The sequence below is a fragment of the Nonomuraea soli genome (assembly GCF_013761175.1).
Taxonomy (GTDB): domain Bacteria; phylum Actinomycetota; class Actinomycetes; order Streptosporangiales; family Streptosporangiaceae; genus Nonomuraea; species Nonomuraea soli.
This window is the reverse complement of record NZ_JACDUR010000010.1, coordinates 108,749-163,447: the sequence shown is the minus strand read 5'-3', so window position 1 is coordinate 163,447 and position 54,699 is coordinate 108,749. Positions and strand designations below refer to the sequence as shown.

The following is a 54,699-nucleotide window of genomic DNA, read 5'->3' as shown; positions in this document are numbered from 1 at the left end:
CCTCGGCGTCGTCCGCCGACCCGCACGACAGGTACGCCAGCCGCAGCAGGCTGGTGCCGCGGGCGGCGACGAACTCGGAGAACGGCGTCATGACCCTTATGTACGCTCGGCCACCGGAAAGGGTTGCCTAGTCTCGCACGGGCGATTTCGCCGAGAGCGCGATCGTGAGGAGCTCGGCCGCCAGCGACTCGCTGACCCTGATCCACGCGCCGGTGCCGAGGCGTTCGAGCCAGACGATGAGGCGTCCGCCGCCGGGATGGCGTCCGACCACGGCGGGCTTGCCGCGCACGATGACGGGCCTGGCGTCGAGCACGGCGTTGCGTGCCCGGAAGGCGTCCCAGCCGAAGGTGCCGCGCTCGACCTGGACCTCGACCGATCTGTCGCCGCTGCCGAAGAGGACCCGGCCGCCGTGCACGCCCGAGGCGGGTTCGACGGGGCCGCCGTCGATGCGTTCCAGGCCGCCGGGCAGGTAGGTGAGCCAGAGGTCGTCGGAGACGACGGCGATGGTGGGCGACGGGCTGGGCGCGGGAACCGTGGGGGCCGTGGGGGCGATGGTCAGCGGGACGAGCCGGGGCTGGACGAGCGCGGGCGCCGCCGTACGGCCGAAGCCGGAGGAGAACAGCTGGGCGATGACCAGGACCGACGCGGCGAGGGCCAGCAGGGCGACCGTGGCGCGCCACCACCGGCCGCTCGCCGCTTCCTGGATCATGGGCGATTACTGCCCTGTTCTGGCGGTCTCGATACCTTCCGCGATCTTCTTCAGCTCGGCGACGGTGGCGTCCTTGCCGAGTTCCTTGGCGCGGAGCGGGCTCATCATGAGCTCGACCGCCTTCTCGTCCGTGATCTTGAAGATCAGCGTGGGGGTGCTGCCCTCGTTGAAGGTGTCGACGCCGACCTCGCTCGTTTCGCCGCCCTCGCCGACGTTGCCGACCGCTCCGGGGCGGCCGTTGATGTCGAGCTTGCGAGGCAGCTTGCCCAGACCGCGCTCGGCGTGCTGGAGCGCCTCGCCCTCGCGCACGACGATCTGGATGGAGTACTGGCCGGCGGGCGCGTCGGGCGCGTCGTACGTCGTGGTGTAGCTGCCGGCACCGAAGCCGTCCTTGCCCGACCACCTCCCCCACGCCAGCCCGTCGGGCAGGTAGGTCAGGCGCACGCCACCGATCGTGCGGCCGTCGCCGAGGTCGCCGAGATCCTGCGGGAGCGCGGCGGTGAAGGCCAGCTCGACCTTGGTGCCGGGGGCGACCATGGTCCCGGCGGGCGGGCGCTGCTCGAACACCCTGTCCTGGCCCTCCCGGGGTTCGTCGGCCACCAGACCCGCCGTCCTGATCGCGGCGGCGGCCTCCTCCCACGTCATGTTCATCAGGTCGGGCACCGCGACCTCGGTCGCCACTCTCACGCTCGCGACGTCCTCGGCCTGCGTGCCCGGCGGCGTGGTCAGCGCCTGGTAGGCGGGCACGGCCCCCGCGACCGCGGCCACGGCGAGCAGGGCGCCTGCCGTACGGAACCTGATCGTGCTCGCCCGGCGGCCGCGGCGCACCGCGCGCCCCAGCCCCGGTGAGGCCCGCACGCCGGACACGTGCCGCTCCATGGCCTCCTTGAGCTGCTCTTCAACGCTCATGCCAACGCTCCCATGTGCTCGCGCATGCGGGCGAGCCCGCGTGCGGCCTGGCTCTTGACGGTGCCGACCGAGCAGCCGAGCAGGGCCGCGGTGTCGGACTCCGATCGGTCCTCCCAGTAGCGCAGCACCAGGACGGCCCGCATCCTGGGCGGCAGCCTGCGCAGTTCCTCGATGAGCGCGTCGCGCAGGTCGAGATCGAGCTCCGCCGCCGCGGTGTCGGGCGGCCTGGAGAAGGTGATCTCCTGGATCAGCCGCCTGCGCCGCGACCGCGAGATCGCCGCGTTGACCACCGTTCGCCGCGCGTACGCCTCCGGGTTGTCCTGCCAGATGCGCGGCCAGTGCTTGTAGACCTTCTCCAGCGCGTGCTGGACGAGGTCCTCCGCGTCGTGCGGCGTCGCTCCGCAGACCAGGACGGCCGTGCGCAGCAGGGAGGTACTTCGGGCGGCGAGGAACTGGTCGAACGCCGCTTCCTGTTCTTCGGTCATCAGCTCCCCTTTCGCCCCTCCCAACGCGCCCGCAGCGCTTAAGGTTGACAGGCAATATGGAACGACCGCTGCACACGCTGCCCAAGGCACACCTGCACCTGCACTTCACCGGGTCCATGAGACACCGGACCCTCATCGAGCTGGCGCGCGAGCAGGGGCTGCACCTGCCCGACGCGCTCGAGGAGGACTGGCCGCCCAAGCTGCGGGCGACCGACGAGCGCGGCTGGTTCCGCTTCCAGCGCCTCTACGACATCGCCAGGTCGGTGCTGCGCAGACCCGACGACGTCTACCGGCTGATGCGCGAGGCGGCGGAGGACGAAGCCGCGGAGGGTTCGCGCTGGCTGGAGATCCAGGTCGACCCGTCGGGGTACGCCAGCCGGTTCGGCGGGCTGACCGCCACCCTGGAGCTCGTCCTCGACGCAGCGGAGCAGGCCGCCGCCCTGGCCGGCATCGGGATCGCGGTGATCGTGGCCGCCAACCGCACCCGCCATCCCCTCGACGCCAGGACCCTGGCCAGGCTGGCCGCGCAGTACGCCGACCGGGGCGTGGTCGGGTTCGGGCTGTCCAACGACGAGCGGCGGGGCCAGGCGCGCGACTTCGACGCCGCCTTCCGCATCGCCAAGCGGGCCGGGCTGCTGGCCGTGCCTCACGGTGGCGAGCTGCTGGGACCTCGCTCGGTCGAGCAGTGCGTCGACGACCTCGACGCCGACCGCGTGGGCCACGGCGTGCGCTCGGCCGAGTCGCCTCGGCTGATGGAACGGCTGGCCGACCGGCAGATCTGCTGCGAGGTGTGCCCCACCTCGAACGTCGGGCTCGGCGTGGTCGAGCAGGCCGCCGACGTGCCACTGCGCAGGTTGTTCGACGCCGGGGTGCCGCTCGCGCTCGGCGCCGACGACCCGCTGCTGTTCGGTGCGCGGCTGCTGCCGCAGTACGAGCTGGCCAGGCATGTGTACGGCTTCCGCGACGCGGAGGTCGCCGAGCTGGCGCGCCAGTCGATCCGTTCGTCGGCCGCTCCCGAGTCGATGAAGAAGGAGCTGCTCAGGGAGATCGACGAGTGGCTCTCAGCGTAGCGACGTGGCGATCCTGTGGGCGTCCTGCAGGGTCTTGACGCCCTCCAGCCGGTAGCCGGTGACGTCGTCACCCCAGACGAGGGTGGAGTCGGCGACGCGCAGCGGCGTGGTCTCGCCGTTGCCCTTGGTGACGTAGGTGAGGTTGTGCGCCTCGGCGATCCACCAGCCGTGGGCGCCGTTCACCAGCACCTCCTCGGGCCATTCAGGACCGCCGAGCTGCTTGACGAACATCGGGCTGACACCGCCCGCGAACTGGTCGAGCCTGACGTGGTCCCAGAACATGCTGACCACGCGGCCGTCGCCGACGAGGATCTCGGAGGGCTCGCCGAGTGCGGCGGGGACCTTCGGCGTGAAGCCGACCTGCCGCGCCGCCTCTTCCAGGTCGGCCGAGCGGGCCCCGGGGATCTCCCTGGTCACGGTGGGAGAGGGACTGGGGTCGTTCACGCGGATCTCCACGCCCGTCGAGCGCAGCACCCAGACCACGGCAGCCGCGGTCAGCGCGAGCGCCAGGACCACCACCGCTGCCACCAGCTGCCAGCGGCGCACCTTCGACAGGGGCTTCACCGGCCGCTCGGGCTGAACGGCAGGTGACGCCGGCGCGTCGTGCGCCGGGTCGGGCGCCTGCAGGCGTGCCCGTACGGCCGAGGCCACCTCGGCGGGCGGCGGCCCCGTCACCTCGAGGGAGTCGCCGAGCGCCAGGAGCTCGCGTTCGAGGTCGCCGAAGTCGTCAGAGTCCACTGCCGCCCACCTCCTCCCGCAGCCTGGCCAGGCCCCTGTGGGTCCGGGACTTGACGCTGCCCAGCGGGCAGTCGAGCACCTGGGCCGTCTCGGCTTCCGACAGCTGCAGGAAGTACCGGCAGACGACCGCCTCGCGTTCCCGATCAGGGAGCTTACGCACCGCTTCGAGCAGCCTGGCCCGGCGGTCGGAGGCGACGGCAGTGCCTTCGGGGTCGTCGGGAGCCGTCACGGGGGCCTGCGCGCCGAGCCGTACGGTCAGCTCCGATCTGCGGCCCCTGGAGCGCGTCAGGTTGTGGGTCTCGTTCGCGACGATCCGCAGCAGCCACGGGCGGAAGGGTGCGTCGGCGCGGAAGCTCGCCAGGTGGCGGTAGGCCTTGACGAACGCCTCCTGGACCACGTCCTCCGCCTCGTCGCCCGCGCCCAGCATGGCGGCGGTGCGCTGGGCGAGCGCGCTGTAGCGGGCGACGAGGGCCTCATAGGCGCTCAGATCGCCGGCCAGGGAGCGGGCAACCGCCTCTGCGTCGTCCATGCGGAGTCTGATTTCATCGCACTCGGACGCGTCTGCGCTAGCGGGATGGTGAGCCGCCCCTCCTCCGCCCACCATCCCGCTACGCACAGTCTTGCGTCGAACACTCGACGTGACATCCGTAGATCGCGACGGACCCTACGTATTTATCGCGAGCTCGTAGGCGGACAGCACGTCGAGCGCGGCTCCGTGGGTGAAGGCCGCGTCGAAGGCGGAGGGGCCGACGAGCTCGCGCGTCTCTGCCTCGCAGCGCATGTGGCCCTCGGCCCAGTACGGCAGGCTGAGCGCCTGCAGCCCCGCCGTACGCCAGAGGTTGTCGACGGCGCCCAGCAGCTCGGCCGCACGAGAGCCCTCCCCCCTCGCGGCCACCAGCCATGCCTGCAGCTCGATGCCGAGCACCGCGCCCGGCACGTCGCCGAAGTCCTTCTTGATCCGCAGCGACTCACGGTTCTCGCGCGCGGCGCCGTCCACGTCGCCCCGCTCGTGCAGCAGCAGAGCCAGGCCGTAGTGGGCGATGGAGCGGCTCCAGCGCTCCCCCGAGTCCGCGCACCGGCGCACGCATGCGCGCAGCACCTGCTCGGCACGCGCGTCGCCGAGCCTGGCCAGGCAGATGCCCAGTTGCGCGGTGGTGAGCGTGTGGCCGGGGCCGGCGGCGTCGAGCTGGTCGCGCCTGGTCAGGGCGAGGTCGAAGGAGCGCGCGGCGCGCTCGTCGTCGCCGTTGACGAAGTGCGCGACCCCGATCATGTGGTCGGCGTACGCGTGGTCGACACCGTCCAGTCTGGCCAGAGCGGCGGCCGCGTCGAAATGCTCGATGTCCACCCAGGCGGCCACCCACAGGGCCTTGGTCCGTTCCGGTGAGGGCCACGGGTTGGCCGCCAGCGCCCTGCCCAGGTAGTAGCTGCCCTCGCGGTGCAGGCCGCAGGCGCTCCACAACGCCCACAGCCCGCCGGCCAGCTCCAGCGCGAGCGGCGGGTCGGCGCGCAGGCTGTGGTCGAGCGCCAGGCGCAGATCGGGCAGCTCGGAGCAGAGCCGCCCGACCCAGGTCAGCTGCTCGGGGCCCCGCCAGCCCGCCTCCGCCCCGCGGGTCAGCTCCAGCAGCACCCGCGCGTGGCGGTCGCGCGCCGGGCCCTGTTCGCCCAGCTCGCGCAGCCATTCGGCGCCGTACTCCCGCACGCTGTCGAGCAGCCGGTACCTGCGCTCCTCGCGGACCACGATCGACTTGTCGACCAGGCGGCACAGAAGCGGGAAGATCCGGCCCGCGCCCAGCCGTTCGTCATGGCAGACCTCCTCCGCCAGCCCGCGCTCGAAGGAACCGGCGAACACCGACAACCTCGCCCATAACAGCCGTTCCTCGGGCGTGCACAGCTCGTGGCTCCAGCCGATCGTCGTCCACAATGCGTGGTGGCGATGCGGCAGCGGCGGCGGCCTCCTGCGCGCCAGCACCCTGAACCGGTCGTCGAGCCGGCGCGCCAGATCGGTCAGCGACAGATGCCGCAGGCGGGCCGCGGCCAGCTCGATCGCCAGAGGCAGCCCGTCGAGCCGCTCGCAGATCTCCGCGATCAGCGCCAGCCGCTCGTCGGTGACCTCGAACTCCGGCAGTACGGCACGCGCGCGCTCCACGAACAGCAGCGGCGCGTCCAGGCCCATCGGCGGCACCGGGTGCACGTGCTCGCCCATGACGTCGAGCGGCTCCCTGCTGGTGGCCAGGACGCGCAGGCCGGGACACCTGGACAGGAGCGTCGTCACCAGCTCGGCGCACGCGTCGAGCAGGTGCTCGCAGGTGTCGAGCACCAGCAGCACGCGCCGCTCGCCGATACGGCCGGCCAGGACCTCGTTCTGCGGGCGCGTCGGCGTGCCCCTGGCTCCCAGCAGCTCGGTGATCGTCAGCCCCAGCAGCTCGGGGTCCCGCAGCTGTGACAGCTCGACCAGCCACGTGCCGTCGGGAAACAACCGGCCCGCCTGCCTAGCCGCCCGCAGGGCCAGACGGGTCTTGCCGACCCCGCCGGGCCCGGTGAGCGTCACCAGGCGCCTGGCGTCGAGCAGCGCGACCACGTCGTCGCTCATTCCGGCCCGCCCCACGAAGGCGGAGACCTCAGCGGGCAGATTCATCCTGCTGCTCCGTCACCCAGGTCGCGATCTGCGCGCGCGTGGAGAAGCCGAGCTTGGCCAGGATGTGCTCCACATGCGTGTCGACCGTACGTTTGGAGATCGTCAGCCTGCCCGCCGCCTCCCTGTTCGACAGGCCCAGCGACACCAGCTCGGCCACCTCCCACTCGCGCGGGGTGAGCGGCAGCTCCTGGCGGGTCTCGGCCGCGCCCATCGCCACCGCGACCGCCGCGTCGAGATCCAGGCGAGTACCCCTGGTGTGGGCGCCCGCGTAGGCGTGCCTGCCCAGCGCCTTGCGCGACAGCTCGGCGCAGGCGACGTGGGCGGCGTTGAAGTAGCTGGAATCGAGCAGCCGCGGCCCGACCGACTCCCAGATGCGCGCCGCCGCGCCCTGCAGGACCGCCGCCCGCTCCACGTCGCCGGACTCGGCGCGCAGCAACGCGACGAACTCGATCACCAGCACCGTGCAGAACAGGTCGTGGAAGTGGTGGCTGACCTGCAGCGAGCGCAACGACAACGTCAGCGCGAGATCACCGTCACCCGTCAACCAGGCGGTGTAGGCCTCCACGTAGTCGACGTACGAGCGCACCCACAACTCGCCCACGCTCTCGCAGCTCTCGCGTACCTGGTCGCACAGCTCGTGACACGCCTCCACCTGCTGCTGGAAGGCCATCACCAGAGCCAGCTCGACACAGGCCATCAGCACGTTGCACTCGAGCGTGCGGTTGGCCGCGTAATGCTCGACCGCCTCGTTGAACAGCTCCACCGCCCGGTCGTGGTCGTCGCTCACCAGGGCCAGGCAGCCCAGGCGGTGCACGGCGTACGCCTTCGTCGCCGGATCCTCCAGCGCGCGGCACTCCTCCAGCATCTCCCTGGCTCGCGAGAACTCCCCGATCAGCACCGCGACATAACCGGCCACCCACAACGCCCGCGCCCTGGGCCCCGTGGACCCGCCCCTGGCCAGGGCCCGCCCCAGCCACGTCCAGCCCTCGCCCAGCTGGCCGCAGCCGACCCAGTAGAACCACAACGTCGAGGCCAGCTCCAGCGCCTCGTCGACCTCGCACCGCTCGAACGCGCCCCGCAGGTTGTCGAGCTGCGCCCGCGTCCGCACGAAGATGCGCTGCTGATCGGGACCGAACCACGCCGCCGCGCTCGTCCTGGCCTGGGCGAGATAGAAGTCCTTGTGGCGGCGCTCCAGCCGCTCGCTCTGCGAGTCGAGCCTGGCCAGCCACTCGGCGCCGTAGTCCTTGATGGAGTCGAGCATCCGGAAGCGCAGGCCGCCCGCCGTCTCCTCGGCACTCAGGATCGACTTGTCGACCAGGCCGCCCACCACGTCCGCGATCTCGACCGCGGGCAGGCAGGAGTCGGAACAGACCGCCTCCGCCGCCTCCAGCGCGAACGAGCCGCAGAACACCGACAACCTCGCCCACAGCAGGCGCTCGTGCGGCGTGCACAGCTCGTGGCTCCAGCCGATCACCGTGCGCAGGGTGGTGTTCCTGTTGCCCAGGTCCAGGGGCAGCAGCTGGATGACCACCTCCTCCAGGCACATCACGCGCAGCCGTACCGCCGCCAGCTCGATCGCCAGCGGCAGCAGGTCGAGCCGCAGGCACAACTGCCTGACCAGCTCCGTCTGGCCCCTTCCGAGCGACGCGTCGCCCGCCCGGTCGGCGAACAGGCTCACCGCGTCGCCCGCCGACATCGGCGGCACCACCACCACGTGCTCGCCGTCGGCCTCCAGCACCTGCCGGCTCGTCACCAGCACCGACAGTCCCGCCGCCGCCTTCAGCAACGGGCCCAGCAGCGCCTCGCACTCCTCGACCAAGTGCTCCACCCCGTCGAGCACCAGCAGGACGCGCTTGTCGGCCAGATGGGCGTGCAACACCTCGCAGGCGGGCCTGGCCGTCTGGTCGACCAGCCGCAGACACGTCACCAGCGCCCGGTCCAGCATCTCCGGCGCGCGCACATCCGACAGATCGACGAAGAACGCGCCGTCCTCGAAAGCCCGCCGTACGGCATGCGCTGCCTTCAACGCCAGCCGCGTCTTACCCACACCGCCAGGACCCGTCAGGGTCACCAGCCGCGCCCTGCCGAGCAGCCGTTTCACCTCTTTGAGCTCCGCGCGTCGCCCGACGAACGTGGTCAACTCCGCGGGGAGGTCGCCCTGCTGCATCAAAAGCCTCGCGTGTGGGGAATTCGAGTGAGCGCATAGTAACGCGCTCATTGCGCTGCGGAACGGCCGTTCACGACATCCGACATTCAGGTGATTGCCCGAACCTGACGGGCACTAGACTCAGGCCATCCCGAAGTCTCCTGCTAAGGACCGCATGCATGTCTGGCTACGACCGTGTAGTACAACCGGCCGCCGGTGACGAGGCCCTGGAGAACCACCTCGGTGGCGACGAGGGCAAGAACTACCGGCAGTACGAGTTCGACATGGTCGCACCGCACGTGGGCCGTTCCCTGCTGGAGATCGGCTCCGGCCTCGGCCACTTCGCCGAGCTCTTCCGCCCGCGCCTCGACCGGCTCGTCGTCAGCGACTTCGACCCCTACTGCGTCGAGCAGCTGCGCAAGCGCTTCGCCGACAACGCCGACGTGTCCGTCCTGCAGTTCGGGCTCCCGACCGACATCCCGCTCGAGGACAAGGTCGACACCGTCGTGATGATGAACGTGCTGGAGCACATCGAGGACGACGCCGAGGCCCTGCGCTCCCTCGCCCGCGTCACCCTGCCCGGCGGTCGCATCGTCATCTGGGTGCCCGGCTACATGCAGCTCTACGGCGACTTCGACCGCAAGGTCGGCCACGTCCAGCGCTACACCCCCGCCACCCTGCGCGCCACCGTCGCCAAGGCGGGGCTCGACATCGACGTGCTCAAGCCGATCAACTTCCTCGGCGGCATCGCCTGGTGGCTGGCCGTACGCCGCGGCGGGGTCGGCTATCCCGACCCTCGCCTGGTCAAGATCTACGACCGCACGGTGGTGCCCGTCACCCGGTTCATCGAGCGCTTCATCAGGCCGCCCTTCGGCCAGACCGTCTTCTGCGTCGCCCGCGTCCCGCACAAGTAACCGATGAGTTTCCGGCGGCGCCGGAGTCCGTACCAACCATGCGGAAGCTGATAGCGACAGTCTTCAACTACTCCCTCGACGGGCTGCTCGCCGACGAGGACACCGAGTTCTGGAAGTTCTGCTTCGACCTGCCCGAAAACCGCGAGCCCGACGACGCGGGGCAGCTCGAATTCCTCCGGAACGCCCACGCCCACGTCATGGGACGCACCGCCTACGAGGGCATCGCCCCGGCGATGACGACGGCCACCGACCACCCGTTCTCCGAGATCATGACCTCCGGGCGCAAGGTCGTCTTCTCACGCACCCTCAAGACCGCCGGCTGGGCCAACACCACGATCGCCTCCGGTGACACGACCGAGGAGATCGACAAGCTCAGGACGGGCGGCGAAGGACACATCGTCGTCTGGGGCGGCGTCACGCTCTGGCGATCGCTGATGCGGCTCGACCTGATCGACGAGCTGCACGTGAGCATGTTCCCGTACGTGGCGGGCGAGGGCACGCGACTGTTCGACGGGGTTCCGCGGTCGTACGCGCTCGAGCTCATGTCCAGCGAGGGCTCCAGGAGCGGGATCGTGGAGCTGAGGTATCGTCGGCCCCGATGACGCGGTGGATGTTGCTCGACGAGTACACCGGCGATGACGAGTTCGTGGTGGGGGTCTGCCATGAGATCGAAGGGCTCTTCGCCGACCCCGAACCGGTGCCCCCGCCCGAGACGTTCACGCTCCTCGGCTGCGCGCCCGCGGGGCCACTGCGCGAGGCGATGGACGGGATCGGCACGGAGCGGGCCTGGCTGGCGGACATCGGGCTGACGCCTGTCCACCGGGGCCCGCGGCCCGCCAAGTGCCTCTTCTGGGACGACGACGGATGCTATTGCGTGGAGGAACTCGTCGACGTCACCGTGGTCGGGCGGCGCCCGTCCGCGCTCCAGGAGGGCCTGGTCGATCTCGACCTCAGCGGACACGTCCGGCTGCTTCCCGAGCACGGGCTTCCCGAGGTGAAGCCGGACGCGACGAGGTTTCGCCTGGACTCCTTCAGCAACGAGTGGATGGGTGACTGCTTGGACGTCGCCGGAGTGTTCCGGCGACGTCCGGCGGCGCCCGCCCGGCCCATGACCCTGATCGGGTTCCTGCCCGAGGCGTCGCAGGGGATCGTCGAGGGGAGCAAGGTCACGGCCACCATCCTGAGCATCCAGCGCGGCCTCTTACCGTCAGGCGGAACAGCCCGACAAGCCCGCCGGAACGACCTATCACCTCGACGGCCGGTTCATCACCGACATCGACGCCTTTTTCTGCGCACTGGGAGAGGCGGTCAACGGCCCCGGCGGCTACTTCGGCTCGGACCTCGACGGCCTCTACTACTGCCTCATGGGCAGGTGGGGCGCCGCCAACCCGTTTCACCTGGTCTGGCACGACTCGCACGTAGCACGCCGCCATCTGGTCGGCTACGACCGCCCCGAGCACCGGTTGCGCGACTGGGGGCCGGCCGTCACTGTCGACGACCTCCTGCGTCTCTTCGCCGAGGCCGGCATCACGGTCACCTGCCCGGACGGTCGACCCGGTAGATGAAATGCAGCAACGCGTCGATCGGGTTGTCCGGCTCCAGGTCCCCTTCCCCCACCCGCCGCATCCCCGCCTTCTCCAGTGCCCTCCACGACGCGATGTTCGCCGCCGACACGGGCACCACCACGCACGTGGCGTCCGGCAGTTCGTTCCAGGTGCGTTCCAGGATGGCGCCGATCATCGACGTGCCCAGTCCGTGGCCGACGCGGGCGGGGTCGCCGATCAGGTAGTCGATCTGCACGGCACCCTCCGGCACGTCGACGATCTCCTTCAGCGGCTCCAGCTCCTCCGGGTAGTCGGCGAGCCGGGATCGTTGCACGAGCCCGAGCGGGTCATGGTCGAGGAAGACGAGCAGGTCCTCTCCTGGCTCCTCGCCTCGCACCGAGGGGCCGAAGTCGCGCAGGACCGCCTCCATGGAGGTCTCGTGGTTCCACCACCGCGCCACGTGGGGCTGTTCCAGCCAGCTCTTGAGCAGGGGTAGGTCGTCGTGGGCGAGCCTGCGCCAGGTGATCATCGGGTGGCTCCTCTGGAGAGGTGGCGGCGGTAGTAGCGGGACTGGCGGTCGCGGTGGCCGCAGGACGGGTGGCACCAGCGCCGGCGCGGTTGTGCCTTGACGAAGAACATCGAGCAGCCGGGCCCCTGGCAGCGGCGCAGGTCGCCGGAGCCGGGTCCGGTGAGGAGTTCGATGCAGCAGGCGGCGATGCGGCCGAGCACGGCCGCGGGCCCTGCTGCGGTGTCCTGGAGTTGTGCGGCCGGGCCGCCGGGCGGCCAGGTCAGACTCAGGTAGGTGGGGGCGGCGGCCGCGTAGGCGTTGAGCCGCTGCACGAGGTCTGGTTCCGGGGTGCGGTCCTGGGTGGCGGCGCTCAGCAGGGCGTGGACGGTGTCGCGCAGTGTCCGGACCTCGTCGGCGTGGCGGCCCATCTCGGGATGCCGCGCGGCGCCCATGACCTGGGTGAACCACTCATCGATCCATGCCGCGCTCTGCAGGTAGTCGGTCTGCTCGCCGATGCCGTACAGGGTGTTGGCGAACTCGACGGGCAGCGGCTCGCTGCCGAGGATCGGGAACTCCACGTCCATCACGAGACTGACGGTATCACTAGTAGGTAAACGTCAGCATCTGGTCACCAACCTGCCCCGAGCCCTAGGGTTCGCGACATGTTCGGAATCGTGCGCCCTTGTCGCCACCGCCTGTGCGGTGGTCTCCACCAGGCGTGGATGGCGCATCTGTGCGGCCTGTGCCTGACCCTGCGCGACGAGCACGGGCACCTGGCGCGGCTGGTCACCAACTACGACGGCCTGCTGGTCTCGGTGCTGACGGAGGCGCAGAGCCCGCCGTCGGCTCCCCATCGCAAGGCTCTGGCCTGCGCGTTGAGGGGGTTCAGGGGCGCCGAGGTGGTGTCGGCCCGCTCGGAGGGCGCGCGGCTGGCGGCGGCGGTGTCGCTGGTGCTGGCCGCCACGAAGATCCGCGATCACATCGACGACGGCGACTTCCGCAACCGGCTGGTGTCGGGCGTCTCCGGCAGGATCGCGCGGAGCTGGGCGGAGCGCGGGGCGCACACCGCGGCGGGCGTGCGGTTCGACAGCACGGTGCTCACGGACGCCGTCGGCCGGCAGGCGCTGCTGGAAGCGCGGCCGAGCACGCTGCTGGAGCTGACCGAGCCCGCCGAGACCGCGGTGGCCGCCGCCTTCGGGCACACGGCTGTCCTGACCGACAAGCCCGGCAACGAGCTCCCGCTGACCGAGATCGGGCGGCGCTTCGGCCGTGTCGTGCACCTGCTCGACGCCGCGGAAGACCTGGTGGAGGACCGGAGACGAGGGGCCTTCAACCCTCTCGACGCCACCGGCACCTCACTGGTCCGTACCAGGCAGCTGTGCGAGGAGGCCCACCACGGCATCACCCTCGCCTTCGCCGACCTGGACCTCGTCGACGGCGCCCTGGCCAGGGCGCTGCTGGTCGACGAGGTCGGCCGGGCGATCCAGCGCACCTTCTCCGTGGGCGTGAGCCGCGGCCACAGGGCGGACAGGAGGCAGCGCAAGGGCAGGTGCCGCGACCACTGCGACTGCAGTTGCGACTGCGACTGCACGGTCTGCTGCAAGTGCGGGCGTGGCGGGGGCGACGGCTGCTCCTGCGATGGCTGCTGCTGCGACTGCTGAGCCAGGAAGACGGGTGAGTCCGCCTCTCCCGGGCAGGTGCCTCTGCGTTCGTCTTCACGGAGGCAGAACCGCGGCGTAACGTCGGCGGGAGGCGGGAGGCAGCCATGAGCGACTATGCCAAGGCGAGAGAGCTCGGTGAGCAGGCCCGGGAGAAGGAGTGGCGACGGCCGAGTTTCGCCAAGCAGCTGTTCCTGGGCGATTTCCAGCTGGACCTGGTCCACCCGGTCCCCGCGCTGCCCGAGGAGGCGGCCAAACGGGGTGAGGAGTTCGTCAGGGCGGTCCGCAGGTTCCTCGACACCAAGGTGGATCCGGCGGAGATCGAGCGCACGGCCGTCATCCCCGATTCCGTCGTCAAGGGCCTGGCCGAGCTGGGCGCCTTCGGCATCACGATCAGCGAGGAGTACGGCGGTCTCGGCCTGCCGTACCTGTACTACTGCCGGGCCCTGATGCTGGTCGGCTCCTACAGCCCGGCCATCGCGACGCTGCTGTCGGCGCACCAGTCGATCGGCGTGCCGCAGCCGCTGAAGTTGTTCGGCACGGAGGAGCAGAAGCGCGAGTTCCTGCCGAGGTGCGCGCGCGGCGAGATCTCGGCCTTCCTGCTGACCGAGCCCGACGTCGGCTCGGATCCGGCGCGGCTGTCGACGACGGCGACGAGGGACGGCGACGACTACGTCCTCGACGGGGTGAAGTTGTGGACGACCAACGGTGTCGTGGCCGACCTGCTGGTGGTCATGGCCAGGACCGGCAGGAAGATCAGCGCTTTCATCGTCGAGGCCTCCAGTGAGGGCATCACCGTCAAGCGGCGCAACCAGTTCATGGGCCTGCGCGGCATCGAGAACGGCGTCACCGAGTTCTCGCAGGTCAGGGTGCCGGCGCGAAACCTGGTCGGCAAGGAGGGCGACGGTCTGCGCATCGCTCTGACGACGCTCAACACCGGCCGGCTGAGCCTGCCCGCGACCTGCGCGGGCGGCGCCAAGTGGGCCGTCAAGATCGCCCGCGAGTGGAGTACGGCACGCGTCCAGTGGGGCAGGAGGGTGGGCGAGCACGAGGCGGTCGCCAAGAAGATCGCCTTCATCGCGGCCACGGCCTACGCCCTGGAAGCGGTCATGGAGCTGACCGCGAGGATGGCCGACGACCAGAGCACCGACATCCGCATCGAGGCGGCGCTGGCCAAGCTGTACGCCAGCGAGATGGCCTGGCAGTCGGTCGACGAGCTGGTCCAGATCAGGGGCGGCCGCGGCTACGAGACCGCGGAGTCGCTGGCCGCGCGCGGCGAGCGAGGGGTTCCCGCCGAGCAGATCCTGCGCGACCTGCGCATCAACCGCATCTTCGAAGGCAGCTCCGAGATCATGAAGCTGCTGATCACCAGGGAGGCGGTCGACGCCCACCTGACCGCCGCCGGCGAGCTGATCAAGCCGGACGCCACCAGGCAGGAGCGCGCCGCAGCACTGAAGCGGGCGAGCGCCTTCTACGCGAAGTGGCTGCCGGGCCTGGTCGCGGGGGCGGGCAACCTGCCCACCGGCTACGGCGATTTCGGCCCGCTCGCCCAGCACCTGCGTTTCGTCGAGCGCACCAGCCGCAAGCTCGCGCGTTCGACCTTCTACGGCATGAGCCGCTGGCAGGGTGGCCTGGAGCACAAGCAGGGCTTCCTGGGCCGCGTCATCGACATCGGCGCGGAGTTGTTCGCGATGACCGCGGTCTGCGTCAAGGCGGAGGAGGACTCCCGCGATCTCGGGCGCAAGCCGTACGAGCTGGCCGACACCTTCTGCCGCCAGGCCAGGGGGCGGGTCGACGCGCTGTTCTCGCAGCTGTGGGACAACAGCGACAGCCAGGACGTCAGGCTGGCGAAATACGTGCTGGAGGGCAGGTACACGTTCCTGGAGGAGGGCATTCTCGATCCTTCCGTGGACGGCCCGTGGATCGGTTCACCGTCGGGCGGTGAAAACGTCAGACGCCCCATTTCGTGACTTGCCGGTCTAGACCGGCTTTGCTCTTCCGTTTTCAAACCGATATGCACCGGTATAGACCGGACCTCAAATACCGGCCTACGCTGACGCAAACGCGTGGAGCTGTCGCTCTGTCGCACCCCCAATCCTGGGCGGGGTCCCCAACTGGTATGGACCACCCGCCCGACGAGAAGGCGGTTCAGACGGTGAACAAGAAGTTTGTGGGCGGGGCCGTACTGGCCGTCGCCACCATGCTCACCCTCGCCAGCTGCGGCTCCGGTTCCAGCACCGGGACTCAGGGCGGCGGCGAGACCAAGGCCGCCGAAGGCGGTCAGGTGACGTTGAAGATGGTCGCCGCCGACTACGGCGACGGCCCCGGAGCGGCCAACTCCGGCGAGGGCTTCTGGAAGAGCGTCGTCGACGAGTTCCAGAAGGCCAATCCGAACATCAAGGTCGAGGTCCAGGTCATCAACTGGAACGACATCGACAAGCAGGTCGCGACGATGGTCCAGAACGGCCAGCCGCCGGACATCCTGCAGACCGGCGACTACTCCGGCTTCGTCAAGGACGGCCTGCTGCACAAGGTCGAGGAGATCGTCTCCCCGAACGTCCAGCAGGACCTGCTGACCAAGTTCGCCGACTTCGGCAAGGTCGACGGCACCTCCTACGGCCTGCCGTTCGTCTCCTCGGCCCGCGCCCTGTTCTACAACAAGGAGCTGTTCGAGAAGGCCGGCATCACCGAGGCGCCCAAGACCTGGGACGAGCTCAAGGCCGCGGCCGAGAAGCTCAAGGCCTCCGGTGTCTCGCAGCCCTTCGGCCTTCCGCTGGGCCAGGAGGAGGCACAGGGCGAGTCGTTCCTGTGGATGCTCGGCAACGGCGGCGGCTACAAGGACGCCTCCGGCAAGTGGGCGATCAACTCCGCCCAGAACGTCGAGACCTTCCAGTACATCAAGGGCCTGGTCGACGCCGGCCTGACCACCCCGAACCCCGGCACCAAGGACCGCAAGACGGTCTGGGAGGACTTCGCCGCGGGCAAGGTGGGCATGGCCAACGGCGGCCCCATGTCGATCCCGATCTTCGACAAGGGCGCCGTGAAGGACAAGTACGGCGTCGTGGCGATCCCTGGCAAGACCGGCCCGCTCGACACGACCCTGGGCGTCATGGACTGGATCATGGCGTTCAACAAGAACAACCACGGCGAAGAGATCAAGAAGTTCTTCGACTTCTTCTACACCGGCCCCGCCGCCGAGAAGATCGTGGACCTCTACAAGCTGCTGCCCGTCACCAACGGCGGCATCCAGAAGCTGTCGGGCGACGAGAAGCTCAAGCCCTTCCTCGATGCGCTGCCCAACGCCAGCTTCTACCCGTTCCAGGACCCGAAGTGGTCCGACGTGAACACCCAGATCAAGCAGACCATCGGCGGCGCCGTGAGCGGCGACCCGGCGGCGGTCCTCGGTGAGCTCCAGAAGGTCGCTGAGGCCGGCTGATCTTGATCGTCGTACGGCGGAGCTTGGCACGACAAGCTCCGCCGTACCCCTATGGAGGGTGACATGAAGAAGTGGGAGCCCCTCGCCTGGGTGGGGCCGGCGGTCCTGCTGATCGCCGCGGTGGTGATCTGGCCGGTCGTGGAGATGATCCGGTCGTCGTTCCTGGAGATCAGCCGGTTCGGCGTCGTGCGTGGTTCGGCGGGCACCGCCAACTACGTCAAGCTGTTCGGCGAGCGGGTCTTCGGTGACGTCATGGTTCGCAGCGTGATCTGGGTGGTGGCGGTCGTCGCCCTCACCGTGCTGATCTCGCTGGCCCTGGCGCAGTTGTTCAACCAGAAGTTCCCCGGCCGCAAGGTGGCCAGGTGGGCGCTGATCGCGCCGTGGGCGGCCTCCGTGCTGATGACGGCGATCGTCTTCCGCTGGATGCTGGACCCCGAGGTCGGCATCATCAACGTGATCCGCTGGGATCTGGGCACGTTCGTCCAGAACACGTTCGGCATCGAGCCGAGCTCGCTGGGCCTGCTCAGCGCGATGGGCGGGGAGGCGGCCGACCAGCTCGGCCACGCCTCGACATCGTTCCCGTGGCTGATCTTCGTGGCGGTCTTCGTCTCCGTCCCGTTCACGACCTACGCGCTCCTCGCCGGGCTGGCGACGATCCCCGCCGACGTCTACGAGGCGGCCAGGATGGACGGCGCGGGCAAGTTCCGCACGTACTGGTCGATCACCCTGCCGCTGCTGCGCCCGGCACTCACGGTCGCGGCGCTGATCAACGTGATGAACGTCTTCAACAGCTTCCCGATCATCTGGGCGATGACCAAGGGCGGCCCGGAGTACGACACCACCACCACGACGATCTTCATGTACATCCTCAAGGGCGCCAACATCGGCGAGTCCGCCGCGATGTCGGTGGTCAACTTCGGCATGGTGATCGTGCTCACCCTCATCTTCCTCAGGGTCTCGCGCTGGAAGCAGGAGGTGGCCTGATGGCGACCCAGACCGCCCCCGCCCCGGTTCGTCACCGGCACGTCTCCACCCACCGGCGCAGAAGCCGCGGCATGCCCAGGCTGAAGACGACGGTCATCGCGGCAGCGGCCTACCTGATCGGGTTCTTCTTCCTCTTCCCGTACCTGGTGATGATCCTCATCTCGCTGCGGCCGCAGACCGAGCTGCGCAGCGCGGTGTGGTTCCCCGAGCGGTTCGACTTCTCGGCCATCACCGGCTTCTGGAGCACCGGCCTGGCGCACAACCTGACCGTCTCGCTCCAGGTCGCCGCCGGGTCGACGATCCTGGTGCTGCTGGTGGCGCTGCCCGCGGCCTACTACACCGCCAGGCACAACTTCAGGGGACGCAACCTCTTCCTGGTCCTGGTGCTGGTCACCCAGATGTTCCAGCCGACCGCCATGGTCGTCGGCATCTACCGCGAGTTCTTCACCTTCGGCATGGTCGACTCGGTGATCTCGCTGATCCTCGTCAACGGCGGCTTCAACCTCGCCTTCGCGGTGTGGATCCTCAACGCCTACTTCTCCTCCATCCCGCGCGAGCTGGAGGAGGCGGCCTTCATCGACGGCAACGGCCGGTTCGGCGCGCTCTTCCGGGTGACGCTGCCGCTGGCCATGCCGGGGGTCATCACCGCGCTGATCTTCACCTTCATCGCGGCGTGGAACGAGTTCGTCGTGGCCCTCACCCTGGCCACCTCGCCGGAGAACCAGCCGCTGCCGGTGGCCCTGCAGTCCTACATGGGGCAGTACTCCGTGAACTGGCAGGAGCTGTTCGCCGGCTCGGTGATCGCCACCATCCCGGTGATCATCCTGTTCGCGCTCATCGAGCGGAAGGTGGTGGGCGGCCTCACCGCCGGCTCCATCAAATAAATGCGTTGCGGCTCGGTCCGGCGAGCTCCTAACGTGTACGGCATGCGCATTTACCTGTGATTCGTCAGCAGCCCAGTCCGTTCCGAACTCACCAGGTAGAGGAGATCTCGCATGCGCGTCCGCGCCATTGGCAAGAAGAAGCAGCTTCCCGGTCAGATCCACCCCTCGCTGCCGAGGATGCCGCAGCGGCCCATCGCGCCGCCGCGCCGCATCCCGCCGAAGGGTCGATGACCACACCTGGGAACCCCGCCTCGTCCGACGAGGCGGGGTTCCGCTTTTCCCGCTAGAGCCTTTCGATGATCGTGACGTTGGCCTGGCCGCCGCCCTCGCACATGGTCTGCAGGCCGTACCTGCCGCCCGTGCGCTCGAGCTCGTGCAGCAGCTTGGTCATCAGGATCGCGCCGGTGCCGCCCAGCGGGTGGCCCAGGGCGATCGCGCCGCCGTTGGGGTTGACCTTGGCCGGGTCGGCGCCGAGCTCCTTGATCCACGCCAGCGGGACCGGGGCGAACGCCTCGTTGATCTCGGTGACGTCGATGTCGTCGATCGACAGTCCGGCCTTCTTGAGCGCCAGCTGGGTCGCCGGGATCGGCGCGGTCAGCATGTAGACCGGGTCGTCGCCGATCAGGGCGAGCTGGGTGATGCGGGCGCGCGGGGTCAGGTTGTGCGCCTTGACCGCCGCCTCGGAGGCGATCAGGACCGCGCCCGAGCCGTCGGAGATCTGGCTGGAGGTGGCGGCGGTGATGACGCCGTCCTCCTTCAGCGTCTTGAGCGAGGCCAGCTTCTCCAGGGTGGAGTCGGGCCGCGGGCCCTCGTCGTCCTCGACGCCGTTGATCGGGGCGATCTGGTCCTTGAAGTAGCCGTTGGCGATCGCCTTGGCGGCGCGCTGGTGGCTCTCGTAGGCGAACTTCTCCAGGTCCTCGCGGGACAGGTCCCACTTCTTGCACATCAGCTCCGCGCCGCGGAACTGCGAGATCTCCTGCTTGCCGTACCGGTCGACCCATCCCTGTCCGAACGGGAAGGGCATGCCCTTCTCCAGAGCGGCGGTGATGGACGAGCCCATCGGGACGATGCTCATGGACTCCACGCCGGCGGCGACCACCAGGTCCTGGGTGCCCGACATGACACCCTGCGCGGCGAAGTGGATGGACTGCTGCGAAGAGCCGCACTGCCGGTCGATGGTCACGCCGGCGGTGGTCTCCGGCAGCCCGGCCGACAGCCACGCGTTGCGCGCGATGTCCATGCTCTGCGGGCCGAACTGCATGACACAGCCCATGATCACGTCTTCGACGGCGGCGGGGTCGACACCCGTGCGCTCGATGAGTGCCTTCAGCGTGTGGGCGGCCAGGTCGGTGGGGTGGACCGTGGACAGCCCGCCCTTCTTCTTGCCGACCGGGGTACGGACCGCCCCGACGATGTACGCCTCTGCCACGATGCCTCCAGAGCTTTATTCGGTCAGTGGAAGCTTATAACAGAACCTCGTTCTGCTACAGGGGCACGGCCCAGCGCTGTGCGCCGGAGCCGTTGCAGTCGTAGATCTGCAGATCGGTGCCACGCGCGACGGCGCCGCCCGGGCTGTCAAGACAGCGGCCCGACTGCGGGTTGCGCAGCGAGCCGTTCGCCTGCGGTTGCCAGAGCTGGCCCCCGACACCGTTGCAGTCCCACAGCTGCACCTTCGTGGCGTTGGCGGTGCCGTTGCCGACGACGTCGAGACACTTGCCGAACGCCCTGACCGTTCCGTTGGCGTGCATGGTCCACTGCTGGCCCGGCACGCCGTTGCAGTCCCAGAGCTGGACGGCGTTCCCGCTGGCCGGCGTGTTGGTGTCCACGTCGACGCACATCCCGGCGTTCGCCGGGCCCGCGATGCGTCCGGTCGGGAAACCCGGCAGGTTCCAGACCTGCGTCCACAGCCCGTTGCAGTCGTAGATCTGCAGGTCGGTGCCGTCGGCGGTGTTGCCCGCCGGGTCGTCGAGGCAGCGGCCCGACTGCGGGTTCAGCAACGCGCCGTTCGCCTGCGGCCGCCACTGCTGCCCGCCGGCGCCGTTGCAGTCCCACAGCTGCACCTTGGTGAAGTTCGCGGTGCCGTTGCCGACGATGTCGAGACACTTGCCGAACGCCCTGACCGTTCCGTTCGCGTGCATCGACCAGACCTGGCCGCTCACGCCGCCGCACGCCCACAGCTGGACGGCCTTGCCGATGACGGCCGTGTTGGTGTCGACGTCGAGGCACTTGCCGGTGGTGCCCGGCCCGGTGATCGGACCGGCCGGACCGCCGAGCTCGCCCCGGCCGAACATGACCTTGCACTGGTTGCCGGTCACCTGCGTCGCCGCCAGGTAGAGGTACTGCGTTCCGTTGGCCAGTGGCACGATCGGCGAGCTGTAACCGGGGCAGGACGGCACGCCGGGCGCGTAGCCGCCGGTCGGGTTGACGTCGACCGGCGCCTCGACCTGCGTCCAGGCCCCGGCGCCCAGGTTGGTGTTGGCCAGCAGCACGCTGCCGGACTCCGCCATCACGGCCTTGGAGCCCGTCGACCCCGTCACCACGCGCTGGCCCGACATCAGCAACGTTCCGTTCGGCCCGCCGCCCGGCAACCAGGCCAGGTACGGCGTGTGCAGCAGTTGCCGGCCGTCGCCCGTCTGGACCAGGGTGCCCTTGTTGCTCGCCGGCGCCCAGTTGAGCCCGTCGGGGCTGGTCTTGACGTACACCTCGCAGGCGTGGTCGGCGTCGGTCGCGTCGCGGCACAGCTCGTAGGCCATCATGAACTGGCCGTTCGGCAGCGGGGTGAGGATCGACATGCCGGGCCTGGCCAGGTTGTCGGCCGGGAAGGCGAGGTCCTGCGTGAGCGAGGCGCTCCAGGTGGCGCCGCCGTTGGTCGAGGTGTAGTGCCCGATGACCTGGTTGTTGGTCGGCGTGCCCGAGGGCCGCTCGTCGGAGATGAAGCAGGCCAGGGTGTTGTTGGGCGCCAGCAGGAACCACGGCTCCCAGACGCCGTGTCCGATGGAGTTGGGCTGGCCGCTGGTCTGCGTGCAGTTCGACAGGTACTGCCAGCTCAGGCCGTGGTCGGTGCTCTTGAACACCTCGACCTTCTGCGTGGTGAAGTCACCCACGTTCCACGCGGTGCCCGCGGCCAGCAGGTCGCCCTGGTTGAGCCCGTTGGCCGTGCGCGGCACCTCGTAGAGCACCGGCGCCCCGATGTCCCAGCCCGGCGTGTTGGAGGTGATGGTGGAGATCGGCGAGACGGTCCACGTCTGCCCGCTGTCGACGCTGCGGTGGATCGGGAAGGAGTCGGGGCCGCCGTGGTTGATCCTGGCGAACGTCGCGAGCATCGTGGCGCCCGCCGAGCCGTCGTGGTCGAGGCGGATCGCCCGCGGATAGCTGGCGTCGCCCTGCGGGTGGGTGCCGAGGTTCGGCGCGTACAGCACGCTGCCCGGCGGGGCCGCGGCGGCCGGTGAGGCCAGCGCGGCCATGATCAGCACGAGCACCGATAGGACACGTAACATGCGGGGTTCTCTCCTCAGGCTGTCGGGTCGTCGCCGATGTGCGGTTCCGTACGGGTGTCGACGTCGACGGCGGAGCGCGCCGCCACCTCGCCGTTCACCACGAGGGCGAGGTGCAGCCGGCCGCTGGTCCAGCCCTCGGGCAGGGCCGCCGCCACGGGCACGGGCGGGCTCAGCAGGTACGGCTTGGCCTCGATCCGGCCGGCTGGAGCGCCAGGAGCGATGGGGGCTCTGCCGTACACGGGGGTCCAGGAGATGTGGAGGTGCCCGGCCACCGGTTCCGTGCCGTGGTGGGAGACGCGGACGGTGAACTCCGGCGTGGCGGTGAGCAGGTCGCGGCCGGGAGCGACCGGCACGATGTCGAGCACCAGCGTGGTCGGGCCGTTGACGTCGGCGGGATCGGCCCCGGCCAGGTCCTTGCGCTGCCGGTCGAAGGTGAGCAGCCCGGCCATCTCGTGCTCGATGTCGTACAGCTCGGTGTAGACGTAACCGGCCAGCCGGTCGTGGCGGCGCAGCTCCTGGGTCTGCCAGCGCAGCTGCCAGGCGCGCTCCACGCTGGTGAAGCCGGTGCCGTACTCACTGTTGAGGTTGGGCAGGCCGCGCAGCGGCTGCCCCGGCACGGCCAGCGCCTTGCGCACGACATAGTCGGGGCCGAGCTTGACGGGGAAGTCGTCCTGCTCGCCGCTCATCAGGCGGGCGACGGTCCTGCCCCAGTTCGCGGCGCTCTCGTCGTAGACGTGCCAGTCGAGCAGGTCGGTGCGTACGTGGGTCCAGCCGGAGTTGTCCACGACGGGACGCGTCGGGTCGAGCTCCTTGGCCAGGTCGTAGGCTCGCTCCACGGCGGCCCGCTTGGCCGGGTCGCCGGGGACGTCCCAGTCCAGGCCCCACTCCTCGTTGTAGAGGCCCCAGATGACGATCGACGGCGCGTTGCCGTCACGCTCGATCATCGGGGCGATCTGCGCGTGGAAGGCCTCGGTCGACTCGGGCGAGAAGCGTCCCGTCGAGGGCGGCTCCGCCCACACCAGCATGCCCATGGTGTCGGCGTGGTGCACGAAGCGGGGATCCTCCAGCTTCAGGTGCTTGCGGACCAGGTTGTAACCGAGGTCGCGCGCCAGCTCCAGGTCGCGCCGCAGCGCGGCGTCGTCGGGAGCGGTGATGCCCGTGCCCGGCCAGTAGCCCTGGTCGAGCACGCCGCGCACGAACAGGCGCCGGCCGTTGAGGTAGAGGTCCTCGCCGTCGACCTCGATCGAGCGCAGGCCGGTGTAGCCGGTCACGCGGTCCTGGCCGAGGGTGGCCTCGACGTGGTAGAGGTGCGGGTCCTGCGGCGACCACAGGCGAGGATGCTCGATCGGCAGGTCGAGCTCGGCCGCTCCCCCGGAATCCAGCTCGGCCTCGTGCGTCGTGCCCAGCAGGCGCAGGCGAACCGTCCCCGGCCCGCTCGCCTCGACGCGCACCGCGATGCCGTCGAGTCCCGCCAGCGGGCGCAGCCGCAATCGGGTGATGTGGACCTCCGGCCTGGCCTCCAGCCACACGCTCTGCCAGATGCCCGACGACGGGGTGAAACAGACGCCGTCGTAGTCGGTGCGCGGCAGGCTGCGCTGCTTGCCGTGCGGGAGGTCACGCTTGTCGAGCGGCGCGTCGACCCGCACCACGATCTCCTGATCGCCCTCGCCGAGCGCGTCGGTGACATCGACCTCGAACGGCACGTAGCCGCCCTCGTGGTGGGTCACCTCGGTTCCGTTGACCCATACCGTCGCCGCGTGGTGCACCGCGCCGAAGTGCAGCACGATCCGCTGTCCCGCCCACGCCTCCGGCACGGCCACGCGCCGCCGGTACCAGCCGGTGCTCAGCCAGTGCGCGCCGATGCCGGAGGCCGGGGTCTCCCAGGCGAAGGGGACGGTGATCCGCTGGTCCCACTCGGGCCCGAACTCCCAGGTGCCGTCGAGGCTGAGCCAGGAGTGCGAGCGGTCGAAGTGCGGGCGGGGGTACTGAGAACGCATGTCAGCCTTTCACGCTTCCGGCGAGGATGCCGTTGATGAAGTGGCGCTGCAGCAGAATGAAGATGATCAGCAGGGGCAGCAGCGCGATGCTCCCCGCCGCCAGCAACTCGCCCCAGACGGTGGCGAAGTCGGCGCCGATCCTGTTGGCGGTGATGTCCTGGGCGAGCGTCGCCAGCACCACCTGCAGCGTCTGGTGCGCCTCGTCGTTGACCGCCACCACCGGCCAGACGAAGTCGTTGTAGATGTTCATGGTGGTCAGCACCGCCAGCGCGGCCAGTCCCGGCCGGATCACCGGCACGACCACGCGGGCGAAGATGGCGAACTCGCTCGCCCCGTCGACCCTTCCGGCGTCGAGCAGCTCGTCGGGGATGGCGGCGATGGTCTGCCGCATCCAGAAGATGCTGAACGCGTCGACGCTGCCCGGCAGGATCAGCGCCTGGTAGGTGTTGACCCAGTTCAGCGCGCTCATCTCCAGCAGCAGCGGGATGATCAGCACGAGCGTCGGCAGCATGAGCGTCAGCAGGACCAGGCCGAACAGCAGGTCCTTGCCGGGAAAGCGGTACTTGGCGAAGGCGTATCCGGCCAGCGGGCAGAAGAACATCGTCATCGCGCCCTTGACCAGCAGGACCAGGGCGGTGTTGGCGAAGCCGGTGCCGATCGGTACGTCGGCGAACATCGCCCGGTAGTTGTCGAGCGTTGGCCCTGACAACGACAGCGGGTCGCTGATGATGTCGGCGGCGGGCTTGAAGGAGGAGCTCAGCGCCCACCAGATCGGATAGAGGAACACCGCGGCGAGCAGGATCAGCACGACGTACTGCCAGAAGCGGGGGCGGCTACTCATCCTTGGCTCGCAGCAGCCGGACGGAGACCACGGAGAGCACGAACACCAGCAGCACGAGCAGGAACGAGTTCGCCGCGCCCGTGCCCAGGTCCGAGGCCAGGATGTGGTCGTAGAGGTAGAGGCCGGCCGTGGTGGTCGAGCCGTACGGCCCGCCCTCGGTGACGACGAACGGCTCGGCGAACATCTGGAAGACCGCCAGGGTCTGGATGACGACGAGGAAGGCGATGCTCCGCCGTACGAGGGGCATGGTGATCGACCAGAACTGGCGCGAGCGTGAGGCGCCGTCGAGCGCCGCGGCCTCGTAGACCTGGGCGGGTACGGCCTGCAGGCCCGCGAGCAGGATGATGATCGCGAACCCGGTGGTCTTCCACAGGAACAGCAGCGCCAGCGTCGGCTTGGACCACGTGGTCGAGGTCAGCCAGCCGATGTCGGCGTTGAGCACGTAGTTGACCAGGCCGTAGTCCTGATCGAAGATCACGATCCAGACCTGGGCCATCGCCACCAGCGGGGTGACGAACGGGGCGATGAACGCGACGCGGAAGAAGCTCTTCAGCTTCAGCCGCGCGTTGGCCAGCAGCACCGCCGCCGCCAGGCCCGCCACGATCTGGACCGGGACCACCAGCAGCCACATGACGGCGCTGTTGGCCAGTGACTCCCAGAACTCCGGATTCGTCAGCAGGAACAGATAGTTGTCCAGGCCCACCCACCGGGCCTGCCCCGCGCCGTGCCAGCGGGTGAAGCTCAGCTGGAAGGCGTAGGCGAGCGGGTAGGCGCCGAAGGCCGCGAAGACGATCAGGAACGGGGCGATGAAGAGATACGGTGCTTTTCGCATCAGGACCGGTCGATGAGGTTGCGCTGGATCTTCTTGCTCGACTCGGCGATGACGTCGTCGGGCGACAGCTTGCCCTCGATGAGCAGCTGCAGGTTGTTGCCGAGGTAGTCGACCGACTTGGCCCACCAGGCGGGGATCGGCGCCGCGGGCGGGATGTTCCTGGCGGCCTCCGTGGCGACCTTCCACAGGCCCATGTCGTCCTTGAACAGCGGCTTCTCGGGGTCGAGCGCGGGCAGATAGCTCGGGATCGAGGTGCTCAGGCCGCCGGGGTAGACGCTGTTGGGGCCGTACACCGCGGCGATGCCCGGCTCCTTGAAGCACAGGAACTCGTAGAGCAGCCAGGCCAGCTGCGGGTTCTTGGCCTTGGCCGGGATGATGAAGCTGGAGCCGCCCATGACGCCGCTGCGCGCTCCGCCCGGGGTCCAGGCGGGCAGCGGCATCGGGCGCCACTTGCCCTTGGTCTGCTTGAGCAGTTGCTGGGGGGCGAACGACCACCAGATCGCCCACGGGATGAACGCCTGCTGGCCGTTCTCGATGCTCGCGAGGTCGGCGGGTTCGAGGTAGGGCGTGTGCGTGACGAGCTTGTCCTTGGCAGCCTTCTGGATCCAGGTGAAGATGCGGCGGTACTCCTCCGAGTCCAGGCGGAGCCTGCCCTGGGCGTCGGTCATGCTCGTGCCCTGCTGGTTGGCGAGCATCTCCAGCCAGAGCTGGCCGAGGAAGGGATTCTTGTCGAGGTGGATCGGGCGGGCCTTCGGGTCGCGCTCCTTCAGCTTCTGCGAGGCGACGAGCAGATCGTCGTAGGTGGTGAGACTCGCCGGATCGATGGACGCCTCAGCGAGCAGGTCCTCGCGGTACCAGAGCAGGCCGGGGTCCAGGTCCCAGGGCACGCCGTAGATCCGGCCCTCGACGGTGTTGACCGAGAGCTTGTAGGGCGCGGTCTGCTCCCGGTAGGGGGCGATCAGGTCGGTGAGGTCGTAGAGGTGTTCTGCCTGGCTGCCGATGTTCGCGTCGTCCCAGAAGCTGCCGTCGGGGACGTCGGTGCCGGTGATGAGGGTGTTGGCGAGCTTGGCGCCGATGTCGACGGACAGGTGGTTGACCTTGACGTCCGGGTAGGCGGCTCGGAACTTGCCGATCGCGGCGTCGAAGACCTTGAACAGGTCGCCGGAGCGGTTCCAGATCGTGATCTCGCCCTTGGGGCTGCTGCTCGTGACGGAGGGGGCGGCCAAGCGGCTCGGCGTGGGCGCCGCCGTACCGCCCGGAGCGCAGGCGGCCAGCGAGAGGGCTCCCAGGAGGAGGCTCCGCCGGGAGATGGAGGATGTGGACATCGGGGCTCCTGGCCTTGTGCGGGCTCTGCAACGTTGCAGACATCATGCATAATGCTCTGCAACGATGCAAGAGATCAGTTAGGATCCGTTTCATGGCCACCCTGCGCGACGTCGCCCAGCGCGCGAACGTCTCCATCCGCACCGTGTCCAACGTGGTCAACGGCTACGCACCGGTCTCCGACCAGCTCAGGGTGCGCGTCGAGGCCGCCATCGAGGAGCTCGACTACCGGCCCAACCTGATCGCCCGCAACCTCAAACAGGGGCGCACCGGGATGATCGCCCTCGTGGTGCCCGAGCTCGACGTGCCCTACTTCGCCGAACTCGCCCGCGCGGTCATCACCGCCGCCCGCCAGCACGGCTACGTCGTCATGGTCGACCAGACCGACGGCGACCCCGCCCGCGAACGCGAGCTGCTCGGCCGCGACTCCCGCGCCACCATGTTCGACGGCCTGCTGCTCTCGCCCCTGGCCATCTCCGCCGACGAGCTGCGCCGGCGCGGCAACCGGGTGCCGATCGTGCTGCTCGGCGAGCACATCTTCGACGGCAGCGTGCCCCACGTGGCCATCGACAACATCGCCGCCGCCCGGCTGGCCACCGAGCACCTGCTGGGCCTCGGCCGGCGCCGCGTCGCCGCCATCGGCGACCAGCCGTACACCTCGGGCGAGACCGCGCAGCTGCGCACCCAGGGCTACCGCCAGGCCCTCGAACGCCACGGCATCGAGGCCGACCCCGCCCTCGTGGTGCCCACCGTACGGTTCCACCGGCGGCTCGGCGCGCAGGCCATGGAGCAGCTGCTCGCCCTGCCCTCACCGCCCGACGCGGTGTTCTGCTACAACGACCTGCTCGCGCTCGGGGCGATGCGCGCGCTGACCCGCGCCGGACTGCGGATCCCCCACGACGTGGCGGTCGTGGGGCTCGACGACATCGAGGAGGGCGCCTACTCCACGCCGTCGCTCACCACGGTGGCGCCCGACAAGGCGGAGATCGCCCGGGTCGCGGTGGGCATGCTCGTCGACGCCATCAACGGCGGCGCCACCCCACCGGCCGAGATCCGCACGTCACACCGCCTGGTGATCCGCGAGAGCACCGCGGGTTTCTAGGCCTTCCAGCGGGGGTCGCGGCCCAGGTAACGAAGCAGGGCCGCCACGTCGTCGTCGCCCTCGATCTCGGGCAGCGCCTCGGCGTAGGCGCCCCAGGCACGCACCGGGTCGACGATCACCCGGGCCGTGGGCATCAACGCCCGCGCCAGCTCCGGGGTGAGCGGCGAGTCCTGGCCGGTGGCCATCGCGATGTCCCACGCGTGCACGGCGGCGTCGAGCGCGCAGGCGCCCACGGCGAGGTCGGCCGGGAACAAGTGCGGAGGAATCGGCGTCGGCACCGCCTCGGCGTCGCGGGCGACCGTGCCGAAAGCGGCGGCGGAGGCCCGCATCGCCCGCTCGGCGAGCTCGGCGGGGTCCCCCGCCAGCGTCCCCGAGGGCGCGAACGGGTCCTCGTCGGGGCCGGGGCCGCCCGTGATCGCGGCGGCGAAGCCGATCTGGTCGCCGGCAGCGTGCTGCAGCACCTGGGCGGCCGTCCAGCGCTCGCACGGGGTCGCCCTGTTCCAGTCGTCCTGCCCGGACACGCCCGCGACAGCCGTACGCAGCGCGGTGTGGGCGCCGTCGAGGATTTCCCAGCTCATGATGGTTCCTTCCGTCATGCCTCTACTATAGCAGAACGGAACGATCCATTCCACTAGTCGACGCGGAACCGCCAGCGATCCACCACGATCCCCTGGAAGGCCTCCGCGATCCGCAACGCATCGCCCTCCTCCTTCGTCTCGATCCGCACCGGTTCATCGGAGTACGGCTCCAGCGTGCGGCCCATCGGCGACGGATCCCCGACCGGGATCAGCGCCGCCTCCTCCCCGAACGCGACAACCCCGTACTCCTTCTCCTCCGACTCGCCCAGCAGCTCCTCCAACTGCTCAAGCGGCGGCCGCGACTGCAGCAGCACCAGCCACTTGCCCGGCTCGTCCTGCGGATCCGTCACCTCGCCACGGCACACCACCAGCCCGTCGAGCCGGCTGGCGATCCCCTCGGCCAGATAGCGGTCGAAATAGTCGAACGGCAGCGGACCCTCGGCCTTCACCTGGATCGCCCACACCGTCTCGAACTCGCCGCCCACCAGCTCCGGCTCCACCTCGACCGGCGCGTGAATGCGGCAGTCGGCGGCCAGGATGTCCTCACCGTCCTTGCGGGCATCCGGGTCGGCCAGCTTCACGATCTCCAGGAGATCCTCCGGCTTGCGCGGCAAAGCCGCCGTCGGGCCGGTCCTCAACCTGCGCTTTGCCAACCAGCCCATGCCGCTCTCCTCACGACCTGAACGAACTGGTCATCGTCGCGTAGACGATGATGTTGTCGGTGTAGTGACCCGTGTTCCTGTTGTACGTGCCGCCACAGGTGATCAGATGTAGCTGAGCGTTCGTCTGGTCACCGTAAACCCGCTGCGTCGGGAAGACCTTCTTGCCGACCTGCTCGACGCCGCCCACGGTGAACACCGCCGTGGTGCCGTCACGACGCTTCACCTCGATCACGTCGCCGTACTTGATCTCACCCACCCGGCTGAACACGGCGCTGCCCGTCCGCGTGTCCTTGTGCCCGAGCATCACCGCCGGACCGTTCTCCCCCGCCGTCGGCCCATGCCTGTACCAGCCGACCAGGTTCTTGTTGGAGATCGGCGGGGTCTCGATGAACCCCTCCCTGTCCATCCCCACGTCCTCGACCGGCGCGTCGATACCCAGCCGCTTGATCACCAGCCTCGTCGGCGTGCTCGGCTGCATCGGCGCCGCCGGCGTGATCGACGGCAACGGCGGCGGCTGATCCGGCGGAGCCGACCACAGGATCTGCTTCGGCTCCTGCTTCTTCGCCTCCGGCTGCGCGGCCAGGCTCAACGACTCACGGCCGTCGGCCAGGCCGTACTCCTCCGGGTTCATCACCATGACGATCAGCCCGACCAGGACCGTCACCACACCCAGGACCGCCGCCAGGATCAGCGTGGATCTGAGAACCCGTCCTCCTCCGTCCACCGTCACCCTCTGAGGGTACGGCGGCGGCGCATCATGAGGCCGCCCACTCCCGCGGCGGCGATCATCACCGAACCGGTGAGCACGAACATACGGCCATCAGGGCCCAGCTCACCGCCACCACCGGTCTCGGCACCGGCCTTGGGCGTCTTGGTGACACCGCCACCACCGCCTACGGGGGTCTTGGTGACGACCACGGTGCGGGTGGTGGTGGGGTTGGGGGTGTTGCTGGCCGTCGCCGAGGCCGAAGGGCTGGCACTGCCCGAGGAAATCGTCGAGGTGTAGCTCTTCAGCTCGGTCGCGTTGGTCACCGTGCAGGTGATCGCACCGGTGGTCGCGGTGGCCGAGGTGCCGATGACGATCTTGCCGGGCTTGATCGTCGCAGTACCGGTGGTGGTCGGCTTGAACTTGATGGGCACGCTCTGCAACGTCACCTTGCGTGTCGAAGCATCGACCGCGACCGCCGTGGTGCTCTCACCAGTGGCCGTGGTGGGGCTGATGCCGGCGATGTCGAGGAAGACGAACATCTTCGCCGTGGTGGGGAGCGTGGTGGGGGCGATCAGCTCGGACGTGCCATCGTAGGTCTGAGCCCAGGTGATGGCGAGGTCCTCGTTGGTCTTGCCCGTCGCGGGGACGGTCAGGGTGACCTTGATGTCGACGGGCTGAGCCGTACTGCCGCCGTCGAGGCCGGGGAGACAGTCGTATTCGACGATGTCAGTGTTGGTGCCGCCGCCCGATCCGCTGGGGACGGTGAGTTTGAGGATGCCGGGCTTGATGACGACCTCGGTCCCGGTCGCCGTGATGGAGTTGGTGATCGTGGCCGTCGGCACTGCCGTCGAACCGACCGTGAGAGCACCTCCCGCCTTGTTGCCCGAGATCGTGAGGGGCGTGCCGCCCGTCACGGTCATCGCTGCGTCGACCTGCATGGTCCCAGCCGTCGTGGGAGCCGTTTTCAAGGTGAGCGCCGGGATCTCGGCCGATACCGTGAATTGTCCGCCGGTCGGAACGGTGGTCGGCGTCACGCTGAATTTGACGCTCACTGTCGTGGTCGAGAGCAGCTCGGTCCCGCAGGTATAGGCGACGGTCTTCGGAGACTCTGCCGTCCCTCCGATGGGGACCCTGATCTCCGGCGCAGGAGTGGGCAGATTACAGGTCGTCGTCGTATCCGCGTGAGCGGCCTGAGCCGTTCCCACCACAGCGAAGAACGAGGTCGCCAGCACCACACTCGCACCCAAGGCGGAACTCTTCTTGACGAGGCGATCAAGCCACGCCTTGGACGTCAGCACTGTCTCTCTCCGTTCATCACGGGCCAGGTTCAACAGGCGACCCAGGATTCCAGTCGTGGGTCACAGTTAGGTAGAGATCCTACGAACTGTCCCTGAAAATCGCCTAGAAACTCCCAAAAAAGACCGACCTTAACCCTTCTTCGCCGTCAGCGTCGCGTACACGATGACGTTGTCCGTGTAGCTGTGGTCCGTCTTGTTGTACACACCGCCACACGTGATGAGCCGCAGCTGGGAGTCCGAAGTGTTGTCGTACACCCGCTTGGTCGGGAACGACGACTTGCCCACCTGCTCGATCCCGCTGACCGTGTATCGGACGACCTTGCCGTCCGATCGGTACACGTAGATCTGGTCACCCTTGGCCAGCTCGTGGAGCCGGTTGAAGACGGCGGCGCCCTTGCGGGTGTTGACGTGGCCGTTGATGATCGCGGGGCCGACCTCGCCGGGCACCGGGGAGAAGCGGTACCAGGCGGTCAGGTTGGGCTTGGTCAGTGACGGGGTGCCGAGCTGGCCCTTGTCGTCGACGCTGACGGAGCCGATCGGGGCGTTGACCTTGATCTTGGGGATGCGGATGCGGGTCGGCCTGGCCTTGCCCTTGCTGGAGGCGAAAGGCTTGACGACCTTGGCGGCCGGGTCGGCGGCGGGAGGCGGCGGCGCCTCGTAGCGGGCCGGGGTCAGCGGCACGGGCATGCCGTCGGGTCCGAGCCCGCCACCCCCCACGGCGGCGGGCAGTTCGTAGGCGGCGGCGTTCTGCATGGCGACCGGCTGGGCCGCCGGGCGGGAGCCGTCGTCGATGGACGGCGCGAGAGTCAGGAGCCCGGCCATGATGGCGCCGACGCCGGTGAGCGAGCCCGCCACCAGCAGTGCCGGGAGTGCCTTCTTGTTCATGCCGAGACCTCCTTCGCCTGCGCAGCCCTGCGCCGGCGCAACATCAGTCCGCCTGCCGTACTGGAGAACAGGAGCATGGCCCCGCCTCCCAGCAAGAGGTACGGCTCTAGCGGGGTTTCTGGAGCTTCACCGGAGGCCACGCCACCCGTGGGGACCTTGCGGACCTGGGCCTTGACGTACTTGGTGGCGGTCGGCCCGGCGGTCGGGGTGGGGGTGCCCGTCGAGGTCGACTCGCGTCCGCCGTGGTTGACGATGACGTGCTCGGGCGCCTGGATGTTCGGGTTGCGCCCGCCGGTGGTGGGCGGCGTCGTCGTGGCCGTCGAGGTGGGGGTCGAGGTCGCCGTGCTGGTCGGCGTGCTCGTGGGCGTCCCCGTGCCGGTGGGGGTGCTGGTCGGGCTCGGGGATGCGCCGGTCACCGTGATGTCGATCGAGTTGACCGTCCCGATCGGGGTGCAGGTCGCCTCGTCGTGCTGCGGCGGGTTGAGGACCTTGCCGGTCTTGACGCGGAAGGCGTCCAGGAAGGCCGTGCCGTCCTGGGTGTTGATGACCTCGATGGTGTGCTCGCCGTATTCCAGCTCGGGCGAGGTCCAGAGGTCCTGCTTGGCGGTCGTGCCGGTCATCGGCTCGCCCGACTCGTCCTTGCCCGGCTCGACCAGGGGATCGGTCACAGGCTGGCCGTCGAGCAGAACCTTGATCGGGCTGAGGCCGGGTGCGCGGCGGCCGACGTAGGTGACCTGGGTGCCGACGAAGGTGAGCTTGGCTGAGGCATCCTTGGTGGCGGTCTCCTGGACGTCGTTGAGGTGATCCTCGATGCCCCGCTGCGGACCCTTGTGCCACCAGGTGCCGGTGTACTTGACCGGGGGCGCCTCGTTGTTGTTGACCATCACCTCGCCCTCGGCGGGGGTGAAGCGGACAGCCAGCCCGGTGGGAGTGATGCGGATGGTCCCGGTCTTCTCGATGGACCCCGCGTCGGACAGGCCGGCGGGCGCCTTGAGGAAGTCGCCGGGCTTGAGTGCGTCCTGGGCCGTGGTGCTCGCCGGTCGCAGCTCGCCGTTCCAGGCGCCGGTCAGGTTGACCGTGCCCTGGAGATTCAGCTGCGAGCCCGCGGCGAAGTAGCCGGGCGAGCCGAAACGCCGCTGCCCGAGATAGGTCAACGCCCAGTCGATGCGCAGTTTGGGCCCCGGTTCGACCTTGGGGGTGACGGCGGCTTCGACGTCGACGCCGAGGGCGCCGGCCACGCCGCCGACACAGTGGTACTTCACGATCAACGAGGTGTCAGCCACAGCCGGCCCGGAGACGGCGATCACGGCGACCGCCGAAGACAGCCCGACGGCCGAGGCGAGCAACGCCAAACGCATCCGACTCACGGGTCACTCCATTCACACACTAAACCAAAGGTAGATCTTAGAGGTGAAACGTTGACCAAGCGGAGCCAGCACGTGCACTTGTGATGAACCCGTGTCGCAAGGGGTATACCAGCAGGTAGTAGAACGTTATTCTGCCCCCAAAAACACCCGCAGGAGCGCACATGCAGCGAGACCTCTTCGAAGAAGAGCACCTGCTCTTCCAGGAGACCCTCCGAGAGTTCATGGCCCGGGAGGTCGCCCCTCACCACGACCAGTGGGAGAAGGACGGCATCGTCCCCCGCGAGGTCTGGAAGAAGGCCGGAGAGATCGGCATGTTCGGCTTCGGCGTCGGCGAGGAGTACGGCGGGTCGGGGATCACCGACTTCCGCTACAACTCGGTGATCACCGAGGAGATCATCAGGGCCGGCGCCTCCGGCCTGGGCTGGGGCCTGCACAACGACGTCGTCGCCCCCTACCTGACGGAGCTGACGAACGAGGAGCAGAAGCAGCGCTGGCTGCCGGGCTTCGTGAGCGGTGAGCTGATCAGCGCCATCGCGATGACGGAGCCGGGCGCGGGCAGCGACCTGCAGGGGGTGCGCACGACGGCGATTCGCGAAGGCGACCACTACGTGCTCAACGGGCAGAAGACGTTCATCACCAACGGCATCAACTCGGATCTGGTCGTGGTGGTGGCCAAGACCGATCCGTCGGCGGGTGCGCGGGGGACGACGTTGCTGGTCGTCGAGCGGGGCATGGAGGGCTTCGAGCGCGGCAGGAACCTGGAGAAGGTGGGCCTGAAGGCGCAGGACACCGCGGAGCTGTTCTTCGACAACGTGCGCGTGCCGGTGGAGAACCGGCTGGGCGAGAACGAGGGCGAGGGCTTCTTCCAGCTGATGAACAACCTGCCGCAGGAGCGGTTGTCCATCGCGGTGGTGGCGGTGGCGGCGGCGGAGGCCGTGCTGGAGATGACGCTGGAGTACTGCAGGAACAGGCAGGCGTTCGGGCGGAACATCGGGAAGTTCCAGAACACGAGGTTCGTGCTCGCCGAGCTCGCCACCGAGGTCGAGATCGCGCGCCACTACGTCGACAAGTGCATCCTGGCCCTCAACGCCAGGCAGCTGTCCGTGGTCGACGCCGCCAAGGCCAAGTGGTGGACGACCGAGCTGCAGGTCAAGGTGATCGACCGCTGCCTGCAACTACACGGCGGCTACGGCTACATGATGGAGTACCCGGTCGCCAAGGCCTGGCTCGACAGCAGGGTCCAGACCATCTACGGCGGGACCACCGAGATCATGAAGGAAATCATCGGCCGGTCACTCGACATCTAACCCATACTGGGAAATATGGCTGGTGACCTGATCCTCCTGGTCTTCCTGGCGTTGTTGTTCGCCGTCGGACTCAACTGGGTCCGCAAGAAGTTACGTCTCGGCCCCGCCGGCTACGCGGGCGCGATGATCGTGTTCATCATCGCCATGCTGCTCATCTGGGGCCAGACGCTTCGAGGATGACCGACGCCACCAGCGCCGGATCGTCGCTCATCGGCACGTGCCCGCAGCCGCGCAGCAGCTTGACGCGCTGCCCCGACCACCTGGCCGCGCGCACGGCCTGGCGGCGCAGCAGCAGCCTGTCGTGCTCGCCCCACGCGATGGTGATGGGCGACTTGGGCGGCGCGGGCGGCATGAGCCCGCTGAACGACTCCAGCGTCTCGTCGAAGCCCTCGCATCCGGCCAGCGCCATCGTCGCGTCGACCAGCGCCGAAGGAGCCAGGCGGGACGGGCGGGCGACGATCAGCCCGGCCGACAGTGCCCGGCCGACCGGATTCTCGGCGATCGGCCCGGGATCCATCGCCCGCGCCGAGGCCCGCATCATGCGCAGGACTCCCTGGCACCACAGCAGCTCGCCGCGCGACCAGAAACCCGCGGGAGAGATCGCGGTCGCCGTACGGACCACCCCGCGCGAGGCCAGCTCGAGCGCGATGTAGCCGCCCAGCGAGTTGCCCGCCACGTGCGGCTCGCGGATGCCGAGCAGCGCGCAGAAGGACTCGACCGCGTCGGCCAGGGACTCGGCGGTGTACGGCACGCCGGCGGGCAGCCCTGGCGAGGCGCCGAAGCCGGGCAGGTCGACGGCGATCACGTCATGGGAGGCCGCCAGGCGGTCCATGACCGGCGCCCACCCCTTCAGGTGGTGCCCGATGCCGTGCACGAGGATCAGAGGCTCGCCGGAACCCCGGCGCTCAAAGGCCAGCTCCATGCCGACCACCTAATCACTCAAGGCGGATACGCCCAAGTACCCGCCAGGGACAGGAAACCTAACGGCCGCGCGTGGGGATCTCGAACCAGACGGCCTTGCCCTCCTTGGTCGGGCGTGAGCCCCACCGCTTGGCGAGCTGGTCGACCAGGTAGAGGCCACGGCCGCCCTCGTCGTTCTCTCCGGCGCTGCGGATGCGCGGCAGGCGCAGGTCCTGGTCGAAGACCTCGATCCAGACCGACTCCTCGCCCCGCCTGATGCGCAGGGTGAACTCCTTGTCGCCAAGCACTTCGTCCTCGAAGCCCGGAACGTCCCAGGACTCCTCGAACGGCAGCGGCGGGCCCTCCATGACGAGCTCGCGGCTGCGCGGGATGCTGGAGCTGGCGGCGTGAAGCACGACGTTGGTGACCACCTCGGAGACCAGAAGGCAGGCGAGCTCGGCCCGCTCCTCGGGCACCTGCCAGCCGGTGAAGGCCTCGGCGGCCATGCGGCGCGCCTCACCCACCATGATCGGCTGGGCGGGGAAGGTGCGCTCCTCGACGTCGAGGTTGTCGTAGCTGGAGCGGATCACCAGGATCGCCATGTCGTCGTCGATCTCGCCGGGCACCGCCTGCGTGGCGGCCTCGGCGATCTGCTCGACCGGAGCATCGGTGATCTTGGAGAGCTCCTCGCACAGGACGCCCAGCGTCTCCTCGTCGCTCGGCATGTGGCCGCCGGACTCGCGGCCGGGACGCCGGTCGACCAGGCCGTCGGTGTAGAGCAGCAGGGTCGCGCCGCGCGGGAGGGTGAGGGTCTCCTCCTTGTAGACGAGGTCGGCGTGGACGCCCTTGGCACGCACGCCAAGGGGCTGGCCGACCTCCTGGATGTCGAGCTCGGCGCAGGTGCCGTCGCGCAGCAGCAGGGGCGGCGCGTGGCCGGCGTTGGCGTAGGACAGCTGGCGCGACCAGGCGTCGTAGACCAGGTACTGGCAGGTCACGATCGGCGGCACGCTGATCTCGTGGCCGTTCTCGTCGAATTCGGGGGTGGAGATCACCCGCGTCCACTCGTCGAGCTTGGCCAGGATGTCGGCGGGCGGCTTGTCGTCCTGGGCGAAGGCGCGCAGGGCGGCGCGCAGCTGGCCCATGATGGCCGCCGCCTTGGCGCCGCGTCCTTCGACGTCGCCGATGACGATGCCGACCCGGCCGGCCGACAGCGGGATCACGTCGTACCAGTCGCCGCCGACCTGGGTCTGGATGCCCTGGCCGTGGGAGGCGAGCGGGGCGGCCGGGTAGTAGCGCACCGCGATGTCGAGCCCGTCGAGGGTGGGCAGCGCGCGGGGCAGGAGGTTCTTCTGGAAGGACTCGGCGGTGTGCCGCTCCTCCTCGAACAGCAGCGCGTTGTCGATCGCCAGGGCCACGCGGGTGGCGATGGCGCCCACGAAGTCGCGGTCGAAGGCGTCGTAGTGGGGGCTGCGCCGGTCGGTCAGGTTGGACAGGCCCAGGTACATCAGGCCGAGGGTCTCGCCGCGCACCGACAGCGGGGCGACGATGGCCGAGGTCATGCCGACCTCGCTGCAGGCCTTGGCGCTGCCCTCGCCGGGGCTGGGGAAGGAGCTGGAGGCGAAGTCTTCGACCAGGATGGTCTCCTGGCGGCGGATCGCGGTGTCGGCGTAGTGGCCGACCGGGTAGTGGATCTCGGCGCCGACCGGCTTCCACGTGCCGGGCGGAGGAGTCCAGCCCTGGACGTGCTGGGAGACCCGGCGCATCAGCCGGTCGCCCTCCATCAGCTCGATGAAGCAGTGGTCGGCGAACTGCGGCACCAGCATCTCGGCCACCCGCTTGAGCGTCTCCTCGACGTTCAGCGAGCCTGCCAGCTTCTCCCCGATACGTTCCAGAAGCCCGAAACGATCCTTCTCGCGCTCGTTGCTGCGCAGCGCCTCGCGGGCGGTGATGACGATGCCGGTGACCGAGCCCGAGGAGTGTCGCAGGGGCACCGCCTGGGCCCGGACGTAGATCATCGTGCCGTCGCCGCGCTTGACGTCGAACGTGCCCTCCCAGACCCCGCCCTTGAGCACGTGCTTGGCCAGTTCGATGGCGAGAGGATGGTCCTTCTCCATGATGCCCAGCGAGAGCACGGACGACGGACCCGACGGCGGCCGGCCGACCCTGCCGAACAGCCGTTCGGCGAAGGGGTTCCAATACAGCAGGTTGCTGAAGCGGTCGGTGACGACCACCGCCATCTCGGCATGATCGAGAACAGAAGCCGCGGAGAGATGGTCGACCGCGTCCTGGGACAGATCACCCCAACGTTTCATCCGGAGACCACTCCTCGGGGAGGAATGTGCGAAAAGCGAACCACTGGCGCTCCTGCAACAGTCGTGTCCGGGGAGTGGAGGGCCTCCCATAGGGGATTCAACCAGCCCGGACGCCCACGGTCACCGGGTCGTGACAAAGACGTGCACGGCAACCTCGCGCGGCAGCTCCGCGAGAATGTTGTCCGAATCGTCGTCACCTGTCACCCGCACACCGTCGTCGCTCGCCGCGAGCGTGACCTCGCGTCCGGGTTGTATCCCAACTTGCTTGAGTTTAAGCATCACAGCGGGATCGCTTTGCACTTGTTCGCTAATTCGACGGACCACGACGGGTATATCTCTGGGTCCCGCGAGGTCGGTCATCGGCAGAAGACCGGCGTCGGAGTCGATGACGTCCTGCGCCCCGAGCTCGCCCAGGCCCGGGATCGGGTTGCCGTGGGGGCAGGTCGTGGGGTTGTCGAGCAGCTTGACCAGCCGGGTCTCGACGGACTCGGACATGACGTGTTCCCAGCGGCAGGCCTCGATGTGGACCTCTTCCCACGGCAGGCCGATGACCTGTGTGAGCAGGCACTCGGCCAGGCGGTGCTTGCGCATGACCCGAACGGCCAGGGTGCGGCCCAGATCGGTCATGGAAAGGTGCCGGTCACCCTCGACGCGGACCAGTCCGTCACGCTCCATGCGCGCGACTGTCTGGCTCACGGTGGGGCCGCTCTGCTGGAGCCGTTCGGCAATGCGGGCACGGAGGGGAACGATCCCCTCCTCCTCGAGCTCGTAGATCGTCCGGAGGTACATCTCCGTCGTGTCGATCAGGCCGTGTGCGGTCAAGGCTCCTCCTCCCTGAATGCTACGTCCGACGTCGGGCAGTGGTGTCACCCACGGAAAACCCTATTGGGAGAACGACCGACGATGGCAACGGAACCCAACACCGGAGCGGCACGGTTCCTTCCCGATGACCGCGACCTCGGCTCGCTGCGTACGGCGGCCGCCGACTGCAGGGGCTGCGACCTCTACCGCGAGGCGATCCAGACGGTCTTCGGCGAGGGACCGTCCAAGGCCAGGTTCATGCTGGTCGGCGAGCAGCCGGGCGACCAGGAGGATCGCCGGGGCGAGCCGTTCGTGGGCCCGGCGGGCCGCGTGCTCGACCGGGCGCTGGAGGAGGCGGGCATCGACCGCGACCAGGTCTACGTGACGAACGCGGTGAAGCACTTCTCCTTCACCTTGAAGGGCAAGAGGCGCATCCATCAGAAGCCCACCAATGCCGAGATCGACGCCTGCCGCCCGTGGGTGGAGGCGGAGCTGGCGGTGATCAGGCCCGAGGTGGTCGTGGTCATGGGTGCCACCGCCGCCCGCTCGTTGCTGGGCAAGGACTTCCGGGTGACCAAGCAGCGCGGGCAGGCCGTACCCCTCGGCGAGGCGGTCGCGGTGGCCACCATCCACCCGTCGGCGGTGCTCAGGGCGCCCGACCGCGACGAGGCCTACGCGGGACTGCTGGAAGATCTCAGAGTTGCGGCCGGTATTTCCGGAACGAAGGCACGGTCAGCCCGATCGCGATGACCGCCGCCACGCAGGCCAGCCCGCCGCCCACCCAGGCGCCGGTCAGCCCGAACGCGGCCGCGGAGGCGCCCGCGCGCAGGTCGCCCAGGCGCGGCCCGCCGGCCACGACGACCATGAAGACGCCCTGCATGCGCCCCCGCATCTCGTCGGGCGCGTACGTCTGCAGGATGGTCTGCCGCCAGACCGACGAGATCATGTCCGCGTAACCGCCGATCGCCATGAACAGCACCACCAGCCACAGCTGGTCGACCACCCCGGCGGCGGCGACGGCCAGGCCCCAGATCGCGATGACGACGATCAGCCCGAGCCCCTGGCGCCTGACGTTGCGCGCCCATCCCGACAGCAGCCCGCCGCCCACCACGCCGAAGGCCATCGCCGAGTTGAGCAGGCCCAGCGCCACCTCCGAGCCGCCGAACCTGGTGTCGACCAGCTCGGGGAAGAGGGCACGCGGGTAGGCCAGGATCATCGCGCACAGGTCGACCACGAACGACATCAGCAGGATCTTGCTGGTGAAGATGTAGCGCAGCCCCTCGGCGACCGCCCGCGCGCCGGGACGGGAGACCTCGCCCAGCGGCGGCAGCGACGGCAGCCGGTAGGCGGCGTAGAGCGTGGCGGTGAACAGCACCGCGTCGAAGGCGTAGACGGCCGCGTATCCGCCGGCCGCCCACATCAGCACGCCGGCGACCATGGGCCCGACGAGCGAGGCGGTGCCCATGACCATGCCGTTGAGCGCGTTGGCCGAGGTGACGAGCTCCTTGGGCAGCACGCGCGGGATGATCGCGCCGCGGGTGGGCGAGCTGACCGCGAAGCCCGCCGCGCCCACCGCCACGTTGACCAGCAGCAGCCACACGCTGCCGATGCCGAGCAGGGCCTGGATCAGGATGCCCAGCGTGCTCACCCAGGCGACGGAGGAGCCGATGATCAGCAGCTTGCGCCGGTCCATCGCGTCGGCGATCGCGCCGCCCCACAAACCGAAGACCACCAGTGGCAGCAGGTGGGCCAGGCCCAGCATGCCCACCCAGAGGGACTCGCGGGTGAGCTCCCAGATCTGCTGGCCGACGGCGACCACCGAGGCCTGCAGCCCGATGCCCGCCGTTACCTGCCCGGTCCACAGTCGGCGATAGGCGGGTACGGCCAGCGGGCGGACGTCGAGCAGAAGGGGCATTACCGCAGATTAGGGGGCAAGCCTCTCCAGAACCCAACCAGGGCGGGTCAAGCGGTAACGCAGGCGGTCGTGCATGCGGTCGAGCTGTCCCTGCCAGAACTCCACCTCGGTCGGCACCACGCGGTAGCCGCCCCAGAAGTCGGGAGCCGGCGGGTCCTCCGGCCATCGGGCGGCCAGCTCGTCGTAGCGTTCGTCGAGCTGCTCGCGCGAGTGCACGACGGCCGACTGACGCGAGGCCCAGGCGCCGATGCGCGAGCCGTACGGCCTGGAGGCGAAGTAGTCGGCGGAGTCGGCGTGCGACACACGCACCACGCTGCCCTCGACGCGCACCTGCCGGCGGATCGGATGCCAGGGGAACAGCAGCGACGCGCGCGGGTTCTCGGTCAGGTCGCGGCCCTTGCGCGACTCGTAGTTGGTGTAGAAGACGAAGCCGCGCTCGTCGTAGCCCTTGAGCAGGACCGTGCGGGCGCTCGGCCGCCCGCCCGCCGAGGCGGTGGCGACCACCATGGCGTTGGGCTCGGGCAGCCCCGCGGCCAGCGCCTCCTGGAACCAGAAAGCGAACTGGGAGATGGGATCGGCGGCCATGTCGGATTCGAGCAGGGGCCGGCCCTCGTAGGAGGTGCGTAGGCCGGGCAGCGAGGTGGCGTCCACGACAACGTATTCTGTCGCGCTCCTCCCCTGCTCTCTACCAGCAAGGATGGCTTTTTGGCGTGCCCGGCGTCAGACCACCTCCCGGAAGGGGGTTAAATTAACGGGCCGGTATCTCGACATCAAGGTATTGCCCAGAGTGTGAAAGGGAGGCGGCCGACAATGTCCGACTTCAAACCCGGCCTCGAAGGCGTCGTAGCCTTCGAGACCGAGATCGCGGAACCGGACAAAGAAGGGGGCGCCCTGCGGTATCGGGGCGTCGATATTGAAGAGCTGGTCGGCCGTGTCACCTTCGGCAAGGTGTGGGGTCTGCTCGTCGACAACAGCTTCGAGCCGGGGCTTCCGCCGGCCGAGCCGTTCCCCATTCCTGTCCACTCCGGTGACATCCGCGTAGACGTCCAGAGCGCGCTGGCGATGCTCGCGCCCGCGTACGGCTTCAAGCCGCTGCTCGACATCGACGACTCCGAGGCCCGCGACCAGCTCGCCCGCGCCTCGGTCATGGCGCTGTCGTTCGTCGCGCAGTCCGCGCGCGGCCTGGGCCTGCCGATGGTTCCCGAGAGCCGCGTCGACCAGGCCGAGACCATCGTCGAGCGCTTCATGACGCGCTGGCGGGGCGAGCCCGACCCGGCTCACGTCAAGGCGATCGACGCCTACTGGACCTCCGCCGCCGAGCACGGCATGAACGCCTCGACCTTCACCGCCCGCGTCATCGCCTCCACCGGCGCCGACGTGGCGGCCGCGCTGTCCGGCGCGGTCGGTGCGATGTCCGGTCCGCTGCACGGTGGCGCCCCCGCCCGCGTGCTGCACATGATCGAGGGCGTCGAGCAGCTCGGCGACGCCAAGAAGTACGTTCAGGGCGAGCTCGACAAGGGCCAGCGCCTGATGGGCTTCGGCCACCGCGTCTACCGTGCCGAGGACCCGCGTGCGCGCGTGCTCCGCCGTACCGCCAAGGAGCTGAACGCGCCTCGCTACGAGGTCGCCGCCGCCCTTGAGCAGGCCGCGCTGGAGGAGCTGCACGCCCGCAAGCCCGACCGGGTGCTGGCCACCAACGTGGAGTACTGGGCCGCCGTGGTCCTCGACTTCGCCGAGGTTCCCGCCCACATGTTCACCTCGATGTTCACCTGCGCCCGCACCGCGGGCTGGGCCGCTCACATCCTGGAGCAGAAGCGCACGGGCAGGCTCGTCCGCCCCAGCGCGAACTACGTCGGCCCCGCCTCGCGTCCGCTCAGCGACGTCTCCGGCGGCTGACGCCGAGGTCGCCGAGCCGATCTCACCGTGACGACCCGGGCTGCCCGTTTGCGGGCCCGCCCGGGTCTTTCGCGTTTCCTGGGTCGGTCCGAATCTCACAATCCGGACCCGTGACGAGTCGGTTCTGGCGGATCGGTAGGCTCATGCAGGTGGCTGACATCGTGATTCCCGCTGACATCAAGCCCGCCGACGGCCGGTTCGGCTGCGGGCCCTCGAAGGTTCGACCCGAGCAGCTGGCGGCGCTCGCCTCCTCCGGTGCGACGTACATGGGCACCTCCCACCGCCAGAAGCCGGTCAAGAGTCTGGTCGGCCGCGTGCGCTCCGGTCTCGCCGACCTGTTCTCGCTCCCCGAGGGCTACGAGGTGGTGCTCGGCAACGGCGGCACCACGGCCTTCTGGGACATCGCCGCCTTCGGCCTGGTGCGCCAGAAGTCGCAGCACCTTCACTTCGGCGAGTTCTCCTCGAAGTTCGGCTCGGTCGTCAAGAAGGCGCCGTGGCTGGGCGAGCCCACGATCATCTCCTCGGAGGTCGGCACCCACCCGGCCGCCGTCGCGGAGGAGGGCGTCGACGTCTACGCGCTCACCCACAACGAGACCTCCACCGGTGTGGCCATGCCCATCAGGCGTGTCGGCTCCGACGACTCGCTCGTGCTGGTCGACGCCACTTCCGGCGCCGGAGGCCTCCCGGTCGACATCAGCGAGACCGACGTCTACTACTTCGCGCCGCAGAAGAGCTTCGCCTCCGACGGCGGCCTGTGGATCGCCATCATGTCGCCGCGCGCCCTGGCCCGCGTCGAGGAGATCGCCGGCTCCGGCCGCTACGTGCCCGAGTTCTTCAGCCTGCCGGTGGCGGTCGACAACTCCTCCAAGGACCAGACCTACAACACCCCGGCGGTCGCCACGCTCTTCCTGCTGGCCGACCAGCTCGACTGGATGAACGGCAACGGCGGGCTGAAGTTCACCACCGACCGCACGGCCGACTCCGCCTCGCGCCTGTACGGCTGGGCCGACAAGGTGTCGTACGCCACCCCGTTCGCGGCTCCCGAGTTCCGCTCGCAGGTCGTCGGCACGATCGACTTCGACGACTCGATCGACGCCGCCGCCGTGGCCAAGGTGCTGCGCGCCAACGACATCGTCGACACCGAGCCCTACCGCAAGCTCGGCCGCAACCAGCTGCGCGTGGCGATGTTCCCCTCGATCGACCCGGCCGACGTCGAGGCGCTCACCGCGTGCATCGACTACGTGGTCGAGCGCGTCTGACCCGTCCGCCTCGACAGCTCCTCGAGCAGGGCGACGGCGTCGTCCATCTCGACACTCTGCGCGAACCTGGCCAGCACCGGCACCCTGTCGGTGCTGGCCGAGAGCGCGTCAAGCATCAGCTCGGCCAGGTAACGGTCACGGGTGTGGGCGGGTGAATACCTGAAAGCGTTGCGGTACGGCTTGCGCACCAGCAGGCCCTTCTTGAGCAGCCGCTCCGTCACGGTCTGCACGGTGGTGTAGGCCAGGTCGCGGTCGAGATTCGTCAGGATCTCGCGGACCAGGAGCGGCTTTTCGGCGTCCCAGAGCACATCCATGACCGCGCGCTCTAAGGACCCCAGGTTCGCCACGACCACCTCTTGACCGGTTTAGTTGGCAACATTGTTGCCCAAAACTGCTACGGGAGTAAATCGCGTGACCATCACCGCGGGGCCTCGGCCCAAGGGGCTCGGCTACCTCATGTTCGCCAGCAGGTGGCTCCAGCTGCCGCTGTACCTGGGGCTGATCGTGGCGCAGGGGGTGTACGTCTGGCAGTTCATGGTGGAGTTGTGGCACCTCATCGGCATCACTTTCCTGGGCCATGACGCACCGCCGAACCTGGCCGCGAGCCCCGAGGTCGTGGTGATGCTCATGGTGCTGGCGCTCATCGACGTGGTGATGATCTCCAATCTGCTGATCATGGTCATCGTCGGCGGCTACGAGACGTTCGTCTCCCGCATCAACCTCGACGGTCATCCCGACGAGCCGGAGTGGCTCTCCCACGTCAACGCCAACGTGCTGAAGGTGAAGCTGGCCACCGCCATCATCGGCATCTCGTCGGTGCATCTGCTGCAGACCTTCATCAGGGTCCAGTCCATCGACAACGACAAGATCATGTGGCAGACGATCATCCACCTGGCCTTCGTCGTCTCCGCCCTCGGCCTGGCCTGGATCGACAAGCTGCTGTCCACCTCGCCCGCGGAACGCACCCACTAACCGGACGCGAAACGTCCGGAACCCGTCCTACCGTGGCCCCATGACCAACAGCGACTACTGGTGGGAACCGCCCGCCGCGGGAACCGAGGCCGAGCATCTGGCCGGATCGCTCGACCGCCTGCGCACGACCTTCCGCTGGAAGGCCGACGATCTCGACGCGGCGGGCCTGAACACCCGGATCGGGGCCTCCTCGCTGACCCTGGGCGGCCTGCTCAAGCATCTGGCACGCTGCGAGGAGGAGATCTTCGGCGCCAAGCTCAGCGGCGCCCCGTTCGGGCAGCCGTGGGCGAACGCGCCCTGGGACGAGGACCCCGACTGGGACTTCACCTCGGCCGCCGCCGACGCGCCCGAGGAGCTCTACCGGCTCTACGACGACGCCGTCGAGCGGGCGAGGAAGACGCTCGACGCCGCGCTGGCGTCGGGCGGGCTCGACCAGTTCTCCCACCTGACCTTCCCCGACGGGAGCAGGGTCAGCCTGCGGCGGCTGGTCTGCGATCTGATCGAGGAGTACGGCAGGCACACCGGCCACGCCGACCTGCTGCGCGAGGCCGTCGACGGCAGGGTCGGCGAGGACCCTCCGGCGGGCTGGCACCCGGTCAGTCGGGGCGCGTGACGCACCCCAGCCGCTCCCCCAGCCGTGACAGCCCGTCGAGGAAGCCGGCCCGCGTGGAGGCGTCGAAGCCGACGAACATCCGGTTGGCCAGCGGCACGCCCCAGCGGGCGCGGCGGGCCACGTTGTAGACGCGGTGCACGAGCCTGGTGCCGTCGGGGTGGGCTTCGAGGCTCCACTCGCCTCGATACCACCACCCGCCCTGGAAGGCGATCGTGTGCCCGGCGATCTCGACCGTGGAGGTGTGCCCGGGGGCGTCCTCGACGGTGAAGCGTCCCGCGCGGCGCCCGTCGGGCAGGAGCTGGTCGGCCAGGGCCTCCCAGACTCTGCCGACGGGCGCCTCCAGGACCCCTGAGGCCTCGGTGAGCAGTTTCCTGCCGGTCATCTCACTCCTCTTCCTGGAGCGCCTGCTCCATCAGGGCCCGGTTGACCGTGCCCGTCCAGGCCAGCTCGCCTGATTCCAGGCGCGCGGCGACCTTCCTGATCCAGGCCAGCTCGGCTTCGCCGACGGCCCGCTCGTAGTCGAGTTCGAGTGCCAGCACCTCGGGCAGCCCGCCGTCCTTCATCGCTTCGAGCTGGCCGTTGAGCGCCGTCAGCGTGCCGTCGACGGCCGCCGCCCTGGTGCGCAGCGCCTGGAGCGCCTGGGGCACCGGCAGCACGCCCAGCAGCGAGACGGCCGCGGTGAACACGCGGTGTTCCGCGCCGGGAGTCTCGACGAGCCGGCGCAGCCGGGTGGCCAGCTCGCGGCGGCCCTCGCCGGTGATCTCGTAGATGGTGCGCTCCGGGCGGCGGCCCTCCCTGCTGGTCTCGACGGGCGTGATCAGCTCCTCGGCCGCGAGTTTCTCGACCGCGTGGTAGAGGCTGCGCGGGAGCCCCGTCACGTAGTCCTTGTGCGTGTCGACGATGAAGCGATGCAGCTCGTACGGGTGACCGGGGCGCACCGACAGGATCGCCAGCACGGTGAGCCCTACCAGATCGGGACGTCTTGCCATGCCGTCATCTTATAGTGCAAATTGCAATATAGATGGATGCACTAGAGCGCAAGCGGGCCGTGGAGAGCGATGTCCGCCGGGGCCATCAGCTGCGACGCCTTGAGCGTGCGCTGGTAGTAGACCTTCCTGCCGTGGCGCACCTTCCACACCATCCCGGCCGCGTGCAGGACGGCCAGGTGGTGGGAGACGGCCGGGGCTCCCACGCCGGCCAGTGCGGCCAGGTCGATCGTGGTCCTGGGCAGCTCCAGCAGTTCAAGGAGCCTGCCCCGGGTCTCGCCGACCAGGGCCGCCAGCGCGCCCAGGTCGGGTTCTTGCAGGCTCCACAGGTTGCCGATCCCCCGTGCGCTGTAGGTGATCACACGTCCGTGGCGGCCGGGCCGCATGAAGACGGAGGGCACCAGGACGAGCCCCTCCGACGGCGGGCCCGGTCTCACCACGAGGCCCAGGTCGTCGAAGAGCGAGCGCAGGCCGCCGCTGACGATCAGCTGGCCCCGGTAGATCAGGTCCAGCTCCAGCAGCGCCTTGACGCGCGGCCACACCTCGTCGAGCGCCGCCTTCCAGTAGACGGCCAGCTCACCGGCCAGCGTCGCGAGCCCGCGTTCAGGGTGCTCAAGAAGCTCGCGCACCGACGGCGGCACCGCCGAGCCGTAGCGGCGCTCCAGCTCGCCGCGTACGAGGCCGGGGTCGGAGGCGCGCACGAGGTCGAGTTCGCCGTCGAGGTCCACGTTCAGCCGTGGCGGCGCGGGAAGCAGGAAACCCGGCGGGTCGGCGGCCAGCTCCCACACCATCGGGACGGTCAGCGGGCGCAACGCGGGGAGCGCCGCCCCCAGCCAGGCCGCGTGCGCCCGGCCGCGCCCGGGACGCAGCACGGTGGCCGCGCTGCCGAGCAGCTCGCGCAAGGGCGAGCGGGCCAGCCGTAAGTCGCCGAGCTCCTCGGCCGCGATGTGTACCTCCACGATTCACTGTAGATCGAATGCTGCGCCGTTCGGAGGCCTGCGTCCGAGGCTTGGCGCATGACCTTCGACGCGATCATCGTGGGCGCGCGGGTGGCGGGAGCCGCGACCGCGCTCCTGCTGGCCCGCCAGGGGCTCCGTGTTCTGCTCCTGGAGCGCTCCGCCATCGGATCCGACACCTTGTCCTCCCATCAGCTCCAGCCGGCCGGAGCGGCCGTTCTGGAGCGTTGGGGACTGCTCGGCGAGCTCGTCGCCGCCGGCACCCCCGCCACCACCCACCTGCGCCTGCACCACGGCAGGCACGTCGTCGACGCCGAGCTGCCGCGCGCGATGTTCAGCCCCCGCCGCACCCTGCTCGACGCGATGCTCGTGCGTGCCGCCGCCGAGGCGGGCGCGGAGGTGCGCGAGCACGTCACCGTCGAGGAGCTGGTGTGGAGCGAGGGCAGGGTGCGCGGAGTCGCGGGACGTGCCCGGCGCGGCGGCGGGTTCTCCGCGGACGCGCCCCTGGTCGTCGGCGCCGACGGCAAGCACTCGATCGTGGCGCGTGCCGTACGGGCCGGGGTCTACCGGGAACGGCCGTCGCGGGCGTTCGCGGCCTACACCTACGTCGGCGGGCTGCCGGTGGGCGCGGGTGAGATGTATCAGCGGGACGGAGCCGCCGCTGCGGTGTTTCCGACCAACGACGGGCTGACCATGGTCTACGTCTCGGCGCCGCTGGACGGATTCGTGGCCTACCGCGCCGATCCCGACGGCACCTTTCTCGGGCTGCTCGACGGGTTCGGCGAGCTCGGCGAGCGGGTGCGTTCCGCCCGGCGGGCCGAGCGGCTGCGCGCCACCCCCGACCAGCCCAACAGGTTCCGCGTGCCGTACGGGCCCGGGTGGGCGCTCGTGGGTGACGCTGGCGTGGTCATGGACTCGATCACGGCGCAGGGCATGACCAACGCGCTGCGGAACGCCGAGCTGCTGAGCCTGGCCGTGGCCTCCGGCGACTTCGCCGCCCACCACCGCGAGCGCGACCGAGGACTGAGCCGGATGTACGACCTCACCCTGCACCTGGCCAGACATCGGCCGGGTGTCGCGGAGAGACTGTTCTTCCCCTTGCTGGCCAGGAGGTTCTGGAGGTCAGATCGCCGGGTAGGCGGGCGGCGGCGTCACCGCGGAGCGCTTGCGGCGTAGCACCCAGGCGGCGACGATGCCGCTGAGGAAGCCGAACAGGTGGCCCTGCCAGGAGATGCCCGGCTGGTTGGGCAGGACTCCCGCGAGCATGGAGTAGTAGGCGGCGCCGACGCCGAGCGCGATGAGGATGTCGACGAGGCTGCGGTCGAACAGGCCGCGGGCCAGGATGTAGCCGAAGTAGCCGAAGATCAGCCCGCTGGCCCCGATCGCGGTGACGCCCGGCGAGCTGATCCAGGTGCCGAGGCCGCCGACCAGGATGATGATCGCGGTCGCCCAGAAGAACTTCCCGAGGCCGCGGATCGCGGTGAAGAAGCCGAGGATCAGGAACGGCAGCGAGTTGGCCATCAGGTGGCCGAAGCCGCCGTGCAGGAACGGGGCGAACAGGATGCCCACCAGGCCGTTGGGGTCCCAGCCCGTGATGCCGTAATAGTCGAGAGCGCCGTCGACCAGGTAGTCGTAGCCCTCGAGCACCCACATGACGGCGAGCATGCCGAGCAGGATGAGTCCGGCTCCAAGCGCTCCCGACAGCACCGCCCGCCAGCCCTTTGGCGGGGTGGAGTAACTGGCCATACGCCCTCCCGGGGGATCCTGTCTCCCAGATTACCCAAGAGGGCGTAAGTCCATCGTTACTCGCCCTTCCAGACGGGCGCGCGCTTCTCGGCGAAGGCCGCGGCGCCCTCCATCGCGTCCTTCGACCCGAACACCGGGTTGATGATCGCGCCCTGCTTCTTGAACATCTCGTCGAGCGCCCAGTCCTGCGACTCGATGACGACCTTCTTGGTCGCCGCGAGCGCGAGCGGGGCGTTCGCCGCGATCTTGCGTGCCAGCTCGACGGCTCCGGTGAGCGCCTGCCCCGGCTCGGTGATCTGGTTGACCAGGCCCAGCTCGTACAGCCTCGCCGCCGGGTAGTGATCGCCGGTCAGGGCGATCTCCATGGCGACGTGGTACGGGATGCGATGCGGCAGCCTCATGATGCCGCCCGCGCCCGCGACCAGGCCGCGCTTGGGCTCCGGCAGCCCGAACTTCGCCTCGGACGAGGCCACCACGATGTCGCACGAGAGCACCAGCTCGAACCCGCCCGCCAGGGCGTAGCCCTCGACCGCCGCGACGAGCGGCTTGGCCGGGGGCCGCTCGGTGATGCCACCGAAGCCGCGGCCCTCGACGTGCGGGAAGTCGCCGGTCAGGAAGCCCTTCAGGTCCATTCCGGCGGAGAAGTAGCCGCCCGCGCCGGTCAGCACGTAGGCCGACACGTCGGCGCGCGCGTCGAGTTCGTCGAGCGCCGCGGCGATGCCCCTGGCCACGGCGCCGTTGACGGCGTTGCGCGCCTGGGGGCGGTTGATGGTGATGACGGCGACGCCGTCGGCGACCTCGACGAGCACTTCGTCAGACACGCGGACCCCCTACTTGGGCTGGAAGCGGATGCCGCCGTCGAAGCGGACGACCTCGGCGTTCATGTAGTCGTTCTCGACGAGCATGCGCACCAGGTGGGCGAACTCCGAGGCCTGACCCATGCGCTTGGGGAAGACGATCGGCGCGATCAGCTTGGCCTTGAACTCGTCGGCGTTGGGGTTGAAGCCGTAGATCGGGGTGTCGATGATGCCCGGGCAGATGGTGTTGACGCGGACGCCGATCGCGGCCAGGTCACGCGCTGCCGGGACGGTCATGCCCACGATGCCGCCCTTGGAGGCGGAGTAGGCGATCTGACCGGTCTGGCCTTCGAGCGCCGCCACGGAGGCGGTGTTGATGACCACGCCGCGGTGACCGTCTTCCGAGGCCGGCTCGGTCTTGGCGATGGCCGCCGCCGCGATGCGCATGAGGTTGAAGGTGCCGACCAGGTTGACCTCGATGACCTTCTTGTAGCGGCCCAGGTCGTGCGGCTGGCCTTCGCGGTTCAGCGTGCGCTCGGCCCAGCCGATGCCGGCGCTGTTGACCACGACGCGCAGCGGCTTGCCCGTCGCGACGGCCGCGTCGACGGCCGCCTGCACCTGCTCCTCGTCGGACACGTCGGTCCGGACGAACACCCCGCCGAGCTCGTCGGCGATCGCCTTGCCCCGCTCCTCGTTCAGGTCGGCGATGACGACGGTCGCGCCGTGCGCGGCGAGTTCGCGGGCCGTGGCCTCGCCCAGGCCGCTCGCACCGCCGGAGATGATTGCTGCTGCACCATTCACGTCCATGACACGGACCTTAACGCCTGAACCGAATGAAGTTCTACTCAGGGTGGGTTAAATCTCACCCACGGCGCTGTCCACATCGGCATAGACCTTGATGCGCCTGTCGAGGCCGGTGGTCCGCAGGATCCTGGCCACCGGCGCCTGGGGCGCGGCCAGCGACACACCGCCGCCCTCGCCCGTCGCCAGCCGCCAGGCCTCGATGAGCACCGACAGCCCGCTGGAGTCCATGAACGACAGTTGTTGCAGGTCGAGCACCAGCCGCGCGCCGTCCTGCTTGATCGCGTCGCGCACCTCGTCACGGAGGAAGGGCGCGGTGAACAGGTCAAGCTCCCCCTCGACGGCCACTACGACGGCATCCCCCATCGCCTGCCGCTTCAGGTGTAGCTTCATCCGTTCCTCCTCGATGAGCCACTGTACTTCGACATCCCCAGGTACAGGGGCCCGACAAACTACGATCACGGACATGGAGGACGCCGGGGTACGGCTCCCGCATATCGCGGTGAGCCCGTTGAGAGCGGTCATGCGACGCGTGGCGTACGCGGCCGCCGCGCTCGGCGCGGTGTTCCTCCTGGTAGCGGTGGATCTGGATGGTTACACCGACAACCACGACGGCACGGTCAGCCTGCTCGACGCCCTCTACTACGCCACCGTGACCGTCTCGACCACCGGCTACGGCGACATCACCCCGGTGACACCCTTCGCCCGCCTGGTGAACATCGTGGCGATCACCCCGCTGCGGATCGTCTTCCTCGTCATCCTCGTGGGAACCACGCTGGAAGTGCTGACCCAGCGCACCCGCGACCAGATCCTGACGCGTCGCTGGAGGTCCAGGTTGCGCGACCACACCCTGATCATCGGTTACGGCACCAAGGGCCGCGCCGCCTCGCGCACCCTGCTCGAGAACGAGCGGAACAAGGAGTCGATCGTCGTCGTCGACCCCCGCCCCGACGTGGTCGAGGAGGCCAACGACGACGGCTTCGCCGGGGTCACCGGCGACGCCACCCGCAGCGAGGTGCTCTCCCGGGCCGGGGCCAGGACCGCGCGCGAGATCATCATCGCCACCCACCGCGACGACACCACCGCCCTGGTCACGCTGACCGCACGCCAGCTCAACCCCTCGGCGACCATCGTGGCGGCGGTGCGCGAGGCGGAGAACGACCCCCTCGTACGGCAGAGCGGCGCGGATGTCGTCATCACCTCCTCCGACGCCGCCGGGCGCATGCTCGGCGTCGCCACGCAGAGTCCCGCGGTCAGCGCGCTGATCGAGGACTTCCTGGTCTACGGCAAGGGCCTTGACCTCTACGAGCGCCCCGTCCACCCCGACGAGGTCGGCAAGCCCCCGTCCGCGTGCGAGGAGATCGTCGTCGCCGTGGTCCGCGGCGGCCAGGTGCACCCGTACGCGGAGATCTCCCGGCTGGAGGCCTCCGACCGGCTGGTCGTCATCCACGTCCCCCAGCCGGTGGAGCCGGAATAGCGAAGCCGTAGGGCAGCTCCAGCCGGTGGGCTGCCAGCAGGCCGTCGTCGGCCAGCAGCTCGCGCGTGGGCCCGTCGGCCGCGATCACCCCGCCCGACAGGATGAGGGAGCGCTCGCACAGCTCCAGCGCGTACGGCAGGTCGTGGGTGACCATCAGCACGGTCACCTCCAGTGAGCGCAGGATCTCGGCCAGCTCCCGCCGCGCCGCCGGGTCGAGGTTGGACGACGGCTCGTCGAGCACCAGGATCTCCGGCTCCATCGCCAGCACCGTCGCCACCGCCACCCGCCTGCGCTGGCCGAAGGACAGGTGGTGCGGCGGGCGGTCGATGGCCTCCAGCATGCCGACGCGGTCGAGCGCCTCCTTGACCACGCGTTCCAGCTCCTCGCCGCGCACACCCATGTTGGCGGGGCCGAAGGCGACGTCGTCGCGGACCGTGGGCATGAACAGCTGGTCGTCGGGGTCCTGGAAGACGAGGCCGACGCGCTGCCGTACCTCCTTGAGACGGTCGCGGACGACGGGCACGCCCGCGACGTGGACCGTGCCGTGGCCGGGGGTGAGGATGCCGTTGAGGTGCATCACCAGCGTCGTCTTTCCGGCGCCGTTGGGCCCGAGCAGGGCCACCCGCTCGCCCCTGCCGATCGACAGGTCGACGCCGAACAGCGCCTGGGTCCCGTCGGGGTAGGCGTAGGCGAGCTGGCTGACTTCGAGCGACTTCACAGCAGGCTCATCCCCATCACGGCGAGGGCGGTCAGCGGCAGCGCCCCGGCGGTGAGCCACTGCCGCGCGGATGCCGACATGTCGTGGACGATCGGCATGCTCCCCGAGTATCCCCTGGAGAGCATGGCCAGGTGCACCCGCTCCCCCCGCTCGTAGGAGCGGATGAACAGGGCTCCGGCCGAGCGGGCGATCACCGGGATGTGCCGGAGGTTGCGCGCCTCGAAGCCGCGCGACTCGCGGGCGACCCTCATGCGCCGCATCTCGTCCATGATCACGTCCATGTAGCGCAGCATGAACATGGCGATCTGCACCAGCAGCGAGGGCAGCCGCAGCCGCTGCGCGCCGAGCAGGATCATGCGCGGCTCGGTGGTGGCGGCCAGCAGGATCGAGGCGATCACGCCCAGGGTGGCCTTGGCCAGGATGTTCCAGGCCGCCCAGAGCGCTTCGGCGCTGAGCGAGAGGCCGAGCACCGTCACCCGCTCCCCCAGCCCGATGATCGGGATGAAGACGGCGAAGAGCACGAACGGGATCTCGATCACCATGCGCCTGGCCACGAACGAGAAGGGCACCCTGGCGGCCGCGGCCGTCGCGGCGAGCATCACGGCGTAGAGCCCGAACGCCCAGAAGGCCTCACGGGGCGTGGCCACCACCACGATCGCGAAGGCGAAGACGGCCAGCAGTTTGCACTGCGCCGGCAGCCGGTGCACCGGCGTCGTGCCGGGCCGGTACAGCTGGTGACGGTGACCCGCGCCCATCGTCAGGCCTCGACCGCGCTCTTCTTGCGGCGCACCGCGTAACCGATCGCACCGGCGACGAGCAGCGTGATGCCCACGCCGACGAGGCCCACGATCCACAGCGGCACGCCGTTGGCCTCGCCGTACTCCGCCAGGCCCCATGCGCCGAGCGAATGGTCGCCCGCCTGGCCGATGAAGCCCTTCTCCTCGGCGACGGACTCGAGCCCGTCGGGGCTGGAGGAGGCGAAGTAGGAGACCACGCTGGCCAGGATCGCGGTGACGCCGAGCCCGGCGAGCAGGAAGGGGCCCGCTCCGCCCTTGACCGGCTGGGCGGCGGCGGGGGCGACCGGCTGCCCGTTGACGATCAGCGCCGGCGCCATGCCGCGGTAGCCGTACACCAGGTCGGGGCGGACGGCCAGGACGGCGCCGACGGTGGTCGCGGTGATCAGGCCCTCGCCGATGCCGATCAGCAGGTGCACGCCGCCCATGGCCCCGGCGACGGCGGCGATGTCGATCGGGGCCGTGCCGCCGACCCAGAACAGCAGGGTGAAGGCCAGCGCGGAGGCGGGCACGGACAGCAGGGCCGCGAGGAAGGCGGCCACGGCGACCGCGCTCTTGCCACGGGCGACCTTCGTGACGACGCGGAAGACGGCCCAGCCGACCAGGACGGTGACCAGGCCCATCAGGGTGATGTTGACACCCAGGGCGGTGAGCCCGCCGTCGGCGAAGAACAGCCCCTGGACCAGCAGCACCACGGCTATGCAGAGCACGCCGGTATAGGGGCCGACGAGTATCGCG

At 69.5% G+C, this 54,699-nt stretch carries 57 protein-coding genes (2 of these 57 only partly in view); 19 read left to right on the top strand and 38 right to left on the bottom strand.

Annotated elements, in window-relative coordinates:
- The 4 genes in view from HNR30_RS42215 to HNR30_RS42200 are tightly spaced (at most 36 nt apart) and all read right to left on the bottom strand, a layout consistent with a single transcriptional unit that may run on beyond the window.
- Positions 1 to 91, bottom strand: the beginning of a protein-coding gene (locus HNR30_RS42215; RefSeq protein ID WP_181615837.1) for a sigma-70 family RNA polymerase sigma factor. 284 nt of this gene lie to the left of the window's left edge; the window shows 91 of its 375 coding nt (coding positions 1-91); its start codon is at positions 89 to 91; the stop codon falls past the left edge of the window.
- A 36-nt stretch (positions 92 to 127) separates the two neighbouring features.
- Positions 128 to 709, bottom strand: a complete 582-nt coding sequence (locus HNR30_RS42210) for a hypothetical protein (protein WP_181615836.1) — start codon at positions 707 to 709, stop codon at positions 128 to 130.
- A 6-nt stretch (positions 710 to 715) separates the two neighbouring features.
- Positions 716 to 1,618 (bottom strand): PASTA domain-containing protein, encoded by a 903-nt coding sequence (locus tag HNR30_RS42205; protein ID WP_181615835.1) that lies wholly within the window; start codon positions 1,616 to 1,618, stop codon positions 716 to 718.
- Positions 1,615 to 2,103 carry a SigE family RNA polymerase sigma factor gene (locus HNR30_RS42200; RefSeq protein ID WP_181615834.1) on the bottom strand — a complete coding sequence of 163 codons (489 nt, stop codon included), beginning with the start codon at positions 2,101 to 2,103 and terminating at the stop codon, positions 1,615 to 1,617. Before HNR30_RS42200 ends, HNR30_RS42205 begins: the two co-directional genes overlap by 4 nt.
- Positions 2,104 to 2,159: 56 nt before the next feature.
- Between HNR30_RS42200 and HNR30_RS42195 the strand changes: the two genes are divergently transcribed.
- Positions 2,160 to 3,173, top strand: a complete 1,014-nt coding sequence (locus tag HNR30_RS42195; RefSeq protein WP_181615833.1) for an adenosine deaminase — start codon at positions 2,160 to 2,162, stop codon at positions 3,171 to 3,173.
- On the opposite strand, the gene HNR30_RS42190 is transcribed toward HNR30_RS42195, so the two are convergent.
- The 4 genes from HNR30_RS42190 to HNR30_RS42175 all read right to left on the bottom strand — a co-directional run bounded on the left by HNR30_RS42190 (position 3,165) and on the right by HNR30_RS42175 (position 8,647).
- Positions 3,165 to 3,911: a hypothetical protein gene (locus HNR30_RS42190; RefSeq protein WP_181615832.1), complete on the bottom strand. Its 747-nt coding sequence runs from the start codon at positions 3,909 to 3,911 to the stop codon at positions 3,165 to 3,167. The two genes, HNR30_RS42195 and HNR30_RS42190, sit on opposite strands and share 9 nt — an antisense overlap.
- A complete protein-coding gene (locus tag HNR30_RS42185) occupies positions 3,901 to 4,440 on the bottom strand; it encodes an RNA polymerase sigma factor (protein ID WP_181615831.1) in 540 nt (179 codons plus the stop codon). The genes HNR30_RS42190 and HNR30_RS42185 overlap by 11 nt, the downstream gene beginning before the upstream one ends.
- A gap of 135 nt (positions 4,441 to 4,575) precedes the next feature.
- Entirely contained in the window at positions 4,576 to 6,546 is a 1,971-nt protein-coding gene (locus HNR30_RS42180) for an ATP-binding protein (RefSeq protein ID WP_181615830.1), read from the bottom strand.
- Positions 6,530 to 8,647, bottom strand: a complete 2,118-nt coding sequence (locus HNR30_RS42175; protein WP_181615829.1) for an ATP-binding protein — start codon at positions 8,645 to 8,647, stop codon at positions 6,530 to 6,532. The genes HNR30_RS42180 and HNR30_RS42175 overlap by 17 nt, the downstream gene beginning before the upstream one ends.
- Before the next feature lie 224 nt (positions 8,648 to 8,871).
- Between HNR30_RS42175 and HNR30_RS42170 the strand changes: the two genes are divergently transcribed.
- The 3 genes from HNR30_RS42170 (at position 8,872) to HNR30_RS42160 (ending at position 11,171) form a co-directional block, all read left to right on the top strand.
- Positions 8,872 to 9,606, top strand: coding sequence for a class I SAM-dependent methyltransferase (locus tag HNR30_RS42170; protein WP_181615828.1), 735 nt, complete (start codon positions 8,872 to 8,874; stop codon positions 9,604 to 9,606).
- A gap of 38 nt (positions 9,607 to 9,644) precedes the next feature.
- The gene (locus tag HNR30_RS42165; RefSeq protein WP_181615827.1) at positions 9,645 to 10,208 is read left to right on the top strand and encodes a dihydrofolate reductase family protein; all 564 of its coding nucleotides are present in this window, start codon (positions 9,645 to 9,647) and stop codon (positions 10,206 to 10,208) included.
- A gap of 663 nt (positions 10,209 to 10,871) precedes the next feature.
- Positions 10,872 to 11,171: a barstar family protein gene (locus HNR30_RS42160; RefSeq protein WP_181616013.1), complete on the top strand. Its 300-nt coding sequence runs from the start codon at positions 10,872 to 10,874 to the stop codon at positions 11,169 to 11,171.
- Here HNR30_RS42160 and HNR30_RS42155 read toward each other — a convergent pair.
- Together HNR30_RS42155 and HNR30_RS42150 are read right to left on the bottom strand one after the other, a co-directional pair.
- Positions 11,140 to 11,679: a GNAT family N-acetyltransferase gene (locus tag HNR30_RS42155; protein ID WP_181615826.1), complete on the bottom strand. Its 540-nt coding sequence runs from the start codon at positions 11,677 to 11,679 to the stop codon at positions 11,140 to 11,142. The two genes, HNR30_RS42160 and HNR30_RS42155, sit on opposite strands and share 32 nt — an antisense overlap.
- Positions 11,676 to 12,242: a CGNR zinc finger domain-containing protein gene (locus tag HNR30_RS42150; protein WP_246380218.1), complete on the bottom strand. Its 567-nt coding sequence runs from the start codon at positions 12,240 to 12,242 to the stop codon at positions 11,676 to 11,678. Before HNR30_RS42150 ends, HNR30_RS42155 begins: the two co-directional genes overlap by 4 nt.
- A 78-nt stretch (positions 12,243 to 12,320) precedes the next feature.
- Here HNR30_RS42150 and HNR30_RS42145 point away from each other — a divergent pair, with 78 nt between their 5' ends.
- The 5 genes from HNR30_RS42145 (at position 12,321) to HNR30_RS42125 (ending at position 18,620) form a co-directional block, all read left to right on the top strand.
- The gene (locus HNR30_RS42145; RefSeq protein ID WP_181615824.1) at positions 12,321 to 13,319 is read left to right on the top strand and encodes a DUF5685 family protein; all 999 of its coding nucleotides are present in this window, start codon (positions 12,321 to 12,323) and stop codon (positions 13,317 to 13,319) included.
- Between the two features lie 104 nt (positions 13,320 to 13,423).
- A complete protein-coding gene (locus HNR30_RS42140; protein WP_181615823.1) occupies positions 13,424 to 15,286 on the top strand; it encodes an acyl-CoA dehydrogenase family protein in 1,863 nt (620 codons plus the stop codon).
- Positions 15,287 to 15,471: 185 nt separating this feature from the next.
- Positions 15,472 to 16,752, top strand: coding sequence for an extracellular solute-binding protein (locus tag HNR30_RS42135; protein WP_312895033.1), 1,281 nt, complete (start codon positions 15,472 to 15,474; stop codon positions 16,750 to 16,752).
- A 63-nt stretch (positions 16,753 to 16,815) separates the two neighbouring features.
- The gene (locus HNR30_RS42130; RefSeq protein WP_181615822.1) at positions 16,816 to 17,736 is read left to right on the top strand and encodes a carbohydrate ABC transporter permease; all 921 of its coding nucleotides are present in this window, start codon (positions 16,816 to 16,818) and stop codon (positions 17,734 to 17,736) included.
- On the top strand, positions 17,736 to 18,620 hold the full coding sequence (locus tag HNR30_RS42125; protein WP_181615821.1) for a carbohydrate ABC transporter permease: 885 nt from the start codon (positions 17,736 to 17,738) through the stop codon (positions 18,618 to 18,620). Before HNR30_RS42130 ends, HNR30_RS42125 begins: the two co-directional genes overlap by 1 nt.
- A gap of 283 nt (positions 18,621 to 18,903) precedes the next feature.
- Here the strand turns inward: HNR30_RS42125 and HNR30_RS42120 are convergent, their stop codons facing one another.
- From HNR30_RS42120 to HNR30_RS42095, 6 genes are read right to left on the bottom strand one after another with little or no spacing between them, the layout of a single operon-like run.
- Positions 18,904 to 20,049 (bottom strand): acetyl-CoA C-acetyltransferase, encoded by a 1,146-nt coding sequence (locus tag HNR30_RS42120; protein WP_181615820.1) that lies wholly within the window; start codon positions 20,047 to 20,049, stop codon positions 18,904 to 18,906.
- Between the two features lie 55 nt (positions 20,050 to 20,104).
- A complete protein-coding gene (locus HNR30_RS42115) occupies positions 20,105 to 22,117 on the bottom strand; it encodes a sialidase family protein (protein WP_181615819.1) in 2,013 nt (670 codons plus the stop codon).
- 14 nt (positions 22,118 to 22,131) lie between these two features.
- Positions 22,132 to 24,114, bottom strand: coding sequence for a glycoside hydrolase family 2 protein (locus tag HNR30_RS42110; RefSeq protein WP_181615818.1), 1,983 nt, complete (start codon positions 24,112 to 24,114; stop codon positions 22,132 to 22,134).
- Between the two features lies 1 nt (position 24,115).
- Positions 24,116 to 24,955 carry a carbohydrate ABC transporter permease gene (locus HNR30_RS42105; RefSeq protein WP_181615817.1) on the bottom strand — a complete coding sequence of 280 codons (840 nt, stop codon included), beginning with the start codon at positions 24,953 to 24,955 and terminating at the stop codon, positions 24,116 to 24,118.
- A complete protein-coding gene (locus HNR30_RS42100; protein ID WP_181615816.1) occupies positions 24,948 to 25,787 on the bottom strand; it encodes a carbohydrate ABC transporter permease in 840 nt (279 codons plus the stop codon). Before HNR30_RS42100 ends, HNR30_RS42105 begins: the two co-directional genes overlap by 8 nt.
- Positions 25,787 to 27,112: an ABC transporter substrate-binding protein gene (locus tag HNR30_RS42095; RefSeq protein ID WP_181615815.1), complete on the bottom strand. Its 1,326-nt coding sequence runs from the start codon at positions 27,110 to 27,112 to the stop codon at positions 25,787 to 25,789. Before HNR30_RS42095 ends, HNR30_RS42100 begins: the two co-directional genes overlap by 1 nt.
- Before the next feature lie 92 nt (positions 27,113 to 27,204).
- Here HNR30_RS42095 and HNR30_RS42090 point away from each other — a divergent pair, with 92 nt between their 5' ends.
- Positions 27,205 to 28,212 carry a LacI family DNA-binding transcriptional regulator gene (locus HNR30_RS42090; RefSeq protein ID WP_181615814.1) on the top strand — a complete coding sequence of 336 codons (1,008 nt, stop codon included), beginning with the start codon at positions 27,205 to 27,207 and terminating at the stop codon, positions 28,210 to 28,212.
- On the opposite strand, the gene HNR30_RS42085 is transcribed toward HNR30_RS42090, so the two are convergent.
- The 6 genes from HNR30_RS42085 to HNR30_RS42060 all read right to left on the bottom strand — a co-directional run bounded on the left by HNR30_RS42085 (position 28,209) and on the right by HNR30_RS42060 (position 33,711).
- Positions 28,209 to 28,808, bottom strand: a complete 600-nt coding sequence (locus HNR30_RS42085) for a TIGR03086 family metal-binding protein (protein ID WP_181615813.1) — start codon at positions 28,806 to 28,808, stop codon at positions 28,209 to 28,211. The two genes, HNR30_RS42090 and HNR30_RS42085, sit on opposite strands and share 4 nt — an antisense overlap.
- 35 nt (positions 28,809 to 28,843) lie before the next feature.
- Positions 28,844 to 29,452, bottom strand: coding sequence for a hypothetical protein (locus HNR30_RS42080; RefSeq protein WP_181615812.1), 609 nt, complete (start codon positions 29,450 to 29,452; stop codon positions 28,844 to 28,846).
- Between the two features lie 10 nt (positions 29,453 to 29,462).
- The gene (locus HNR30_RS42075) at positions 29,463 to 30,182 is read right to left on the bottom strand and encodes a class F sortase (protein WP_312895031.1); all 720 of its coding nucleotides are present in this window, start codon (positions 30,180 to 30,182) and stop codon (positions 29,463 to 29,465) included.
- The gene (locus tag HNR30_RS42070; protein WP_181615811.1) at positions 30,179 to 31,459 is read right to left on the bottom strand and encodes a hypothetical protein; all 1,281 of its coding nucleotides are present in this window, start codon (positions 31,457 to 31,459) and stop codon (positions 30,179 to 30,181) included. The genes HNR30_RS42075 and HNR30_RS42070 overlap by 4 nt, the downstream gene beginning before the upstream one ends.
- 129 nt (positions 31,460 to 31,588) lie before the next feature.
- Positions 31,589 to 32,344 carry a class F sortase gene (locus HNR30_RS42065; RefSeq protein WP_181615810.1) on the bottom strand — a complete coding sequence of 252 codons (756 nt, stop codon included), beginning with the start codon at positions 32,342 to 32,344 and terminating at the stop codon, positions 31,589 to 31,591.
- On the bottom strand, positions 32,341 to 33,711 hold the full coding sequence (locus tag HNR30_RS42060) for a hypothetical protein (RefSeq protein WP_181615809.1): 1,371 nt from the start codon (positions 33,709 to 33,711) through the stop codon (positions 32,341 to 32,343). Before HNR30_RS42060 ends, HNR30_RS42065 begins: the two co-directional genes overlap by 4 nt.
- Positions 33,712 to 33,872: 161 nt before the next feature.
- Between HNR30_RS42060 and HNR30_RS42055 the strand changes: the two genes are divergently transcribed.
- Positions 33,873 to 35,018, top strand: a complete 1,146-nt coding sequence (locus tag HNR30_RS42055) for an acyl-CoA dehydrogenase family protein (protein ID WP_181615808.1) — start codon at positions 33,873 to 33,875, stop codon at positions 35,016 to 35,018.
- A 15-nt stretch (positions 35,019 to 35,033) separates the two neighbouring features.
- Complete coding sequence (locus tag HNR30_RS42050; protein WP_181615807.1) at positions 35,034 to 35,198, top strand: hypothetical protein; 165 nt, start codon at positions 35,034 to 35,036, stop codon at positions 35,196 to 35,198.
- Here HNR30_RS42050 and HNR30_RS42045 read toward each other — a convergent pair.
- The 3 genes from HNR30_RS42045 to HNR30_RS42035 all read right to left on the bottom strand — a co-directional run bounded on the left by HNR30_RS42045 (position 35,170) and on the right by HNR30_RS42035 (position 39,052).
- Positions 35,170 to 35,940: an alpha/beta fold hydrolase gene (locus HNR30_RS42045; protein WP_181615806.1), complete on the bottom strand. Its 771-nt coding sequence runs from the start codon at positions 35,938 to 35,940 to the stop codon at positions 35,170 to 35,172. The genes HNR30_RS42050 and HNR30_RS42045 overlap by 29 nt on opposite strands.
- A 58-nt stretch (positions 35,941 to 35,998) precedes the next feature.
- Positions 35,999 to 38,230 carry an ATP-binding SpoIIE family protein phosphatase gene (locus tag HNR30_RS42040; protein ID WP_181615805.1) on the bottom strand — a complete coding sequence of 744 codons (2,232 nt, stop codon included), beginning with the start codon at positions 38,228 to 38,230 and terminating at the stop codon, positions 35,999 to 36,001.
- Positions 38,231 to 38,350: 120 nt separating this feature from the next.
- Complete coding sequence (locus tag HNR30_RS42035; protein ID WP_181615804.1) at positions 38,351 to 39,052, bottom strand: iron-dependent transcriptional repressor DtxR; 702 nt, start codon at positions 39,050 to 39,052, stop codon at positions 38,351 to 38,353.
- 81 nt (positions 39,053 to 39,133) lie between these two features.
- Here HNR30_RS42035 and HNR30_RS42030 point away from each other — a divergent pair, with 81 nt between their 5' ends.
- Positions 39,134 to 39,781, top strand: a complete 648-nt coding sequence (locus HNR30_RS42030) for a UdgX family uracil-DNA binding protein (protein ID WP_181615803.1) — start codon at positions 39,134 to 39,136, stop codon at positions 39,779 to 39,781.
- Here HNR30_RS42030 and HNR30_RS42025 read toward each other — a convergent pair.
- Both HNR30_RS42025 and pdxH read right to left on the bottom strand, forming a co-directional pair.
- The gene (locus HNR30_RS42025) at positions 39,726 to 40,946 is read right to left on the bottom strand and encodes an MFS transporter (protein WP_181615802.1); all 1,221 of its coding nucleotides are present in this window, start codon (positions 40,944 to 40,946) and stop codon (positions 39,726 to 39,728) included. The two genes, HNR30_RS42030 and HNR30_RS42025, sit on opposite strands and share 56 nt — an antisense overlap.
- Before the next feature lie 9 nt (positions 40,947 to 40,955).
- Positions 40,956 to 41,597, bottom strand: coding sequence for a pyridoxamine 5'-phosphate oxidase (pdxH, locus tag HNR30_RS42020; RefSeq protein WP_181615801.1), 642 nt, complete (start codon positions 41,595 to 41,597; stop codon positions 40,956 to 40,958).
- 159 nt (positions 41,598 to 41,756) lie between these two features.
- Here pdxH and HNR30_RS42015 point away from each other — a divergent pair, with 159 nt between their 5' ends.
- Positions 41,757 to 42,842 (top strand): citrate synthase 2, encoded by a 1,086-nt coding sequence (locus HNR30_RS42015; RefSeq protein ID WP_181615800.1) that lies wholly within the window; start codon positions 41,757 to 41,759, stop codon positions 42,840 to 42,842.
- A 143-nt stretch (positions 42,843 to 42,985) separates the two neighbouring features.
- On the top strand, positions 42,986 to 44,101 hold the full coding sequence (gene serC, locus HNR30_RS42010; protein WP_220134663.1) for a phosphoserine transaminase: 1,116 nt from the start codon (positions 42,986 to 42,988) through the stop codon (positions 44,099 to 44,101).
- Here the strand turns inward: serC and HNR30_RS42005 are convergent.
- Positions 44,080 to 44,448 carry a BlaI/MecI/CopY family transcriptional regulator gene (locus HNR30_RS42005; RefSeq protein ID WP_312895029.1) on the bottom strand — a complete coding sequence of 123 codons (369 nt, stop codon included), beginning with the start codon at positions 44,446 to 44,448 and terminating at the stop codon, positions 44,080 to 44,082. The two genes, serC and HNR30_RS42005, sit on opposite strands and share 22 nt — an antisense overlap.
- Positions 44,449 to 44,512: 64 nt before the next feature.
- On the opposite strand from HNR30_RS42005, the gene HNR30_RS42000 reads away from it, so the two are divergent.
- On the top strand, positions 44,513 to 45,073 hold the full coding sequence (locus tag HNR30_RS42000) for a TIGR00645 family protein (protein ID WP_312895028.1): 561 nt from the start codon (positions 44,513 to 44,515) through the stop codon (positions 45,071 to 45,073).
- Between the two features lie 40 nt (positions 45,074 to 45,113).
- A complete protein-coding gene (locus tag HNR30_RS41995; protein WP_181615797.1) occupies positions 45,114 to 45,686 on the top strand; it encodes a mycothiol transferase in 573 nt (190 codons plus the stop codon).
- On the opposite strand, the gene HNR30_RS41990 is transcribed toward HNR30_RS41995, so the two are convergent.
- The 3 genes from HNR30_RS41990 to HNR30_RS50520 are packed head-to-tail and all read right to left on the bottom strand — an operon-like array spanning position 45,670 to position 47,631.
- Entirely contained in the window at positions 45,670 to 46,068 is a 399-nt protein-coding gene (locus tag HNR30_RS41990; protein WP_181615796.1) for a hypothetical protein, read from the bottom strand. The genes HNR30_RS41995 and HNR30_RS41990 overlap by 17 nt on opposite strands.
- Before the next feature lies 1 nt (position 46,069).
- Positions 46,070 to 46,675, bottom strand: a complete 606-nt coding sequence (locus HNR30_RS41985) for a PadR family transcriptional regulator (RefSeq protein WP_181615795.1) — start codon at positions 46,673 to 46,675, stop codon at positions 46,070 to 46,072.
- A gap of 41 nt (positions 46,676 to 46,716) precedes the next feature.
- Positions 46,717 to 47,631, bottom strand: coding sequence for an ArsR/SmtB family transcription factor (locus tag HNR30_RS50520; protein ID WP_181615794.1), 915 nt, complete (start codon positions 47,629 to 47,631; stop codon positions 46,717 to 46,719).
- 57 nt (positions 47,632 to 47,688) lie between these two features.
- Here HNR30_RS50520 and HNR30_RS41975 point away from each other — a divergent pair, with 57 nt between their 5' ends.
- Complete coding sequence (locus HNR30_RS41975) at positions 47,689 to 48,804, top strand: NAD(P)/FAD-dependent oxidoreductase (protein WP_181615793.1); 1,116 nt, start codon at positions 47,689 to 47,691, stop codon at positions 48,802 to 48,804.
- On the opposite strand, the gene HNR30_RS41970 is transcribed toward HNR30_RS41975, so the two are convergent.
- Genes HNR30_RS41970 through HNR30_RS41955 form a run of 4 tightly spaced genes read right to left on the bottom strand, consistent with a single transcriptional unit; the run spans position 48,751 to position 51,365 of the window.
- The gene (locus tag HNR30_RS41970; protein ID WP_181615792.1) at positions 48,751 to 49,374 is read right to left on the bottom strand and encodes a rhomboid family intramembrane serine protease; all 624 of its coding nucleotides are present in this window, start codon (positions 49,372 to 49,374) and stop codon (positions 48,751 to 48,753) included. The two genes, HNR30_RS41975 and HNR30_RS41970, sit on opposite strands and share 54 nt — an antisense overlap.
- 56 nt (positions 49,375 to 49,430) lie before the next feature.
- Entirely contained in the window at positions 49,431 to 50,195 is a 765-nt protein-coding gene (locus HNR30_RS41965) for a crotonase/enoyl-CoA hydratase family protein (protein WP_181615791.1), read from the bottom strand.
- A 9-nt stretch (positions 50,196 to 50,204) separates the two neighbouring features.
- Entirely contained in the window at positions 50,205 to 50,978 is a 774-nt protein-coding gene (locus tag HNR30_RS41960; RefSeq protein WP_181615790.1) for an SDR family NAD(P)-dependent oxidoreductase, read from the bottom strand.
- 48 nt (positions 50,979 to 51,026) lie between these two features.
- Positions 51,027 to 51,365 (bottom strand): STAS domain-containing protein, encoded by a 339-nt coding sequence (locus HNR30_RS41955; protein WP_181615789.1) that lies wholly within the window; start codon positions 51,363 to 51,365, stop codon positions 51,027 to 51,029.
- Positions 51,366 to 51,438: 73 nt separating this feature from the next.
- Between HNR30_RS41955 and HNR30_RS41950 the strand changes: the two genes are divergently transcribed.
- A complete protein-coding gene (locus HNR30_RS41950; protein WP_181615788.1) occupies positions 51,439 to 52,449 on the top strand; it encodes a potassium channel family protein in 1,011 nt (336 codons plus the stop codon).
- Here the strand turns inward: HNR30_RS41950 and HNR30_RS41945 are convergent.
- The 3 genes in view from HNR30_RS41945 to HNR30_RS41935 are tightly spaced (at most 2 nt apart) and all read right to left on the bottom strand, a layout consistent with a single transcriptional unit that may run on beyond the window.
- Positions 52,415 to 53,167, bottom strand: coding sequence for an energy-coupling factor ABC transporter ATP-binding protein (locus tag HNR30_RS41945; protein ID WP_181615787.1), 753 nt, complete (start codon positions 53,165 to 53,167; stop codon positions 52,415 to 52,417). The genes HNR30_RS41950 and HNR30_RS41945 overlap by 35 nt on opposite strands.
- A complete protein-coding gene (gene cbiQ, locus HNR30_RS41940) occupies positions 53,164 to 53,922 on the bottom strand; it encodes a cobalt ECF transporter T component CbiQ (protein ID WP_181615786.1) in 759 nt (252 codons plus the stop codon). Before cbiQ ends, HNR30_RS41945 begins: the two co-directional genes overlap by 4 nt.
- A gap of 2 nt (positions 53,923 to 53,924) precedes the next feature.
- On the bottom strand, positions 53,925 to 54,699 hold the 3' portion of the coding sequence (locus tag HNR30_RS41935; RefSeq protein ID WP_181616009.1) for an energy-coupling factor ABC transporter permease. The gene runs 221 nt beyond the window's last position; only the last 775 of its 996 coding nucleotides appear in the window; its start codon lies off the right edge, out of view — the gene reads right to left on this strand; the stop codon is at positions 53,925 to 53,927.

Coding starts and splice junctions, on each gene's coding strand:
- HNR30_RS42110 (WP_181615818.1), bottom strand. CDS start 24,114: ATGCGTTCTCAGTACCCCCGCCCGCACTTCGACCGCTCGCACTCCTGG.
- HNR30_RS41985 (WP_181615795.1), bottom strand. CDS start 46,675: ATGGCAAGACGTCCCGATCTGGTAGGGCTCACCGTGCTGGCGATCCTG.
- HNR30_RS42150 (WP_246380218.1), bottom strand. CDS start 12,242: ATGGACGTGGAGTTCCCGATCCTCGGCAGCGAGCCGCTGCCCGTCGAG.
- HNR30_RS42185 (WP_181615831.1), bottom strand. CDS start 4,440: ATGGACGACGCAGAGGCGGTTGCCCGCTCCCTGGCCGGCGATCTGAGC.
- HNR30_RS42130 (WP_181615822.1), top strand. CDS start 16,816: ATGAAGAAGTGGGAGCCCCTCGCCTGGGTGGGGCCGGCGGTCCTGCTG.
- HNR30_RS42040 (WP_181615805.1), bottom strand. CDS start 38,230: ATGAAACGTTGGGGTGATCTGTCCCAGGACGCGGTCGACCATCTCTCC.
- HNR30_RS41975 (WP_181615793.1), top strand. CDS start 47,689: ATGACCTTCGACGCGATCATCGTGGGCGCGCGGGTGGCGGGAGCCGCG.
- HNR30_RS42065 (WP_181615810.1), bottom strand. CDS start 32,344: ATGAACAAGAAGGCACTCCCGGCACTGCTGGTGGCGGGCTCGCTCACC.
- HNR30_RS42015 (WP_181615800.1), top strand. CDS start 41,757: ATGTCCGACTTCAAACCCGGCCTCGAAGGCGTCGTAGCCTTCGAGACC.
- serC (WP_220134663.1), top strand. CDS start 42,986: ATGCAGGTGGCTGACATCGTGATTCCCGCTGACATCAAGCCCGCCGAC.
- HNR30_RS42105 (WP_181615817.1), bottom strand. CDS start 24,955: ATGAGTAGCCGCCCCCGCTTCTGGCAGTACGTCGTGCTGATCCTGCTC.
- HNR30_RS42050 (WP_181615807.1), top strand. CDS start 35,034: ATGGCTGGTGACCTGATCCTCCTGGTCTTCCTGGCGTTGTTGTTCGCC.
- HNR30_RS42180 (WP_181615830.1), bottom strand. CDS start 6,546: ATGAATCTGCCCGCTGAGGTCTCCGCCTTCGTGGGGCGGGCCGGAATG.
- HNR30_RS42195 (WP_181615833.1), top strand. CDS start 2,160: ATGGAACGACCGCTGCACACGCTGCCCAAGGCACACCTGCACCTGCAC.
- HNR30_RS42080 (WP_181615812.1), bottom strand. CDS start 29,452: ATGGGCTGGTTGGCAAAGCGCAGGTTGAGGACCGGCCCGACGGCGGCT.
- HNR30_RS41960 (WP_181615790.1), bottom strand. CDS start 50,978: ATGGACGTGAATGGTGCAGCAGCAATCATCTCCGGCGGTGCGAGCGGC.
- HNR30_RS41990 (WP_181615796.1), bottom strand. CDS start 46,068: ATGACCGGCAGGAAACTGCTCACCGAGGCCTCAGGGGTCCTGGAGGCG.
- HNR30_RS42165 (WP_181615827.1), top strand. CDS start 9,645: ATGCGGAAGCTGATAGCGACAGTCTTCAACTACTCCCTCGACGGGCTG.
- HNR30_RS42205 (WP_181615835.1), bottom strand. CDS start 1,618: ATGAGCGTTGAAGAGCAGCTCAAGGAGGCCATGGAGCGGCACGTGTCC.
- HNR30_RS42125 (WP_181615821.1), top strand. CDS start 17,736: ATGGCGACCCAGACCGCCCCCGCCCCGGTTCGTCACCGGCACGTCTCC.
- HNR30_RS42210 (WP_181615836.1), bottom strand. CDS start 709: ATGATCCAGGAAGCGGCGAGCGGCCGGTGGTGGCGCGCCACGGTCGCC.
- HNR30_RS42140 (WP_181615823.1), top strand. CDS start 13,424: ATGAGCGACTATGCCAAGGCGAGAGAGCTCGGTGAGCAGGCCCGGGAG.
- HNR30_RS42115 (WP_181615819.1), bottom strand. CDS start 22,117: ATGTTACGTGTCCTATCGGTGCTCGTGCTGATCATGGCCGCGCTGGCC.
- HNR30_RS42170 (WP_181615828.1), top strand. CDS start 8,872: ATGTCTGGCTACGACCGTGTAGTACAACCGGCCGCCGGTGACGAGGCC.
- HNR30_RS41995 (WP_181615797.1), top strand. CDS start 45,114: ATGACCAACAGCGACTACTGGTGGGAACCGCCCGCCGCGGGAACCGAG.
- HNR30_RS42030 (WP_181615803.1), top strand. CDS start 39,134: ATGGCAACGGAACCCAACACCGGAGCGGCACGGTTCCTTCCCGATGAC.
- HNR30_RS42045 (WP_181615806.1), bottom strand. CDS start 35,940: ATGGAGCTGGCCTTTGAGCGCCGGGGTTCCGGCGAGCCTCTGATCCTC.
- HNR30_RS42025 (WP_181615802.1), bottom strand. CDS start 40,946: ATGCCCCTTCTGCTCGACGTCCGCCCGCTGGCCGTACCCGCCTATCGC.
- HNR30_RS42145 (WP_181615824.1), top strand. CDS start 12,321: ATGTTCGGAATCGTGCGCCCTTGTCGCCACCGCCTGTGCGGTGGTCTC.
- HNR30_RS41955 (WP_181615789.1), bottom strand. CDS start 51,365: ATGAAGCTACACCTGAAGCGGCAGGCGATGGGGGATGCCGTCGTAGTG.
- HNR30_RS42155 (WP_181615826.1), bottom strand. CDS start 11,679: ATGATCACCTGGCGCAGGCTCGCCCACGACGACCTACCCCTGCTCAAG.
- HNR30_RS42200 (WP_181615834.1), bottom strand. CDS start 2,103: ATGACCGAAGAACAGGAAGCGGCGTTCGACCAGTTCCTCGCCGCCCGA.
- HNR30_RS42085 (WP_181615813.1), bottom strand. CDS start 28,808: ATGACGGAAGGAACCATCATGAGCTGGGAAATCCTCGACGGCGCCCAC.
- HNR30_RS41950 (WP_181615788.1), top strand. CDS start 51,439: ATGGAGGACGCCGGGGTACGGCTCCCGCATATCGCGGTGAGCCCGTTG.
- HNR30_RS42100 (WP_181615816.1), bottom strand. CDS start 25,787: ATGCGAAAAGCACCGTATCTCTTCATCGCCCCGTTCCTGATCGTCTTC.
- HNR30_RS42090 (WP_181615814.1), top strand. CDS start 27,205: ATGGCCACCCTGCGCGACGTCGCCCAGCGCGCGAACGTCTCCATCCGC.
- cbiQ (WP_181615786.1), bottom strand. CDS start 53,922: ATGGGCGCGGGTCACCGTCACCAGCTGTACCGGCCCGGCACGACGCCG.
- HNR30_RS42055 (WP_181615808.1), top strand. CDS start 33,873: ATGCAGCGAGACCTCTTCGAAGAAGAGCACCTGCTCTTCCAGGAGACC.
- HNR30_RS41970 (WP_181615792.1), bottom strand. CDS start 49,374: ATGGCCAGTTACTCCACCCCGCCAAAGGGCTGGCGGGCGGTGCTGTCG.
- HNR30_RS42095 (WP_181615815.1), bottom strand. CDS start 27,112: ATGTCCACATCCTCCATCTCCCGGCGGAGCCTCCTCCTGGGAGCCCTC.